General features: G+C 35.0%; 62 protein-coding genes (1 of these 62 running past the window's edge). 46 read left to right on the plus strand and 16 right to left on the minus strand.

The window, feature by feature from the left end; translation table 11 throughout:
• Positions 1-167: 167 nt before the first annotated feature.
• The 3 genes from E2R67_RS09715 to E2R67_RS09725 form a co-directional block, all read right to left on the minus strand.
• On the minus strand, positions 168-1,127 hold the full coding sequence (locus tag E2R67_RS09715; protein ID WP_134290759.1) for a sensor domain-containing diguanylate cyclase: 960 nt from the start codon (positions 1,125-1,127) through the stop codon (positions 168-170).
• Positions 1,127-2,140 (minus strand): response regulator, encoded by a 1,014-nt coding sequence (locus E2R67_RS09720; RefSeq protein ID WP_134290760.1) that lies wholly within the window; start codon positions 2,138-2,140, stop codon positions 1,127-1,129. Before E2R67_RS09720 ends, E2R67_RS09715 begins: the two co-directional genes overlap by 1 nt.
• Before the next feature lie 233 nt (positions 2,141-2,373).
• Entirely contained in the window at positions 2,374-3,315 is a 942-nt protein-coding gene (locus E2R67_RS09725; RefSeq protein WP_134290761.1) for a tRNA-dihydrouridine synthase, read from the minus strand.
• A 314-nt stretch (positions 3,316-3,629) separates the two neighbouring features.
• On the opposite strand from E2R67_RS09725, the gene apt reads away from it, so the two are divergent.
• The 6 genes from apt (at position 3,630) to E2R67_RS09755 (ending at position 11,240) form a co-directional block, all read left to right on the plus strand.
• Positions 3,630-4,175, plus strand: coding sequence for an adenine phosphoribosyltransferase (apt, locus tag E2R67_RS09730; RefSeq protein ID WP_134290762.1), 546 nt, complete (start codon positions 3,630-3,632; stop codon positions 4,173-4,175).
• Positions 4,176-6,542 carry a DNA polymerase III subunit gamma/tau gene (gene dnaX / locus E2R67_RS09735; protein WP_134290763.1) on the plus strand — a complete coding sequence of 789 codons (2,367 nt, stop codon included), beginning with the start codon at positions 4,176-4,178 and terminating at the stop codon, positions 6,540-6,542. It abuts the gene before it with no gap.
• A 38-nt stretch (positions 6,543-6,580) separates the two neighbouring features.
• Positions 6,581-6,910: a YbaB/EbfC family nucleoid-associated protein gene (locus tag E2R67_RS09740; RefSeq protein WP_134290764.1), complete on the plus strand. Its 330-nt coding sequence runs from the start codon at positions 6,581-6,583 to the stop codon at positions 6,908-6,910.
• Positions 6,911-7,158: 248 nt separating this feature from the next.
• Positions 7,159-8,853, plus strand: a complete 1,695-nt coding sequence (locus E2R67_RS09745) for a sensor histidine kinase (RefSeq protein WP_134290765.1) — start codon at positions 7,159-7,161, stop codon at positions 8,851-8,853.
• The gene (gene btsR, locus E2R67_RS09750; RefSeq protein ID WP_134290766.1) at positions 8,853-9,569 is read left to right on the plus strand and encodes a two-component system response regulator BtsR; all 717 of its coding nucleotides are present in this window, start codon (positions 8,853-8,855) and stop codon (positions 9,567-9,569) included. Before E2R67_RS09745 ends, btsR begins: the two co-directional genes overlap by 1 nt.
• Positions 9,570-9,716: 147 nt before the next feature.
• Positions 9,717-11,240 (plus strand): carbon starvation CstA family protein, encoded by a 1,524-nt coding sequence (locus tag E2R67_RS09755; RefSeq protein ID WP_134290767.1) that lies wholly within the window; start codon positions 9,717-9,719, stop codon positions 11,238-11,240.
• A 108-nt stretch (positions 11,241-11,348) separates the two neighbouring features.
• On the opposite strand, the gene E2R67_RS09760 is transcribed toward E2R67_RS09755, so the two are convergent.
• The gene (locus tag E2R67_RS09760; RefSeq protein WP_134290768.1) at positions 11,349-11,717 is read right to left on the minus strand and encodes a DUF3622 domain-containing protein; all 369 of its coding nucleotides are present in this window, start codon (positions 11,715-11,717) and stop codon (positions 11,349-11,351) included.
• 75 nt (positions 11,718-11,792) lie between these two features.
• A complete protein-coding gene (locus tag E2R67_RS09765; RefSeq protein ID WP_134290769.1) occupies positions 11,793-12,149 on the minus strand; it encodes a VF530 family protein in 357 nt (118 codons plus the stop codon).
• Positions 12,150-12,338: 189 nt separating this feature from the next.
• Between E2R67_RS09765 and E2R67_RS09770 the strand changes: the two genes are divergently transcribed.
• Positions 12,339-12,671: a YajD family HNH nuclease gene (locus E2R67_RS09770; protein ID WP_134290770.1), complete on the plus strand. Its 333-nt coding sequence runs from the start codon at positions 12,339-12,341 to the stop codon at positions 12,669-12,671.
• Between the two features lie 86 nt (positions 12,672-12,757).
• On the opposite strand, the gene E2R67_RS09775 is transcribed toward E2R67_RS09770, so the two are convergent.
• Positions 12,758-14,062 (minus strand): ABC transporter substrate-binding protein, encoded by a 1,305-nt coding sequence (locus tag E2R67_RS09775; RefSeq protein ID WP_134290771.1) that lies wholly within the window; start codon positions 14,060-14,062, stop codon positions 12,758-12,760.
• Between the two features lie 244 nt (positions 14,063-14,306).
• On the opposite strand from E2R67_RS09775, the gene E2R67_RS09780 reads away from it, so the two are divergent.
• The 16 genes from E2R67_RS09780 (at position 14,307) to E2R67_RS09855 (ending at position 23,656) form a co-directional block, all read left to right on the plus strand.
• Complete coding sequence (locus E2R67_RS09780) at positions 14,307-16,337, plus strand: methyl-accepting chemotaxis protein (protein WP_134290772.1); 2,031 nt, start codon at positions 14,307-14,309, stop codon at positions 16,335-16,337.
• Positions 16,338-16,719: 382 nt separating this feature from the next.
• Entirely contained in the window at positions 16,720-17,049 is a 330-nt protein-coding gene (locus tag E2R67_RS09785) for a hypothetical protein (RefSeq protein ID WP_134290773.1), read from the plus strand.
• Positions 17,050-17,134: 85 nt separating this feature from the next.
• Positions 17,135-17,590, plus strand: coding sequence for a hypothetical protein (locus tag E2R67_RS09790; RefSeq protein ID WP_134290774.1), 456 nt, complete (start codon positions 17,135-17,137; stop codon positions 17,588-17,590).
• Between the two features lie 36 nt (positions 17,591-17,626).
• Complete coding sequence (locus tag E2R67_RS09795) at positions 17,627-17,929, plus strand: hypothetical protein (protein ID WP_134290775.1); 303 nt, start codon at positions 17,627-17,629, stop codon at positions 17,927-17,929.
• Between the two features lie 50 nt (positions 17,930-17,979).
• Positions 17,980-18,327 carry a hypothetical protein gene (locus E2R67_RS09800; RefSeq protein ID WP_134290776.1) on the plus strand — a complete coding sequence of 116 codons (348 nt, stop codon included), beginning with the start codon at positions 17,980-17,982 and terminating at the stop codon, positions 18,325-18,327.
• Between the two features lie 29 nt (positions 18,328-18,356).
• Positions 18,357-19,097 (plus strand): carbon-nitrogen hydrolase family protein, encoded by a 741-nt coding sequence (locus E2R67_RS09805; RefSeq protein WP_134290777.1) that lies wholly within the window; start codon positions 18,357-18,359, stop codon positions 19,095-19,097.
• A gap of 29 nt (positions 19,098-19,126) precedes the next feature.
• Positions 19,127-19,696, plus strand: a complete 570-nt coding sequence (locus tag E2R67_RS09810) for a hypothetical protein (protein ID WP_134290778.1) — start codon at positions 19,127-19,129, stop codon at positions 19,694-19,696.
• 12 nt (positions 19,697-19,708) lie between these two features.
• Positions 19,709-20,002 (plus strand): hypothetical protein, encoded by a 294-nt coding sequence (locus E2R67_RS09815; protein ID WP_134290779.1) that lies wholly within the window; start codon positions 19,709-19,711, stop codon positions 20,000-20,002.
• Positions 20,003-20,006: 4 nt separating this feature from the next.
• The gene (locus E2R67_RS09820; protein WP_134290780.1) at positions 20,007-20,645 is read left to right on the plus strand and encodes a hypothetical protein; all 639 of its coding nucleotides are present in this window, start codon (positions 20,007-20,009) and stop codon (positions 20,643-20,645) included.
• 283 nt (positions 20,646-20,928) lie between these two features.
• Entirely contained in the window at positions 20,929-21,369 is a 441-nt protein-coding gene (locus tag E2R67_RS09825; protein WP_134290781.1) for a hypothetical protein, read from the plus strand.
• A 74-nt stretch (positions 21,370-21,443) separates the two neighbouring features.
• Entirely contained in the window at positions 21,444-21,935 is a 492-nt protein-coding gene (locus E2R67_RS09830) for a DNA topology modulation protein (RefSeq protein ID WP_134290782.1), read from the plus strand.
• An 83-nt stretch (positions 21,936-22,018) separates the two neighbouring features.
• Entirely contained in the window at positions 22,019-22,291 is a 273-nt protein-coding gene (locus E2R67_RS09835) for a hypothetical protein (protein WP_134290783.1), read from the plus strand.
• A 14-nt stretch (positions 22,292-22,305) separates the two neighbouring features.
• Positions 22,306-22,578 carry a DUF6966 domain-containing protein gene (locus E2R67_RS09840; protein WP_134290784.1) on the plus strand — a complete coding sequence of 91 codons (273 nt, stop codon included), beginning with the start codon at positions 22,306-22,308 and terminating at the stop codon, positions 22,576-22,578.
• A gap of 52 nt (positions 22,579-22,630) precedes the next feature.
• Positions 22,631-22,885, plus strand: coding sequence for a DUF6966 domain-containing protein (locus E2R67_RS09845; RefSeq protein WP_134290785.1), 255 nt, complete (start codon positions 22,631-22,633; stop codon positions 22,883-22,885).
• Positions 22,886-22,905: 20 nt separating this feature from the next.
• Positions 22,906-23,304: a hypothetical protein gene (locus E2R67_RS09850; protein ID WP_134290786.1), complete on the plus strand. Its 399-nt coding sequence runs from the start codon at positions 22,906-22,908 to the stop codon at positions 23,302-23,304.
• 31 nt (positions 23,305-23,335) lie between these two features.
• Positions 23,336-23,656 (plus strand): hypothetical protein, encoded by a 321-nt coding sequence (locus tag E2R67_RS09855; protein ID WP_134290787.1) that lies wholly within the window; start codon positions 23,336-23,338, stop codon positions 23,654-23,656.
• 83 nt (positions 23,657-23,739) lie between these two features.
• Here the strand turns inward: E2R67_RS09855 and E2R67_RS09860 are convergent, their stop codons facing one another.
• Entirely contained in the window at positions 23,740-24,954 is a 1,215-nt protein-coding gene (locus E2R67_RS09860; protein WP_134290788.1) for an MFS transporter, read from the minus strand.
• 122 nt (positions 24,955-25,076) lie between these two features.
• Here E2R67_RS09860 and soxR point away from each other — a divergent pair, with 122 nt between their 5' ends.
• The 5 genes from soxR to E2R67_RS09885 all read left to right on the plus strand — a co-directional run bounded on the left by soxR (position 25,077) and on the right by E2R67_RS09885 (position 27,883).
• Positions 25,077-25,514 (plus strand): redox-sensitive transcriptional activator SoxR, encoded by a 438-nt coding sequence (gene soxR, locus E2R67_RS09865; protein WP_134290789.1) that lies wholly within the window; start codon positions 25,077-25,079, stop codon positions 25,512-25,514.
• 186 nt (positions 25,515-25,700) lie between these two features.
• Complete coding sequence (locus E2R67_RS09870) at positions 25,701-26,366, plus strand: hypothetical protein (RefSeq protein WP_134290790.1); 666 nt, start codon at positions 25,701-25,703, stop codon at positions 26,364-26,366.
• 256 nt (positions 26,367-26,622) lie between these two features.
• Positions 26,623-27,015 carry a hypothetical protein gene (locus E2R67_RS09875; RefSeq protein ID WP_134290791.1) on the plus strand — a complete coding sequence of 131 codons (393 nt, stop codon included), beginning with the start codon at positions 26,623-26,625 and terminating at the stop codon, positions 27,013-27,015.
• 243 nt (positions 27,016-27,258) lie between these two features.
• A complete protein-coding gene (locus E2R67_RS09880) occupies positions 27,259-27,675 on the plus strand; it encodes a hypothetical protein (RefSeq protein ID WP_134290792.1) in 417 nt (138 codons plus the stop codon).
• Positions 27,668-27,883: a hypothetical protein gene (locus E2R67_RS09885; RefSeq protein WP_134290793.1), complete on the plus strand. Its 216-nt coding sequence runs from the start codon at positions 27,668-27,670 to the stop codon at positions 27,881-27,883. The genes E2R67_RS09880 and E2R67_RS09885 overlap by 8 nt, the downstream gene beginning before the upstream one ends.
• 8 nt (positions 27,884-27,891) lie before the next feature.
• Here E2R67_RS09885 and E2R67_RS09890 read toward each other — a convergent pair whose 3' ends face one another.
• A complete protein-coding gene (locus tag E2R67_RS09890) occupies positions 27,892-28,272 on the minus strand; it encodes a VOC family protein (RefSeq protein ID WP_134290794.1) in 381 nt (126 codons plus the stop codon).
• A gap of 122 nt (positions 28,273-28,394) precedes the next feature.
• On the opposite strand from E2R67_RS09890, the gene E2R67_RS09895 reads away from it, so the two are divergent.
• From E2R67_RS09895 to E2R67_RS09930, 8 genes are all read left to right on the plus strand, one after another.
• A complete protein-coding gene (locus E2R67_RS09895; protein ID WP_134290795.1) occupies positions 28,395-28,949 on the plus strand; it encodes an imm11 family protein in 555 nt (184 codons plus the stop codon).
• A 191-nt stretch (positions 28,950-29,140) separates the two neighbouring features.
• Entirely contained in the window at positions 29,141-29,542 is a 402-nt protein-coding gene (locus tag E2R67_RS09900) for a hypothetical protein (RefSeq protein ID WP_134290796.1), read from the plus strand.
• Between the two features lie 43 nt (positions 29,543-29,585).
• Positions 29,586-29,897, plus strand: coding sequence for a hypothetical protein (locus E2R67_RS09905; protein ID WP_134290797.1), 312 nt, complete (start codon positions 29,586-29,588; stop codon positions 29,895-29,897).
• Positions 29,898-29,993: 96 nt separating this feature from the next.
• On the plus strand, positions 29,994-30,338 hold the full coding sequence (locus tag E2R67_RS09910; RefSeq protein ID WP_134290798.1) for a hypothetical protein: 345 nt from the start codon (positions 29,994-29,996) through the stop codon (positions 30,336-30,338).
• Between the two features lie 31 nt (positions 30,339-30,369).
• Entirely contained in the window at positions 30,370-31,038 is a 669-nt protein-coding gene (locus E2R67_RS09915; RefSeq protein ID WP_134290799.1) for a hypothetical protein, read from the plus strand.
• Between the two features lie 179 nt (positions 31,039-31,217).
• The gene (locus E2R67_RS09920; RefSeq protein WP_134290800.1) at positions 31,218-32,087 is read left to right on the plus strand and encodes an MYG1 family protein; all 870 of its coding nucleotides are present in this window, start codon (positions 31,218-31,220) and stop codon (positions 32,085-32,087) included.
• 137 nt (positions 32,088-32,224) lie between these two features.
• Entirely contained in the window at positions 32,225-32,872 is a 648-nt protein-coding gene (locus E2R67_RS09925) for an NAD(P)H-binding protein (protein ID WP_134290801.1), read from the plus strand.
• A gap of 222 nt (positions 32,873-33,094) precedes the next feature.
• Positions 33,095-34,726 carry a methyl-accepting chemotaxis protein gene (locus E2R67_RS09930; protein ID WP_134290802.1) on the plus strand — a complete coding sequence of 544 codons (1,632 nt, stop codon included), beginning with the start codon at positions 33,095-33,097 and terminating at the stop codon, positions 34,724-34,726.
• A gap of 229 nt (positions 34,727-34,955) precedes the next feature.
• Here the strand turns inward: E2R67_RS09930 and E2R67_RS09935 are convergent, their stop codons facing one another.
• The 4 genes from E2R67_RS09935 to E2R67_RS09950 form a co-directional block, all read right to left on the minus strand.
• Positions 34,956-35,741: a phytanoyl-CoA dioxygenase family protein gene (locus tag E2R67_RS09935; RefSeq protein WP_134290803.1), complete on the minus strand. Its 786-nt coding sequence runs from the start codon at positions 35,739-35,741 to the stop codon at positions 34,956-34,958.
• Between the two features lie 126 nt (positions 35,742-35,867).
• Positions 35,868-36,551: a haloacid dehalogenase type II gene (locus tag E2R67_RS09940; protein ID WP_134290804.1), complete on the minus strand. Its 684-nt coding sequence runs from the start codon at positions 36,549-36,551 to the stop codon at positions 35,868-35,870.
• Between the two features lie 24 nt (positions 36,552-36,575).
• Positions 36,576-37,754 carry an MFS transporter gene (locus E2R67_RS09945; protein ID WP_166739361.1) on the minus strand — a complete coding sequence of 393 codons (1,179 nt, stop codon included), beginning with the start codon at positions 37,752-37,754 and terminating at the stop codon, positions 36,576-36,578.
• A 109-nt stretch (positions 37,755-37,863) separates the two neighbouring features.
• Positions 37,864-38,451 carry a TetR/AcrR family transcriptional regulator gene (locus E2R67_RS09950; protein ID WP_134290806.1) on the minus strand — a complete coding sequence of 196 codons (588 nt, stop codon included), beginning with the start codon at positions 38,449-38,451 and terminating at the stop codon, positions 37,864-37,866.
• Positions 38,452-38,645: 194 nt separating this feature from the next.
• On the opposite strand from E2R67_RS09950, the gene E2R67_RS09955 reads away from it, so the two are divergent.
• Positions 38,646-39,554 carry a LysR family transcriptional regulator gene (locus E2R67_RS09955; RefSeq protein ID WP_134290807.1) on the plus strand — a complete coding sequence of 303 codons (909 nt, stop codon included), beginning with the start codon at positions 38,646-38,648 and terminating at the stop codon, positions 39,552-39,554.
• Between the two features lies 1 nt (position 39,555).
• Positions 39,556-40,362, plus strand: a complete 807-nt coding sequence (locus tag E2R67_RS09960; RefSeq protein ID WP_134290808.1) for a M50 family metallopeptidase — start codon at positions 39,556-39,558, stop codon at positions 40,360-40,362.
• Between the two features lie 56 nt (positions 40,363-40,418).
• Here E2R67_RS09960 and E2R67_RS09965 read toward each other — a convergent pair whose 3' ends face one another.
• Entirely contained in the window at positions 40,419-41,963 is a 1,545-nt protein-coding gene (locus tag E2R67_RS09965) for a methyl-accepting chemotaxis protein (protein WP_134290809.1), read from the minus strand.
• Between the two features lie 454 nt (positions 41,964-42,417).
• Positions 42,418-43,782: an MATE family efflux transporter gene (locus tag E2R67_RS09970; RefSeq protein WP_134290810.1), complete on the minus strand. Its 1,365-nt coding sequence runs from the start codon at positions 43,780-43,782 to the stop codon at positions 42,418-42,420.
• A gap of 175 nt (positions 43,783-43,957) precedes the next feature.
• Here E2R67_RS09970 and E2R67_RS09975 point away from each other — a divergent pair, with 175 nt between their 5' ends.
• From E2R67_RS09975 to E2R67_RS09985, 3 genes are all read left to right on the plus strand, one after another.
• Positions 43,958-46,642, plus strand: a complete 2,685-nt coding sequence (locus tag E2R67_RS09975) for a bifunctional acetate--CoA ligase family protein/GNAT family N-acetyltransferase (protein WP_134290811.1) — start codon at positions 43,958-43,960, stop codon at positions 46,640-46,642.
• 169 nt (positions 46,643-46,811) lie between these two features.
• Positions 46,812-49,454: an aminopeptidase N gene (gene pepN, locus E2R67_RS09980; RefSeq protein ID WP_134290812.1), complete on the plus strand. Its 2,643-nt coding sequence runs from the start codon at positions 46,812-46,814 to the stop codon at positions 49,452-49,454.
• A 312-nt stretch (positions 49,455-49,766) separates the two neighbouring features.
• Complete coding sequence (locus E2R67_RS09985; RefSeq protein WP_134290813.1) at positions 49,767-50,252, plus strand: response regulator; 486 nt, start codon at positions 49,767-49,769, stop codon at positions 50,250-50,252.
• 67 nt (positions 50,253-50,319) lie between these two features.
• On the opposite strand, the gene E2R67_RS09990 is transcribed toward E2R67_RS09985, so the two are convergent.
• Positions 50,320-50,922, minus strand: a complete 603-nt coding sequence (locus E2R67_RS09990; protein WP_166739362.1) for an outer membrane beta-barrel protein — start codon at positions 50,920-50,922, stop codon at positions 50,320-50,322.
• Positions 50,923-50,959: 37 nt separating this feature from the next.
• Positions 50,960-51,475 carry a DUF2062 domain-containing protein gene (locus E2R67_RS09995; protein WP_134290815.1) on the minus strand — a complete coding sequence of 172 codons (516 nt, stop codon included), beginning with the start codon at positions 51,473-51,475 and terminating at the stop codon, positions 50,960-50,962.
• Positions 51,476-51,507: 32 nt separating this feature from the next.
• Between E2R67_RS09995 and E2R67_RS10000 the strand changes: the two genes are divergently transcribed.
• The 5 genes in view from E2R67_RS10000 to kdsB are tightly spaced (at most 21 nt apart) and all read left to right on the plus strand, a layout consistent with a single transcriptional unit that may run on beyond the window.
• Positions 51,508-53,994: a DNA internalization-related competence protein ComEC/Rec2 gene (locus E2R67_RS10000; RefSeq protein ID WP_166739363.1), complete on the plus strand. Its 2,487-nt coding sequence runs from the start codon at positions 51,508-51,510 to the stop codon at positions 53,992-53,994.
• A 21-nt stretch (positions 53,995-54,015) separates the two neighbouring features.
• A complete protein-coding gene (gene msbA, locus E2R67_RS10005) occupies positions 54,016-55,767 on the plus strand; it encodes a lipid A ABC transporter ATP-binding protein/permease MsbA (protein ID WP_134290817.1) in 1,752 nt (583 codons plus the stop codon).
• Positions 55,767-56,738 carry a tetraacyldisaccharide 4'-kinase gene (gene lpxK / locus E2R67_RS10010; protein ID WP_134290818.1) on the plus strand — a complete coding sequence of 324 codons (972 nt, stop codon included), beginning with the start codon at positions 55,767-55,769 and terminating at the stop codon, positions 56,736-56,738. Before msbA ends, lpxK begins: the two co-directional genes overlap by 1 nt.
• Entirely contained in the window at positions 56,732-56,911 is a 180-nt protein-coding gene (locus E2R67_RS10015) for a Trm112 family protein (protein WP_134290819.1), read from the plus strand. The genes lpxK and E2R67_RS10015 overlap by 7 nt, the downstream gene beginning before the upstream one ends.
• Positions 56,912-56,913: 2 nt before the next feature.
• Positions 56,914-57,671 carry the 5' portion of a 3-deoxy-manno-octulosonate cytidylyltransferase gene (kdsB, locus tag E2R67_RS10020; protein ID WP_134290820.1) on the plus strand. Its footprint extends 31 nt past the window's final position, so the window shows 758 of its 789 coding nt (coding positions 1-758); its start codon is at positions 56,914-56,916; its stop codon lies off the right edge, out of view.

Below are 57,671 nucleotides of genomic sequence, written 5' to 3' on the forward strand. Positions count from 1 at the left end.
TTGATGTGCGAGCGAGTGCTTCTGAAAGTTCCATAAAAAAATCCCATGACCTTTTGAGTCATAGGATTTTGATCTTCTTACGTTAAAAATCAACTAATTTTTCTTAACTGATCGGCATTACGCTTTAGGCGCTGTTTTTTTATTTAAAATATATGTTGAACTTAGCACTATTCGTGCTCAAAAATACCTACTTGATTACGACCATTTTCCTTAGCCCTTGTTAATCCTAAATCTGTAATGTTAATCCAAGCTTGGTAATCAGCCATGCTTTCTTTCATTTGCGCAATGCCAAAACTTGCTGTGACTTTTATTGTTTCTTCTTGGCAGTTAAAAACGATCACTTCAATTTTCTTTCTTATTGCTTCTGCAATCGTTTGCGCATTGTTTAATTCAGTCTTAGTGAGCAATACTGCAAATCGATCTCCATCGATACGTCCTATAAACGCTGACTGTGGTGTTTCTTTCTTAATTAAATCAGCAACACCTTTAATTACATCATCTCCGAATTGGTGACCATAAGTATCATTAATTTTTTTAAAGTTATCTATATCGATCATTATGATAGTGGTTGGAGTCGATGACTGTTTCGCTCGCTCGAATTCAAGCGCACAATTTTCTCTCCAAAATATTTGATTATTGAGTTGAGTTAAATGATCAGTATGGCTTAATTTCTCTAGCTTTTTGTTCGCTTCTTGAAATGCGAGTCGATTCAATGCCACTTCGGTAACATCATAAACAATCATGCATATTTGCGTAACATTACCGAGCATGTCTGTAAGGGGTAAAAAAGTGACGTTTTGATACATAAAATCTGCATCACTTGTAATAGGGCGGTAACTTTTAAATTTAAATAAATAAGGTCTTTGCTGCCATGTAGTAAAGGCTTTATTTTTTAGTAAGCAAACACTATCCACTTTATGCTGTAACCAATCTTTTGGGATGCTTGTGAAAATATCGGTGATTTTTTTATCCACCATATGTTTCGTTAATAAACCTGAATGGTTTTCCATGAAACCATTCCAGACTTTAACGTTAAAATCAGGATCGATGATCACAATGCCAACGTCTATGTTATGCACCATGTCAATCATCCAATGAATATCTTTTAACTCTATATTTGCACTCATTATTCTAAAAGGTATCCTATTTTATGCTTAATGACTTTAATGGAGTCTTCAGTAAATAAAAGTAGCAAGTCACATTTAATATCATGTGCTTCAATTCGGTAATTTACTTCAATAGTTAACATTCTGCTGCGTACTTTTTGACAGTTTTTTACCATGTTTTCTATTTTTCCATGCTGCCCTAATACTATGGGTTGGCCTTGGCTAAAGTGAATATCTAATTGTTTTGCTAATCCATTTAAAAATGCACCAATTAAAATATTAGAAATATCATTCATCATTTCGATTTCTAGATCGTCGCCAACCATGTTTTCATATTTTAATAATTTGTTCATATCCTGAAAGCCAGAATCATGGAAGATCATAATTGCTTCACCGCTGATACCTGAGCTTATAAACCCTTGGCTAACAACCGAAACAACATCATCTTTTGATATTTCAATTAAGGCTTCGCTTAATTTACTGCATTCAACTGTACTGACATTAGGTATGGGTAACAGAATAAAGGTATCTAATAAGCGACCTAATAAATCACCAGCTCGTCCCATGGCTATATTTGAGGTTTCTTGCAATACGTCTCGAATGCCTGCTTCTTGTATGTCGGCATCTTGTTGTGCTTCTGGGTTAGAAAGGGAGTTATGGCTGCCTGCTTTGTAGATACCATATTGTTCAAGTATGGTCGTTAGTTTTTCATTGTTGATTGGTTTTTCTATGAAGTCGAGCGCACCTAATTCACGTACTCGCGCATGTGCTTCAGGTTGTATATCTCCTGATATAACGATCACGATGGCAGGAAGGTCTGATTTTTGTATTTCTTCTAATACTTGATACCCATCCATAACGGGCATATTGAGATCTAAGAAAACAATATCGCCTTTCCTATGCTGAATGCACTCTAAACCAATTTTACCATTCTCAGCAAAGCTGATTTCTATATCCCAGTCTTTTGGTAATGATCGCGCAATTTGTTTTCGGGCTAACCCGGAATCATCGCAGATTAAAACAGGTAATGGCATAATTTTCCTATGTAAAATAAAAGGCGTTTTTTTTCTAACTTTTGTATCTAATGAGGATAGGCTAATAAAATGAAATTTGGCTAATTTTAGTTGTATTAAAATAAAAAAATGTGATTTAAAAAGCATCTGTCACTTTTAAATCATTAATTGCATTTTATTAGACTGTTTAATTAAACTTTCTGAAATGTAATGGTGTTACATACAGGCTATCAAACTATTTAGATCAATTAGTTTTAATTACTTTGCGCTTGCTGCAATGCTGAGAACATCTCATCTGGATCTCGAATCGCTCTGACTGATTGTAAAAATAATTCAGCTTGAGGATGTTGAATTTTCATAAACATTAGCCATTGCTTGATTCTACTTGGCATAAATTTTTCTTTATCATCAATAACACGCAGAGATTCGAAGTATTGTTCCATTAATTTTAGATTTTGTAACCATGTATAAGGAGCTTCAATGCCTTTAATTGCGTTTGCTAAGTTGGGAACAGCAAGCGAACCACGCCCGATCATAAGTTGATCACAACCACTGATTTCAATACATTGTTGTGCATCTTCGAAGCTAAATATGTCGCCATTTGCGATAACTGGGATAGCAATAGATTGTTTTATTTTTTTAATCCAATGCCAATGTGCAGGTGGTTTGTAACCTTCTTCTTTGGTGCGAGCATGTACGGCTAATTCTGAAGCACCTGCTTCCGCGATAGCTTGCGCATTTTCTATGGCTAAACTTTTGTCTTCGTAACCTAAGCGAATTTTGGCACTCACAACATGTTCGCTAGGGACGTTATCTCGTACTGCTTTAACAATTTGATATAAGGCTTCTGGATCTTTTAATAGGACTGCTCCACCTCGACTTTTATTCACTGTTTTTGCTGGGCAGCCAAAATTTAGATCAATACCACTGGATCCTAATTTAATGGCTCTTAATGCATTTATAGCAAGACATTCTGGATTTTGCCCTAGCAGTTGAACCCGAACAGGCGTACCAAATTCAGTTTGACTTGTGTTGTGTAATTCTGGACACAATCTATAGAAAACACGAGAAGGAAGCGGTAAATCAACAACGCGAACAAACTCTGTGACACAACGATCGATTCCACCAATTTGGGTTAAAAGTTGGCGCATGTGAAAATCCATCACACCTTCCATTGGAGCAAGCGTTATATGCATGGTTTGTCTCGGTTTATTTAGGAGCGCGGATTATACCGTTTATGATTATAGATGCAAAAATACACAGAAATTAAAGCTTGAAAATAGGTTCTTTTTTTATTTGAACAGTGCAGCGTTTTATTGAATATAAATAATTTCTATTTATTCAATATCAAAATAGGCTTTGAAATTAATTTATAAGCTTTATTTTTATACAAAATAGCATTGTTTTTTTATGTATTAGAAAAATAATAACGACTTTATGATATGACAACTTGCACTAAGGCAAGCAACTATTTACTCTAAACATATAACTTAATGACAGGATACAAAATATGAGCATTGAACAATTAACATTAATTAAAAACAGTATTAAAACTATCGAAGATTATCCCTTACCTGGCATTATGTTTAGAGATGTAACCAGCTTGATTGAAAATGGTGCAGCCTTTGCTGCTACTATCGAGCTATTTAAAGTACGTTACCAAGGTCAAAAAATCGATAAGATAGTTGGTACGGAAGCGCGTGGTTTTATTTTTGGTGCACCGCTTGCCGTTGCGTTAGGTGCAGGATTTGTTCCTGTTCGTAAACCGAGCAAATTACCTCGAGACACGATTCAAGAAAGTTATGATTTAGAATATGGGAGTGATGTATTGCAAATTCATAAAGATGCAATACAACCTGGTGACAAAGTTGTTTTAATGGATGACTTACTCGCAACAGGCGGGACTGCTGAAGCTTCAGTTAAACTTATTCAACGCTTAGGCGGTGAAGTTCTTGAAGCTGCTTTTGTTATTGAATTAAATGACTTACATGGCGCAGATAAGTTAACGGCTATGTCTGTACCTATTTATTCTCTTATTGAATTTGCAGGTAAATAAGTGAGCTATCAGGTTCTAGCAAGAAAGTGGCGCCCACAAACTTTTCAGGAAGTGATTGGTCAGCCACATGTATTAACCGCGTTAGAAAACGGATTAGCTCAAAACCGTGTGCATCATGCTTATCTGTTTAGCGGTACGCGTGGGGTTGGTAAAACAACCATCGCACGTCTTTTAGCTAAAAGTTTAAATTGTGAAACAGGTGTGACTGCTACACCCTGTGGACAATGCGCTAATTGCCAAGCGATTGATCAAGGACGTTTTGTTGATCTCTTAGAAATTGATGCCGCTTCAAGAACAAAAGTTGATGATACGCGTGAATTATTAGATAACGTGCAATATAAACCTGCTCAAGGTCGTTATAAGGTTTATTTAATTGATGAAGTACATATGCTCTCTAAGCATAGTTTTAATGCTTTATTAAAAACCCTTGAAGAACCGCCTGAGTATGTAAAATTTTTACTTGCCACTACCGATCCTCAAAAGTTGCCAATTACGGTTTTATCTCGCTGTTTACAATTCCATTTAAAAGCGATATTACCTGAACAAATAGAACAACAACTTGCAACGATACTAACGCAAGAACACGCTACCTTTGAGCAACCTGCGCTGACTGTTATCGCTAAAGCCGCAGACGGTAGTATGCGTGACGGTTTGAGTTTGACAGATCAGGCGTTAGCTTTTGGTGCAGGGCATATTGAATATAATGCAGTATTAAAGATGTTGGGAACGATTGACCAATCTCACCTGTATTATTTAATGCACTTTATTGCTTCAGGGAATAGCCAAAAAGTATTTGAAAAAATACAAGAATTTGTTCATCTCGGCGCTGATTTTTCTGCATTACATCAAGAGCTTGCTAGTTTATGCCATCAAATTGCATTGGCTCAATTACAGCTTAATGCAAACGTGACCAAGAAAACAGCCGTACAACTATTGGCTGAACGTTTAACGCCAGAAGAAGTGCAATTGTTTTATCAAATCGCACTAGAAGGATATAAAGACTATAGCTATGCACCTAATGGAAAAGTTGCATTAGAAATGACTGTGATGCGTTTGTTGGCTTTTAAACCTGCAAATTATGTTGATATTGATGAAGCGATGTTAACCGAAGCAAATCAGGTCGAAAGCATAGAGCCTGAAAGTGAACCTGTAAGCCAAGTTAATTCAATTCAACAAGCTCCGGTAATCAGCCCATCTGTTAATGAGGCTCCAATACAAGAGCCTGTTTTAACCAATGATGCTAGGCAACCTGTCGAAGTACCTCAACCAAATATTATTGAACAAACTCATGTTAACCATAATCAAAGCGACGATGTAAACGCTAATGAAGTGGCACAAGAGACAACAAAACCTGAAGTAACGCAAACAAATACTACTTCTTTAGAGTCTAGTAACTCTCGGAATATGCTACGCAGCCATCGTTTAAAGCGAGAAGCATTAAAAAAGACTGAAGCGACAACTGAGCAGCTATCTACTGGTACTGAACAGTTTGTCGCGCCTACAAAAACAGCAGAAGCTGTGACTGATACAAAAGTGACCTCAACAGAAGAAAGTCACAAGCATACGGCTCCTGTTACCATAACAGCTGAACCAGCTAATACGTCATTAAATAACAATCAAGAACTTCCACCTCTGACGAGCTATCAAGATCAGCAAAATAGCACTTACCATGCATTTAACGAACATAATGATGATCCTCGTTTTATAGATAATCAGTTGCCTGAGAATGTTCAAGTTAGTCAAAGTGAGCCAGTCGTTAATAATGAAGTCGTTTCTACTCAAATAACGCCTGAAGATGCCGATTATTTACCTTATGCAAATAAGACGGTGGAAGAGGTCGTTGACCTTCCTAAAGAGAATGCTGATATTTCTGCTCTTCATCAATCTGCTGACGAACAAACCGATGTGCTTTTAGTTGAGAATAACAATTTACAAAGCGCGGACATTGATATCGCCAACTATGTTGAAGATAAAATGACAGATCCTTGGTTTTTGGATATTCAAGCAATGCAACTTGTTGGGTTTGAAAAATTATTGGCTAAAAGTGCGGTTATGCAAAAACAAGGTACAAGTATTGTATTAACATTGCATGAACCGCAGCAACATTTAATTAATAACCAGAGTTTATGTGACGAATTAAAAGTTAAATTGCTTCAATACTATAATCAAAAAGATGGACAGCAATACACTGTTGATATTCAAACAGGTAAGGTGGAAGGTAGCCATACTCCAATGGAGTTAGAGCAGATTGTTTATCAACAATATTTAGACGGTGCTAAATCATCGATTAAAAATGATCCAATTGTACAAACTTTTGTGCGAGATTATGCTGCAAAAGTCTATGAAAATAGTGTCGTGCCGTTATAATCAGCATAGTCAAACTGTAACTTATAAAGAGAGAAATTATGTTTAGTAAAGGTGGAATGGGCGACTTAATGAAAAAAGCCCAAGAAATGCAAGAAAATATGAAAAAAGCACAGGCAGAAATCGCAAACACAGAAGTGGTTGGTGAATCTGGTGCTGGCTTAGTTAAAATCACTTTATTAGGTAATCATAATGTACGTAAAGTGGAAATTGATCCAAGTTTAATGGAAGACGAAAAAGAAATGCTAGAAGATTTAATTGCTGCGGCAATGAATGATGCAGTTCGCCGTGTTGAAGAAGTTAACAAAGGTAAAATGAGCGGTATTACTGGCGGTATGGATTTACCACCGGGTTTCAAAATGCCTTTCTAGGCTTTACATTAATAGGTACTTATTAATTACACTGAGAAGCGGCGTTTGAATTTTAAATTCAATGCCGCTTTTTTATATCATCATTATAGGTTTAGCTATGTTTTTACTTATTCCACAAATTTAACTTAATTGGTATTAACATTTTTAATTATATTTATTGATTTAATTGTAATTAAGTATTCCTACATCACTTATTTATTCTGCATTAAACGCTAAGCTCTGATTTTTTACTTTAATTAGGAGTTGTTGTGGAGTTAGTTTTATTATTATTACAACAGCTTAGTGTGTATTTAGTTATTGCTTATTTATTGAGTAAAACCCCCATTTTTATTCCTTTGACATCAATTTCTGGACGTAACTCCCATCGTTTTGTTTATTATATTTTATTCAGTTCTTTTTGTATTTTAGGTACCTATTTCGGTTTGTCGATCGAGAATGCAATTGCTAATACTCGAGCGATTGGAGCGGTTATGGGAGGATTGTTAGGTGGTCCTTTAGTCGGTTTTTTTGTGGGTTTAACTGGCGGTCTACATAGATATTTTATGGGAGGTTTTACTGATGTTGCTTGTACACTTTCGACAACGACAGAAGGGTTTATTGGTGGCTTATTACACTTATATTTTTTACGAAAAGGAAAAATAGGCCATATATTTAAACCTAGTGTTGCTTTATTAGTTACTTTGTTTTCAGAAGTCATTCAAATGCTGATTATCTTAATCGTAGCGAAACCTTTTGAGCAAGCTTGGGCGTTGGTTCAAGCGATTGCTCTTCCAATGGTAATTGCAAATGGGTTAGGTGCTGCATTATTTATGAGCATTATCCAGGATAAAAAAGCCATTTTTGAAAAAAACTATACTACTTTTTCTAATAAAGCCTTACGGATTGCACAAAGGACAGTCGGTGAATTCAGTCAAGGGTTTAATAGTGATAGTTGTAAAAAAGTAGCTGATATTATTTATCAAGAAACGGGCGTCGGTGCTGTTTCTATTACAGATAGAGATAAAATTCTCGCGTTTATTGGTGTGGGTGCTGACCATCATTTATGTGGAACCGTGATCTCTTCTGGTTACACATTAAAGGCAATAGAAAGCGGTGAAATCATTTATGTAGATGGTTATGAAACGGATTATCAGTGTTCGATTAATACTTCATGTCGATTAGGCTCAGTGTTAGTTATTCCGCTACTGGAAGCTGATGGTAGAGTGCTAGGTACTATCAAGCTTTATGAGCCTAAACAGAAGTTCTTTTCTACGCTTAATCGAAACTTAGGAGAAGGAATTGCTAAATTAATTTCTAACCAAATTTTAACTGGTCGCTATATACAACAGAAAAACTTATTGAATCAGGCCGAGATCCGTTTATTACATGCACAGGTTAATCCTCACTTTTTATTTAACACCTTAAATACGATCAGCGCTGTCACACGTAAAAACCCTCAAAAAGCGAGAGAGCTAATCCAACATTTATCGCAATTTTTTAGAAGTAATTTAAAGCAGAATATTGAGCAGGTAACAATAAAGGAAGAATTGGTACATGTTCAGTCTTACCTTGAAATTGAACTTGCGAGATTTGAGGAGCGTTTAAGTGTAGAAATTAATATTGATGATCGTTTATTACCTTTAGAAATTCCAACATTTACCTTACAACCCCTTATTGAAAATGCGATTAAACATGGTACTTCAACTTTGATGCGTAAAGGCGAACTTAAGGTTAATGGTTACATTTTAAAGAAAGATAATAATGCAGTTGTTGTATTAGAAGTGATCGACAACGCTGGGAATTATTGTACAAAAGGTAAAAAGGTAGGCTTGGGTTTGCAAATAGTTGATAAGCGCCTTAAAAATAAACATGGTCAACAATATGGTTTAGTCATTAGCTGTAAAACAGATGAATTTACTAAAGCTACTATTTCTTTTCCTTTACTTAATGGTCAGGAGTTTTAATGTTAAAAGCAATTATTATTGATGATGAATTATATGCTCGTGAAGAGCTCAATGAACTATTAGTGGAGAGCAATGCTGTTGAGGTTATCGCTCAATGCTCTAATGCAATTGAAGGTTTAAAAGTGATTAATAGTTTAAAACCCGATGTTGTATTTTTGGATATTCAGATGCCGCAAATTACAGGTCTAGACTTAATCAGTATGCTTGACCCAGAGAGTATGCCTAAGATTGTTTTTGTGACAGCATATGATGAATATGCTGTGACTGCATTTGAAGATAATGCTTTTGATTATTTGCTAAAGCCTGTTGAAAGCGATCGTTTACATAAAACATTAAAGCGTCTCAAGAATAATAATATTAGCCCATCTAATTATTCAGCAGTGGTTACTCATCATTTAGAGTTAATTCCTTGCTCTGGTTTCAATCGAATTATTTTATTGGAGCCTAATAAAATAGAAATAGCGATGTCTGATCAAACTGGCGTTCATTTATTAACGGGAGATGAGACATTAACTGCAAGTTTATCGCTTAAAATTTTAGAGGAAAAAACAGAGTTAATACGTTGTCATCGGCAATATCTAGTCAATCCAATTTGTCTTCGTGAAATAAAATTATTAGATAACGGATCTGCTGAAATAATTACTCGTTCAGGCCTCAAAACGCCTGTTAGTCGACGTTATTTAAAAAAAATTAAAGATCGTTTTGGACTTATATAAAGCGTTATTTTTATTCAGCTCAAACCACTTAAAAGTTATATTAACCGTTTAAATCTCTATTTAACCGCTCTCTTTATTAACAACTGTTATTTAAAATCCAAACTTTATACTGTAATAACCAATCAGCTCACTTAAAAGGACTTAATTATGCTTTGGTTTTTATTTTGTTTAGGATTATTACTTGGTGGATACTTTCTTTACGGGCGTTTTGTAGAGAAAGTATTTGGTATCAAAAGTCAGCGTCAAACACCTGCTTATGCGAAGCATGATGGTGTTGATTATGTTGCAATGTCTACACCTAAAGTTTATTTAGTACAGTTACTTAATATAGCTGGTGTTGGTCCTATATTTGGACCTATTATGGGGGCTTTATATGGGCCTGCAGCAATGCTTTGGATTGTTGCTGGTTGCATATTTGCTGGTGGCGTACATGATTATTTTTCTGGGATGTTATCTGTCCGTAATGGCGGGGCCTCAGTACCTGCTATAACTGGTAAATATTTAGGTAATAATGCAAAACATTTTATGAATATTTTTGCATTGGTATTATTGCTTTTAGTTGGCGTTGTTTTTGTTTCCGCCCCTGCAGGTATGCTTACGAATCTTATTAATGAACAAACCGATATGTCTGTTTCTTTATTAACAATGGTTGTTATTATCTTTACTTATTATGTTGTTGCTACAATAGTTCCTGTTGATAAAATTATTGGTCGATTCTATCCCTTCTTTGGTGCCTTATTAATATTTATGTCTATTGGTTTAATTACAGCAGTGTCACTTTCTAGTGATCATAGTTTGTTAGGTGATTATGAAATGAGCCAAATGTTTATTAATATGAATCCTAATGATTTGCCATTATGGCCTGCTTTATTTATTACCATTGCTTGTGGTGCCATTTCTGGTTTTCATGCAACGCAATCACCTCTGATGGCACGTTGTATTGAGAATGAAGGTGATGGGCGTTTTGTATTTTATGGTGCAATGATTGGCGAAGGTATTATTGCTCTTATTTGGTGTGCACTTGCCTTATCATTCTTTGGTTCTGTTGAAGCCTTATCTGATGTTGTTGCTACTGGTGGTCCTGGTGCTGTTGTTTATGGTGCTTCTTTTGGACTATTAGGTGTGTTTGGTGGGATCCTTGCTTTCTTAGGTGTTGTTATATTACCTATTACTTCAGGTGATACCGCTTTTCGCTCAAGCCGTTTGATCTTATCTGAATATTTTAATATGGAGCAGAAATCAATCCGTAATCGTTTATTAATGGCATTACCTTTATTTATATTAGGGGCTATTTTGACTCAGGTTGATTTTGGTATTATTTGGCGTTATTTTGGTTTTGCAAATCAAACAACAGCGGTAATGATGTTGTGGACTGCAACAGCTTATCTTGTTCGCCATAATAAATTCCATTGGGTTGCAACGGTTCCTGCGATGTTTATGACAGCCGTGGTGATTACTTTTATTTTGAATAATTCTACATTAGGCTTTGGGTTAGCAATACAAACAGCTACGGTTATTGGTATTTTAGCAATGGTTGCGATTACAGTTTATGTTGTTATGAAATCTAAACATACACAATTTATTAACGAAAAGGGTGAGCGTTTAGATGATGATGGTATAGCGATTGATTGTAACGGAGTTGCAATACGCAAAGGATCTTCAGCGAGTTAAATTATTCCGCTTTGTCCTATCCTGAAATATCTTGTCAGTTTTAATAAAAAGCCAATCTATTTACATAGATTGGCTTTTTTACTATTTAGATTTTAACTTCAAAGAAGATTAATCTTCGTCTTCATCGTAATCATATTCGTAATCATCATCTTCACTTGCTTCTAAGGCTAATGCGCGAGACTCTTCTCTTTTTGCTAAGAAAGCAGCATGTGAAGCTTCTTTTTCTGCTTGTGCTTTTGCTGCCGCTTCATTACGTACAGTACGACGTTCTGATTTACGAGCATTGGCTTGCTTTTGTTTTTCTAAAAATCCTGCTAATTCAGCTGTTGCCCATTCAATGGCTAAGGCTTCTGTTGCAAAACCGTCTTGTTGTTTAGAGACACTGCTTCTGCGAGCACTAACACGACGGGTGATTTCTGCACTCCAGGTATTAGCGTCCTGTTTGATTTTGTAATCGAACTTTTTTTGTTGGGTCATGAGCTATTCCTAGTTTAGACATTGATTATTTTAGGCGCGCGATAATAACACAGATTGTATGGATTCATCATCGATTTATTTACTGTTAATTTTAGCCCACTCAAAGCCTTCATTACTTTTAATGACAGAGGGCTTTTTAGCTTGTTTTTTTACAGTTGTTTGAGCTTGCGTATTTTGTGCTGCAAGAATACTGCGGATCAATTTTGTGGTTTCAGGATGCTTACTGCAAAAAGTTTTTAAATATAAAATCTCAACACGGCTTCTCGCCCAAGGTGTTTGGCGTAAAAATTTTAAGCAGGATTTTTGCGTTGGGTTATTCAAAAAGCATTTAATCCCTAACTTTTCTCCCATTGCATTCCATGTGTGTTTTGTTTGTAACTCAGTGAGTATTTGAGCTAATTTTATACCGTATAAAGGGTCGTTAGTTTGCATATATCTTCGTCTTTTTTAAATCGTGTTATGTATTGTCTATAATTTATTCGGCTAGCTTACAGTATGTACAAATTAATGCTTAATTAAATCTGTTATTCACATAATAATAAGTATTAATTTTTATAGAAATAGTTCACTTATGGTGAATGAAAACATATGATGAGTGAATATTGATAGAGAGAGGTAATAATGGCTTACATTCCAAGTAATTATAAAAGTTTAGAAAGTGATTATCGCGATAAAGCGCTAAAACTGTTCCCTTGGGTTTGTGGAAAATGCGCTCGTGAATTTGCCTATTCAAATTTAAAAGAGTTAACCGTTCACCATATGGATCATGACCACAGTAATAATCCAGCTGATGGCAGTAATTGGGAATTATTATGCATTTATTGTCATGATCACGAACATGATAAATATACACAAGCGGATTTATATGGAAGTCATGTTGAAGCGGGTGATGAGAATGTCGCCACAGCAACTTATAATCCGTTTGCTGATCTGCTATCTAAAATGAATAAATAACATCGCAATTATCTAACTGTTAAAAATAAAAAAGGGCACTTAAATAGTGCCCTAACAAATGGTTAATTTACCTTGTCTCTGGCTTTTTAATAACCCGCTCGTTTCATTTCTCGCGTTGCAATTTTTTGTGCGCTATCTAGTGCTTGTTCAACACTGATTTTTCCTTCAAGCGCTTCAGCTATTTTTTGTCCCGTTGTACCACCAATAGAAACAAACTCTGGAATTGCCGCAAATTGAATACCAGTATAAGGCGAAGGTAATAAGGTATTATTATTAGGATCCGCATTATAAACAGCGGTTAACTCGGCTTCTGCAAAATCACCCACTGCTTCTACATAGGCTGCTGTTTTATAAGTTGATAAGCGAGTTCCCGTTGGTACGCTTGCCCATCCATTTTTACTTGCCACTAATTTGATATAGTCTTTTGATGTTGCCCAGTTAATGAATGTTTGTGCAGCATCTACATTAGCCGCTTCTTTAGGGATTGCCAATGACCATGACCAAAGCCAGCTAGCGCCTTTGGTAGTGACTTGATAGGGTGCTTCAGTATAAGCCCAACGATCTGAAAACTTACTGTTAGATGAATCTGTTAAAAAAGAAGCTGCAACAGAAGCGTCAATCCACATCCCACACTTACCTGCGCGAGACATTGCTAATATTTCAGTGAAACTATTGTTTTGTGAATCTGGTGGACCATATTTGGTCAGCAGGTCAACGTAAAAGGTCACCGCTTTATTCCAAGCACTACTATCAATATCTGGTGTCCAATCCATATCAAACCAACGGCCACCAAAACTATTTACAATAGTTGATACCAAGGCCATGTTGTCACCCCAGCCAGCTTTACCACGAATGCAGATACCGTAAACATCATTATCAGGATCATGCATTGCTTTTGCCGCTGTTTGTATATCATTCCAAGTTGGTCTTTGCTCAAAAGATAAGCCTGCTTTTTGTAACAAATCTTTACGGTACATTAGCATTGAACTTTCACCGTAGAAAGGAGCTGCATACAGTTTCCCTTCATAGGATAAACCATTCTTAATTGATGGAAGTAAATCGTTTACATCATAACTAGCGCTAGTTTGTAAAGGGATTAGCCAATCACGTTTTGCCCAAATTGGGGTTTCGTATAAACCGATAGTTACAACATCATAGCGTCCACCTTCAGAGGCGATATCTGCAATTGCTCGCATACGTAAACTACCTTCATTGTATACATGCCATTTTAATTTGATATCTGGGTGTTCACGTTCAAATTCAGGGGTCAGTTTTTGCATCTCTATCATATGAGAATTATTAACGGTTGCGATATTAAGATCTGTAGATAAAGCACTTGTGCTTACTAAAGCCGATAACAAAGTCATTGAATATTTAGAAAGTTTTATCATTAGTTTTCGCCCTGATCATTTAATTTTTATGTAAAAGTTCATATAAATATAGCAAGCTTAAAATTTATGGTTGGATTTTATTTTTATAAGTGTAGATCTGTATCACATTGCTGGTTAAATTATTGTTTTGTAAACTTTGAAGCATGTCATATTAATTACTGTTTTTAATTGAAAAGTATTCTATCTTTAAAGATATTACTTCTATACACATTACAATTACTTAACTATCCGGTGATCAAAATTTATGAAAATATTTAGCATTAATTTGTCGACTAAAATAACCTTAAGTTTTGCTGTGATAGGGTTGTTATTTATAGGAATGGTGCTTTTTAGCTTTGCGAATGGGAAACAAGTTATATCAGGGTTAACCTTGATTAATAATGAGTCTTCACCCGTTATTCGCGCTTCATCAAAAACCAATGAATTGGTAAAGGCAACTGAACCGTTGGTCATGAAGTTGCTTCAAAGTGAAGCTTCTCAAGCTTACAAAACTGCAGCGGATAAATTAAATGCAAACAATGCATTAATTGCAACCACGCTTGATGAGTTTGCAAATATTAAGTTACACGGCGAGTTTTCAAGTACCGTTGAAAATACACTGACTCAGTTGAATACTGATATGGCAAGTGTCAAATCTACAGCTTCTGCGTTGATTAAAAATCAAGGCAGTATAGTTGAAGCCATTGAAGAAACACATAAAATTGTGACCACACTTAATGAGTTAAGAGAAAAAATATCTCCACTCCTTTCTAATACTTTAATTGAACTGGAAGATGAAGCTGTTATTTCTGTTGTTAATGAAATCAACGCTTCGGTTATCTCTGGTATGTTAGTGATTGAGCGTATTGCCAATACAAAGTCTTTAGACGAATTACAACAAAATAATCGATTATTTGTTAGCTGGCAGAATACGCATTCCAACTTATTACCTTCGCTAATTTTTGCTTCATCTGAAGCGGGTTTCCAAAGTTTTGTTCGTGAGTTATCTCAATTAACTTTATCGTTACTCGATGCCGTTGAAGGAGAAAAAGGATTACTCGCAATACAGGAAGCTGAGCTTAAGTTAATTGCAAAACAAAAAACTGACTTTGCTGCTTTACAGGCAAAAAGTGAGAGTGCAAGTAACCTCACTGGATTATTATTAGAAAATTCTTTCGCGCAAAATAACGCGCTTTCTAACAACATTACACGCAATACTGAAAACCAAAATAATATTGGGATTGTTGTTGGTGTTTCGATTTTATTTGCCATCGTGATTTTATCAATTGCAATGACACGCTTTATTCGTAATGCAATGAAACAAGTTATTAATGAATTGAATTGTTTATCAAAAGGGGTTTTGCGTAATATTCCAATTCCTAAATCGAACGATGAGTTTGGTCGCCTTAATGGTTACCTGATCGAAGTAGTCGATAATCTAAAACAAACGGTGCGTGATATTGAAGCATCTTCTAAACGTGTTGAGCAATCTGTTGATTCGGTGGTAAGCGGATCTCAAAGTACGCTTAAGATTGTACATCAACAAAAAAATGAATTGGACATGGTTGCTGTTGCATTAGTTGAAATGAGCTCTACTGCGAAAGATGTTGCACAACATACTGAACAAACGCATGTTGCCGTGATGGATGCTGTAGCGCTTGCGAAAGATGGGCGAGATAAAGTACAGCTTAACTATAAAGGTATTGAGCAGGTTTCAGCACAAACGGATAAAACATTAACTGCTATAACTAATCTAAATGACGGTGTTAAAAGTATTGAAAGCATTATTGATACTATTACTCAAATTGCTGAGCAAACAAACTTACTAGCTCTTAATGCTGCTATTGAAGCTGCACGAGCGGGAGAACAAGGTAGGGGATTTGCTGTTGTTGCTGATGAAGTACGTACTTTGGCGACAAGAACACAATCTGCAACGCTAGAAATTCAAGATAAAATCTCTTCAATGGTCGTTGATTCTCAATCCGCAGTAGAAGTCACCACTCAAAGTGAAGCGTTAGTGGGCGATAGTTTAGAACAAGCTAAACTAGCGGATGACATTATTGCTAGTTTTGAAAGTAAAATGGCTGAAGTTCAAGACTTAAGTTACTTGATTTCAACAGCAGCAGAAGAGCAAGCAGCAACGGTTACAGAGCTTGACCAAAATATTAATAGAATTGCGTCTCTAGCCGACGAAACTAACCACAAAGCCGAATCTGCAAAAGACGAAGCAATGGGACAAATTGAAATCGCTAAAAATTTAGAGAGCAATGTGTCTAAATTCGTTTTTGAAAGATAGTCTTTAAAATACAGTTTATTCTTTTATTCAACAGCACCTTTCAAAAGGTGCTTTTTAGTTTTAATCCGCAAACAAATAATACCAATTTTGTTAAATATATTATCTAAATTTTACGAAGAAAAAATAGTTTAATTCGAGGCGTAAATTGGCGTAAATGGGTTTCCTTTACGAAATTTATAACGAAGAAGTGGGCTGTTTTAGCCAGTAAAACAGATAAGCTATTTATCGTAATTGGTATAACATTGTACTTTAATAAAATGTACCGTTAAGGTAATGTTCTCTTCATATAAATTTTTTTAACTTTCACGCCGAGATGTTTATCCTAAATTTTCTGCTCATTTCTTTTATCTTTATTGGGTGTTATTTTGTACTTTCTTTTATTGTGTACAGAACACCTAATTTTAAAAAAATAAAATGCTTTGAAGGGGAAGTTGTCTTTAAAGCTATTGAACTTCATTTTGATTTAAGAGACTTTTTTGAAAAAAACTTACTAGGAAATCACTCGGTAATGCTCGCTTCAGAGGATATTCGTTTTTATATTAGTAAAAAAGATTGGCTTAAGCTTTGGGAAATTAAGCCACAACAATTAATTAAAATGGATTGTGGCTTAAACGTTAAAATTAGCACTCGACCATTGTTCTTTGGAGGTTATGGTGTATCGGTTATTGATGAAATTAAAAAAATAGAAACAAAAATTAAAATAATTAAATAAGATGCTTAACAATGATAATCTTTAAGTACTCTGTGAACCGCATAACAAGTTAATTTCCTTATAATTAAAAATAGGCACCACGCACATGAAGTTGATTTTTATCAGTCTGCTGTTTTTATTTACGAACCATTCCTTTGCTTTAGGACGTGTTGTTTCCTACGAAGAGGTTAATACATCTTTGTTTGCTTCAATAGAAAACATTGAAACCTGTGGTGATTGGCGAGTTAATGGAAAATTGGGTAATTTTAGATTATTGACACTGTATTACTCAGGACAAAATTTGTTATTCGTTGATATCGTCGCTTTAAACGATTCTGAGACTCAAATGATACCTATTAAAGGTTTTACTTTTAAAGAAGTTAATAACGACCATGCCGATATTACAATCGATAATTTAGTATGTCATTCCCTAGCAATAAATAAAATACAGATTAATGCCACTGCAACAAATGGGCATAATAACCAAGTTTTTAAATTTTCATTGATCATTGATGGTGAAAAAAACACCTATCAATACAAAGAAGATTTTAGCAATCAATAACTTTATCTTATATAACATCTTAGCCGGATATTAAGAATGAAATCATTTATTCGTAAAGCGTTAACCTATAACCTTTTTTTGATTTACATATTCGCTTTAGGTGGGGTTTTATATAAATTTACCTTATATCACGATTTACCAGTAGCCGCCGGTGAGGCCTATGGTATTGGTGATATTATCGATTTAATGTTTGCCTTAGTTGTTGTTGTATTGTGGTTAACATCAATTGTATTCTCGCTAACTCATTGTTTGTTTTCTTTTAAAAGCAACAAATGGCTTTCTTTGAAGATGTTTTTATTGTCCACTTCTGCTTTGCTAGGTTACCTTTATATTAATTAGAATAATTTAATCAGCCTTCAATTTAGACCGTTATTAAAAATGAGAAAGTGATGCAACTAGATAAAAAGAAAGGGCCGTTAGATAAAATTAAAAGAACGGTGGTTATTACAATGGCTGCCGTTGCTTTTATATCAACATTAATAAAACTATTTACTTCCATTATAACCTTACCTGATGATGCTTCTATTTTGCTTGTATTAAGATTTCCCCCATCATTTGACAATTTTATTGTGACAAGTGATTTATCTGGAATGATCGTTTTGATATTAGATGAGAATGAATTGTTGGGGCGCTCATTTTATGAATTGACCACTGATTATATTTGGTGGATTTCTTTAAGTATCGTAGCCTTAAATAGCCTCTTTCAAAGAATTAAAATAAAGAGTAAATCAGTTTAAACTGCAGGAAGTATTGTTAAGGAAAGTAAATGAATTCATTAAAAATAGCAGTAGCACAAATTCATTCAATTAAAGGCAATGTTGAAGAAAATACAAAAACGCATGTAAAGGCAATAGGAAAAGCCAGTTTAGAAGGCGTTCATTATATTGTTTTTCCTGAATTATCCTTGACTGGTTACGAGCCTGAACTTGCTCAACAATTAGCTTTTTCTAAACAGGATATTCGCCTAACACCATTTATTGAATCTGCAATTAAAAATAATATAAGTATTGCGCTGGGTGTTCCAATCAAAAGTCTTGGACTCCCTAAAATTGGCATTATGATTATTTCTAATAAAGGGCAAATTGATAGTTACGAAAAAATGTATTTACATGAAGGTGAAGCGTTGTTTTTTGGTAAAGGCTCGACTCCTTGTCTATTGAATATTGCTAACACTAAAATTGCGAATGCCATTTGTGCAGATACCAACAACCCTAAACATATACAAGCTTGCGTTCAATTAGACGCGGATATTTATATTGCCGGTGTATTAATAAGTGAAGCGGGCTATAAAGCGGATACTGCGGCTTTGGCTGAATATGCAAAACAATATAATATGCTGGTATTAATGGCGAACCATAATCAAATAACAGGCGGGTGGAAACCAATAGGGAAAAGTGCAATTTGGTCCGAACAAGGCTTATTAGCTTGTGCTAACGAAACAGATAATGCATTGGTTATTGCTGAAAAGCTTTCCGCTGGTTGGCAGGCAAAAATCGTGACCTTGTAAACTAAAACGAGGTGTGGAGTAAATAAATCATGACATTCTTTAAACGACTTATTAGTTGGTTTGCTAAATCACCCGATAGACGTCATTACGGTTATATGGTGGAGTCAAAACCTAATCCTGAAACGGGTGAATTAGAAGCGGTTCATTATTCACCTTATTATGAGTTTGAGTCGTATAGTGAAGACGGATCTATGCTTATTCGCTTAGTGATCACGCTCGGTTTAGAAAGAGTAGTCAATACTAAGTTAAGCTCAGAAAGCAGCGTTGCCGGATTTCTTGAAAGCCGTGATGAATTTTATAAAGATGGTCTTGTGGATTGGGTTTCTGAAATTTATTTTATTAATCAATCTGAATCAGATATACAAGTTAAAGCGACGCATATTAAAGTAGGGCAGGAGGCTTTAGCACTTGAAGATGAGCTAACCATCGCGCCTTTTACATCTAGCATTACACACCCTTTACGTTCAATTAATAGTGTTTATGGCAGTGAATCTGATATTGAAATTACGTTTATATATAAAAATAAAGAATACAAAGTTGCTGGCGTTGCAAAAAGAATGACTGTTGACGCCATTAATTTAAAGTATGCGGGCCAATAAGGTAAGTAAAATATGAACAATACCATGACTAAAGAGCAGGAAGCTTTGTATAAACATATTGATGAGATTCTTTTTTATAAATGGGATCCTATCGGTATTTCATCAGGCAACTGGCCGAGAAATGAATACGAATCTTATTTACCAAAGGTTTATTCGCTTGTTGTCACTAACAGTGAACCATCAATAATTGTTGATTATTTAACCCAGTCAAGAGCTCGCATGGGGTTAAGTGAATCATTAACAAAGGATACGGAAATTACTGAACTATTACTTTTAATTAGAAAAAATTATTTTGAAAAGGTTTGAAGGCATGAAAAAAGTATTTGTTACGTTTTTAATTTGCTTTATCAATACATGCTTTGCTGAAAACACATCCGCAATATATGGCTATGTCAAAGGTGAATATTTCCATCCAATGCTCTCCATTAAAGACAATAAAATACTGATAACATCGGGAATAAATATAAATACACCTGCCCAAATAAAGCCAATATTTGAAGACAATGCGATTGTTATTAATTTAAGTGTGCCTGAAAATTATAATGAAGCATTAGGCGTTGAAGGCGGCGGAACTCGGTCTAAATTAATACAACCCCTTAATCTAGATGGTCAACAGCCAGCGCCATTTTTGTTTTTTCAAAGCATTAATTATCCCTCTATAACACGTTATAACAATGAAAGTATTAATATGAGTTTTTATCATTATTTCTCAAAAGATGATTGGGGGCAGCATTTTGTTAATAAAGCGTTGCTTGTTAAACCAAGTAAAGAAATAGGCAATGAAACGGATGTTAATATCCACGGTTTAACTGATCTCGATAGCGATGGTAAAAAAGAAATCTGGGTTTCTTACAAACTAAGATATGGAGAAATAGGCGTTATGCTATACGAACAAAGCAATGGCGATACATGGGATTTACTGATTAACCATTGTTATTGGTGTGATTAGTGAAAGGTTAGGGTTGATGTTAAATGTGAATGAACTTGTAGAGAAAGGTTTATTTGAAGAAAAGTTATTAACAGATAACGAGCAACTGATTTTTGCTAGTGGATTTTTAGAAAGCATCGTGGATATGCAAGGATAGGAGCATTTTTTACATACAACTTTAAGTACGATGCTTAGTGAATTATCGGAACAAAGATGATTTAAAGTCCGGTCAGATTTTCTTATATCTTTCTATTTTTATTATTTCTAGAAACATATAATAAATGAAATTTAATAGGCGCATAAAATGAAAAATATATTTTACTTTTCAACGACCTTGTCTCTGCTGTTATTTATCCTGTTTACTGGTTCTGGTGAATATGCTTTTTATATAAATAACAGGCTTGAGCGAAGTGTTGATGTTGTTGGTTTTCCATTTATATGGCTGATGGATGGCGTTAATTCTTTGGAAGTAGATATTGCAATTATTCCTTTGCTCCTCAATCTTCTTATTTATTTTATGAGCTGCAGTTTAGTGCTTTTTCCTTTTTCTACTTTTTTAAAGAAAATAAGTGAAAGATCTAAAGCGATTAAAATTGCATTTTTCATTGTTTCATTTATTGCTATTCTCTCTTGGTTTTTGTTGATGTCTGTGAATGAAATATATTTCGTTTCTTCATTTCCAACAGAAGGTTACGAAATGATTCTTAACAATTATCATCTTTCTTTTTATGCTTTAATTAATTAATAAATTTACGAGCAGCTTTTCATGTGGCTGAATCAATGTGTAGTCTTTAGCTATTGTAAATGGAGTTATTATTGATGAATAAAATAGCAATTATTGGTTCTGGTGGTTCAGGTAAATCGACGCTTTCTATGTTATTAGGCAAACAATTGAACTTGCCTGTTTATCATCTCGATAGTTTATATTGGCGACCTGGTTGGCAAAGAATGGAAACGACTCAATGGGTAACGTTGCAGAAAGAACTGTGTAACAAAGCGCATTGGATTATAGATGGTAATTACCAAAGTACTCTTGATATTAGAATTCAAGCTTGCGATACCATCATCTTCTTAGATGTTAACCGTTTTAAGTGTATTTATAGAGCGATTAAAAGAACATTCACAAGTAAAAATCGGCCTGATATGGGGAAAGGTTGTAATGAAAGAATTGATTTCGCCTTTATTAAATTTCTATGGCGTTACCCCAACAAAAGCCGGCCTATTCTTATTGATAAGCTCAATACAGTAGCAAAAGATAAAAGAATAATTATTGTAAGATCAGCTAAACAAGCACTTCAATTATGTAAATAATCGAGAATGAAGTCCTTACCGAGAAAAGGTTCGCAATGTATTTAATTAACGTAAAACGAGATAGTGTAAGCATGGGGGATGATATGAATTCACCTCATGAATATACTTTTAAACTTGATGAGCATGCCTGCTTAAATAATGTATTTACTTATTTAGCAAAGAAACGCTATCTTCCAAAAGTTCAAGGTAATGGGCATAGTTGGGATGCTACTTTTGATAATGAAAATGTTGTTCATTTTATAGCAAACCAACAAACACCAGAACAATCAGAATTACTTACTCTGCCTATTAGTAGGTTTGCTGGTGAAGGCATTGTAGCTGTTTTCTTTAGTTATTATAGCGGCAATAAACAGTAAAAAGAGCGTGTATTATGAATCTAAACGATGAAATCGCAGCACTTAACTCTCTGTTAGTGAGGTATGGCGAACACAAGAAAAAGCTATCAAGTGTCAACAGTCCCTATGATGCTAAGCGTGCATTAAAACAGTTTGCTGGTATGGGCAGCCTCAGTGATTTATATATTTGTAAAATGAATGGGCATAATATCGATCAAGGCGAAGAAGCTTCTGTGAATACGACGATTCATAACCATTTAAATAATATTCGACTAGCATGCGCAGATTTAACAACTAACAATACCTAACTGTATTTGCTATAAAGTGAATGCGGTAACTCAAATTCAAGTAAGGAATATTATGTTTGACGACATGTTATCAGAAATGATCGAACTACTTAAAAAATCAGGAAATGAACATTGGACTAATTGGTTTCAAATTGCCTATGACTTTAACCAATCAGGCAAAGCGTCTGAGTCTTATCGCAAAGTGTTAGGTGCTTATGGTGGAATGGGAAGTTTCAATGATGTTTTTTGGAATTTACCTGAAACTGAATTTGCTAGATTAGAGTATTTAAAAGGTGAAATTTGGAATTATGCTAAAGCCAATGTTTAATAAAATAAAAGGTAATTTTTATGCAAGCTGAACGACATATTTTATCTAGTCATGAACAACTTATCGCTTTATTTTTAGAAGTTAAAAAGGCTTATGAGCACTTTGATGGCGATTATGCTAAAAGTCGTTATGGTGCTTATAACATGTTGAAAGATATGCCTGAATATGAGTTAGCGTATTCACCTTATATCGAGATTGCTAAGGAATGTGAAAGGAGCTCTATTAGTTTAAAGCAAAGCCCTGAAACTGGTCGTTTGTACGCATGGAATGCCAATGTCGCCGGGCATGGGCCGAAACTTGAGTTAAGAGCAGTGACACTAGAACATGTTGAAGATAAAGCGTTGATGAAACTGTATCATGAAAACTGGGCTTATGAATTAGGTTGTCATATCGACCTTGATGCGGCTTATGAAATATAACGTTTTTAAGTGATTCACAAAGGAAAATAAAATGGAGCTTGAACAATACTTCCATCAAGGAAGGATTACATTAGAAATCGTTCCACATGAAATGAAAATGTCTCATTGGGTTTATGCGCCAACATTAACCGACACTTTATCTGATCATTGTTACTTTAATTTAACCAATAAAGTTTGGGATTTGATTTCAGCTAAAGAAGATGAAAGTTCTATTACTTTGTTATTAAGAAAGTATTCCAAAGACTTACAAGAATATGAGATTCAAATTTTTATAGATAAAAATGAAGCCTTAATTAATGGTAAAGCAATTTCTGTATTTGAAATAGACACCTTTTTAAATCATTCGGCGTAAACAAGTCGCCTTAAACATTTTAATAACAGTCGTGATAGTTAGCTAGTCGTTAACTATCACTTTTTATCTTATTGATGCTTTAGCTAGCTTTCCTGAGGTAATGGTTTTTCATGAATAAAAGCTTGATGAGTTGAGCTGCCTTTTAGCTTGTGCATCACCAAGGCCGCGATCAATAGGGTGATTCCTACAATAGCAAAACCCCATTCAATCACCTGAAAATAACTTAAAAAGGCAATAATCACATAGCTTAAACTTTGCGCCAGTGTGGAAAATAATTTTAACCCACCGTCAACTCTTCCACGTTGTTCAATCGCAATCACATTGTGCATTTTATTAATTCTGGCAATTCGGTTATAGGAATTAAAAAAGCCTAAAAGAAGAGTGAGTAAAATGATCACAACCGGAGCAAGGTAAGAGCCCATCAATAACAAAGCAACTCCCATAGCCAACATTGATACTATCATTGCATTTTCATGGTTATAACGCTGTAAAAGACGCGCAATCACTAATCCTGTTAATAATGCGCCGAGTCCATAGCTCATCTTCCATGTTGCAAACCAAGTACCGCTAATACCTTCTGCAGCAAAGTAAATAGGTACCAGTTTGACTAAAAAGGTAAGCACAGGATAAGACAAACACGACAGTGCTAAAAATAAATAAAAGCGGCTTTGTTTTGCAAAAATGCTTTTACTTTCTACAAGCTGCTTAAAAAAGCTTTCTTTTTTAGAAGACCTAAGCTGATGAATATAAGGCGTTGCGATATAACAAATTGCAGATAAAAATGACGCGATGACGGCAAGTAATGAAAATTCCAACATAGACCAATGTTCAAGTAAAATAATGCCTAGTGCGCCTGCGCCTAATGTGGTGCCTTGCATAACCATTTCTTGATAGCTTGATATTTGTGCATATTCCTTTTGGCGATAATTTTCCTGCGTAAAGGCATTATTACAACTCCACGCTAAATCATTAGTTAACCAAAATATTAACTGAGCAAAGGCTAATACCCAAGCCGATTCAAGGTGATTGTAATAAGCGATAAATACAACCAAAGCGGCGCTAACTTGTAACACTTGCATGATAATTAAAATATTTTTACGTGAATGGCGATCAATGAGTGTTGCAAAAAACGGAGTGACAACAAAAGATAGGGAAGTACAAACTAACGCTGTGATTGCTACAAAAGTCCCCATATTAGGTTCGGCTAACATCACCCAAGGTAATGCCATCATAAACATGCCTGATGATATGCCATCAAAAAATCGTGCTGATAAATAAGGAACTGTTCTTTTTTTCATCTTCTTTTCCATGCTTTTTATTTTTATTGCTGCTAGTCTAATACCTCAAGTTAGGTTGAGGTGAAGTTTTATTTTTTGAAAGTTATAAAATATTTTAAATACTGATTAATGGAATAAAAAACATGGAAATGAGCGTCGGTCAAATTGCCAAAAGAGCTGGGGTTAACGTGTCTACTTTACACTTTTATGAGGAAAAAGGGCTCATTGAAAGTTGGCGTAATTCGGGAAATCAACGTCGCTATGATCGCAGTGTGTTAAGGCGTATTGCCGTCATTAAAACAGCACAGCAATTAGGCATGTCATTACAAGAAGTGGCTCTAGCGATTCAACACTTTCCTAAAAACCATGCGCCGACGGATCAAGAGTGGGGCGTGATGGCTGATATTTGGAAGACACAATTAGACGAACGCATTCGTCGATTACAAGTATTACGCGATAACTTGAATGAATGCATTGGTTGCGGGTGTTTATCCAATAGTAAATGTCGGTTAAGAAATCCTGAAGATATTTTAGCAAAAGAAGGTAATGGTTCGATTGTGTTAAAAGAGGCTTATCAATAAAACGTTTAATTTTTTTGATGTTTTAATTGCTTATCTTGATGCAAATCTTGAGTGTTAAAGTATACTGCTAAACGGTGTTTTTTATACGTAAAAATGAGTATGTATACTTTATATTATGATTGTAATATTGAATGGAAATATTTTACAATAAATAGTTTTTGTTAATTTTTTATCAAGGAGGTGTGAGTGAATATGAAATTATTGCTATGGGGTGTTATTCTCATTATTGCTCTAGCTCCATTTTTAGATTCGTTAGATACTCCCTATATTGGTTCTTTTATTCTTTCTCCTTATTTGACGTATATATCAGTAGCTGTTACACCAATCATTGCATTATATGCATATTCGGGAGTTAAAAAGTCGCTTGAATTGCAAGATTCAGAGTTGAAAATCATATCAAATGAAAACAAAAAGCAAGAAATAATTCGTTGTCTAGAAAAATATGAAGTTCTAATAAAAGAGTCGTTATTAAATTATAAACAAACGTTTATTACAGAACAAATAAATGAAGATCAAGAATGTAATGAGTATGATTTTTATCAGGTAATGACAATGTTGTTATTTGAAACTGTTTATGAACAAACAGTTAAGCCCAAAAATTATTACGTTGAAAAAAGCAGTATCCCAAAAACATTTAAAGAGAATATGATGTTCGAAGCTATCGTTATTACATCGTTGCATGTTTCTAGAGTTGCGGAATATATTCATGAATATAAAAAAATATCAGACGATAATTTAGCTGTTGGATTTTATTATAACAAGTACAGAGTTTTAGCTAAGCGTTTGAAAATATTGGGATATATTAACCAAGGAACGTATTGTTTTTGGGAAGAAAAACTTAATAATTTTTAATTTACTATAAGAGGATATCATTAATGGAGCCAAGCTCATTATATATAGGTATAACTCGTATTCTCGGGAAAGCAGGTTATGAATTATTTAAAGAAAAAAACGTAATGAGTTAATTAAGCGCTTAAGTGATGCTCAAATAGATATTAACTCTTTAGAAATTCAGAATGATGACTTTTTTAGTTGCTTTATAGCTACATCTGAAGCTATGAGTAAGTGTACAAATAAGATTAAATTGTCTGCTTTGATAGAAATGTTTGTGAAGGGAGTAGAATCAAAAAAATTATTTGAAGATACTGATAGATATCAGGAAGTTTTATCTATAGTTTCAGATTTATCACATCGTGAAATAAAGGTTCTTTATTACATGTATGAATTTGATATTAAAGAAAATAAGAAAGATGAAAAGTCAGAAGAAAAAGCAACAAGGCAACTACTTTATATAGCAAATAAATTTGATACTAAAATTGAATCTGTTAAAGCTTGGATTGTACGTTTAAAAAGAACAGGCTTGTTGCTTAGCGAAAGTGAATTAAGAACTAATGAAAACTCTATTTCTTTTTCTATGGGATTTGAATTACACCATTTATCACCGATGGCTAAAGATTTAAAGAATTGGATTTTATTTGCAATCGAATCTGACGACATGTAATTAATTAAGGAGCTTATCATCCGGTATAAAGTAGCTAAATAAAATACTATTTTTATACTGTATCAATTATTAAATTTTAAATGTTTTTCTCTGGTTTCCAAATCCAATTCTTTTACTTTAAAAACAACACCTAATTCACAAGTTGTGTTATTACCGCAATCTAGTAAAAATAAAGAGATAAGGCATAATGGCTTATTATTTTTGTTTTTATAAAGTCATTAATTCTCATTAAACAAGGTCAATATGCAACGACATTCCATCGCTTTACCCGCTTCTGCGACACTTTATTTGGGAGAGAATCAGGACTTTTCATTATATCTTTCAGAAAAAGAAATGTTTGCAGTGCAATCGCTTTTAGAGGGCAATTTAGTTGTGCTTGTTGATGATACTTCGGTTAATTTTTTCCTTGGAAATAAAGAATTAGGATTTTCATTTGCGGCCATTAAACAGGCTAAATTAAGCGTTATCAAAGCACAGGGGAAAGTTTGGATTGTCTTAATGGCGACCTTGTTAAAAACAAACAAACCTTTTTATATATTGAAAATAGATGCAAGTTCAAAGTCTGCCATTAATTGGTTTATTGAGCACAAGCAAAGGTTAGAAAGCTATATTGGAACTCCCATTTCGATTGAGGACATTAAGGGCATGATCGATGAATAAAGAAGACTTTCGTTTGGGAATGAGTTTTTATTGTGGTGGTAAAAAATGGCAATGTACGGATATAGGCTCTCGTGTGATCACCGCGATTTGTTTGTCTGATTATAAAGATGACGAGTCATGGTTTAATGGCCCGCCTTATGCTGTTAGTGAAATTGTGTTTGATGAAGATGATCAACAAGTCTGTACACTTGTTAACGAAGATGGTTAGTTCTTTCCTTAAGCTTGAATATTGACTGAAACATTCAACTTATTGCCATCTAGATCGCGCGCATAAGCGCCGTAATAATCAGGATGATAATGACGAGGTCCCGGTGCGCCTTCATCAGTTCCGCCATTTAATAACACAGCAGCATGAAATGCTTTTACTGCTTCACTATCTGGCGCATAAAACATGACTTGTGTGCCATTACCTGAGGTCGCTTTTTGTTGATCAAAGGGTAGTAGAATAAAAAAAGTTATTTTTCCATCCTTACCTGCATAACCTCTTTCTTGAGGATCTGAGAATACACAAGTCATCCCAATTGTGGCTAAAACAGCATCATAAAAATCACCTGAAGCTTTTAAATCATTGGTTCCAATACAAACACCTGAAAGCATAGTACAACCTTGTTTTTATTTGAATAAATATGAAAACGAATGTTACAGTATGTTTTTTAATATGTAACTGTGAATTAATAAATTCAATTTTAATGGTGATAGATATTATGCACTGGGTGTTAATGAGCGAACGCTCTGATGAATATGAACTAAGTATTGATGGATTGCCGCCAGATATTGAACGATTAGATTTGTACTTTGATAGCGGTAATCGCATTACTGACAATGTTGATACTATCGATGTGCCTTACGAACTGTATCCTGAAGAATATTTTGTCGATAATATTATTGCGCCAACGCGATTAGGGCTTTTAATTAACAAAAAAGTTAAGGCTATTTTTGATTCTTTGGATATCAAAAATATTCAGTATTTAAATGTACGGTTATTGGAAAAAAATACTCAATCAATTAACCAAAACTATTACATTGCCAATGTTGTAGGGAAATACGCTTGTGTAGATAAAGAAGCGTCAAAATTAGAGTTATTTGATGATGGAGATATTCAATTCATCAATAAATTAGTATTGAACATTAACAATGGAAAGGATTACGGGCATATTTTTCGTTTGTCTGAATTTCCATCAATTTTGATTATTAGCGATTTATTAAAAACAGCACTGGCTCAAAATAACGTAGCAGGCTTTAAGATTTACAAACCGGAATTATTCTCTCTTTGAGAATAAGAAAGGCCGCCTATTCCAATTTAAAATTGGCATGGAGTTAAAGTGAGTCGATTAGTTATCAAAGGTTTTCGTTATATGGATGTTTGCTTTCAAATTATTAAAAGATGCTCTAGAGCAAGAGCATTTATTGAATGCGATTACCGTTATCGCTATAACTTAAATTTTACATAGGAATTTTTTATATTATGAAAATGGAATATTATTTGATCACCGCATTAATCGTTTCAATTTTTATTCAACTGATTCATTTTATTCGTTCCCTGCCGTTATTAAAGCTTCCAAAAATTAATGTAAAATTAATTAGTACAGGTAAAAACGGTTCCAAAGAACATATGCTTGTAGAGTTTAATTTTGAAGGAAAGTATTTTAAGGAATCATGCGATATAACAGGGATGGGAATCAGCCATTCAACCAACCCCACTTATGTGTGGTTTAGTCCAAGTATAAAAGGAGCGTGTTTTGCTTTTAAGCCAACCATGAAATATATTCTTAAAAATAATGTTAAAATTGCTAAATATATTTTGGGGACTTTTGTTTGGATTTATTTCGTTCTTATCTATTTTGTTCCTGGTTGGCTTTATCAATAGCTATTCTTTAAAATAGCGTTGTAATTTAAGTTAAAGGGACGATATGGCACATCAATATCGAGAATTATTAGCCTACGTGGCTGACCAAGACGGAAATATATCTGTTGAACTTATTACGTTAACACGTAACGGACTTTCCTATTATTTTCAAGATAAGCGATGGCGCAGACCTTATTCGATGTTTTTTAACGATGTTTGTACAAATGATTCAGGCGACTCGTTAAAAATCGCACCATTGACGCGTCATTCAACGCCAAGTTGGGTTAGCTTGGAGCAAGTGGTTATTTCAGATTCTGCTAAGGATCGTTATGAAAAGTGGAATAAAGGTAATCGAGGCTCTAGTTCAATAACCTAAAAGAATAAAATAATGGTAATGAGTTTCCATAGAAACTTATATTTAATCTATTCAATGACTAATTATTTATTATCTGCAGAGATAATGGGAGCAAAAATGGGTAAGTTTGATCGCGCTATATATAAGATTGAGGAAATAGTTAATGATGTACCTCTATCATTTTTTTTTCTTGGTATTCCGACTATTGGAACAGCTCAGGCTATTAATAATGGCGCAGGTTGGGACGCTTTTTATTTTTTTGTTGCTGGCTGTTTAATTATGATTATCCATGCTTTTTTTATTTATAAATTAGTGAGCGTAGAGCTTGAAGAACCTCATCGTTACTCATGGCTCATTAGGCTTATTTTTGTTGGTATTTATTTCTTTGCTATTCCAATTTTATTTATTTATTTTAGTTATTCAATCTCGCTAGAATCCTATGGTGGAATTGCCCCTCTTTAGTTAAATTGGGTTTTATATAAAAGGCTTTATGATGAATACATATACGTACGTTTTTATATTCTTGCTTTCTATCCCTAACTATCTTTTAGCTGAAGGGAGTGGAAACTCACGGTCCATATTTGCTGACTCTGATCTTGAACATGTTTTTACAGAAGAAATGAACATTGAGCCTCCTTTAATTCATTTTGAAAGCGGTCACCATCTGCTTAAGTTAAGTGAAAAAATGGAAGCGGCACTTGCTGCTTATAATCCAATATTTAAAGCTTGGAAAACTGAAGATTATACGCAAAGTATTGTTGATAGTTTAAAACATGACGGCGAAAATTCAGCGCCTTTTGCGTTTATTAAAAATATTAATCAAGACGATAAACCCGATGTGATCATCGATGGTTTTAATGGAAAAGAGCCTGAAACAATTGCGATTATATCGAATAATGATGACTACCAAGTAAAACATGTGGCTTCTTTGCATACTTATTCCGATCCTAAAACCGTCACTAGTATGAATGATGGTGTTGCAGAGCATGGTTTAAATTATTTATTGTGGCCAAATAAAGATGAAAAGACACAGGCGGTTAATATTTTTACTGTTGGCTTTCCTCAAGAAACCGATTCAGAAGGGGAGTTATTATCTGATGGTGGATTAATTGACTTCCACTTTGAAAACGGTGAGTTTGTTCCCTATTACCCTGAATTTTGATGTAGTTGGACTCATTGTTTATTAAAAATAAAGCCTGAGTCCATAGAAAACAACAATCCGCTACTTTTGTGTGCCAGCTTCGTATAGAATTGACAGTTCTGATCTTTTAAAAGTACAGAGTTTATATCTCGTACGCGATCTCTTTTTTAACGAAATATTATAAGACTGAAGCAATCCAAATGACTGATAAAATAATAGTAACGCACAATGGTAATTTTCATGCAGATGATGTTTTTAGCATCGCTACGCTGAAAGCGGTTTTTCCTCATTTTAAATTAATTCGTACTCGTGATTTAGAAGTCATTAATAAAGCTGATCTTGTGATTGATGTTGGTGGTATTTATGACCCAGAAGCAGGGCGTTTTGACCATCATCAACGTGGTGGCGCGGGGGCTCGTGAAAATGGTATTCCTTATTCGTCATTCGGTTTAATTTGGCAAAAATACGGCCTAGAATTGTGTGAAGGTAATCAAGAGTTAGTTGCTTCTATTGATGCGGGTTTAGTGTCAACAATTGATGCCATTGATTGCGGTCACGTTGAAGGGGTTGCTACTGGTATCAGTCTTAGTCAAACCATTTCAATGTTTAACCCTACTTGGCAAGAAGAAGGCGATTTTGATGCGTGTTTTGATCAAGCGGTTGAATTTGCTTCACGCGTTTTAGCACGCTTTATTGCTTCTGCAAGTGGTGGTTTGAATGCTAAGGCAATAGTGGCTAAAGCCATTGAAGATGCCGCTGACCCTCGAGTGATTGTATTAGAGAAATACATTCCATGGAAACGTACTGTGCATGCTCTATCAACCGAAGCCTTATATATGGTTTATCCATCACAAACAGGGCAATGGAGAATTCAAACTGTGCCTGTTGAGCCAGGATCATTTGAAGACAGAAAATCATTACCTAAAGCATGGGCTGGGCTATCAGATAAAGCCTTGCAAGATGTCACTGGAATCGACGACGCAATGTTTTGTCATAATGGATTATTTATTGCGGGATCTGAGTCATTTGAAAGCACAATGAAAATGGCAGAAATGGCGCTTAAAGCTTAATATTTGTTAATTGATACACCTTTAGCTCGAAAGTTAAAGGTGTCGTCGTTAACGTCTTTTAACGCTTAGTTTCATTATCAGTACCGTTTTTACCAATCGTATTAAATAACTGATTGGTATTATTCAAGGAGCAGAGAATGAGTAAAGTTGCGATAGTTATTGGAGCGACAGGGTTAATCGGTTCAGCTTTAGTGGAAAAATTAATTGATGCAACACACGTATCAAAAATAATCACACTGACACGAAAGCCTATCAGCTATGCTTCACCAAAAGTCTTCAATGAAGTGGTAGATTTTGAAAATCTAGCGCTTTATGCTGAATTGTTAAAAGGAGATTTGTTGTTCTCTTGTTTAGGAACCACGCTTAAACAAGCTGGAAGTATTGAAGCACAGCGTAAAGTCGACCTTGATTATCAATTTAATGCTGCAGAGATTGCTGCCAATAATGGTGTAAAACATTACCTTTTAGTTTCCTCTGCTGGAGCTAATCAAACAAGTAATAAAGCTTATTTGAAAATGAAAGGTGAGTTAGAGCACGTCATTAAATCCTTACCATTTCATCGTATTAGCATATTCCAACCTTCTCTATTAATAGGCCATAGAGAGCATTTTCGTTGGGGAGAGAAAATAGGATCTTGGTTATTACCTGTCTTATGTTTTCTACCTTGGTTGAAACGATATCGTCCCATTTCCGGTGAACAAGTTGCAGCTAAAATGATACAAGTCAGTACTCAAGCGGGTAACCCACTTGAATTCTTCTGCCTTGATGAAATTTTTTTAAATTAGCGAGTTCCTTGTAGACGGTTAGTAAAGCCATTGATACTTTAGTTGATGGTTGTTTTATTTCGTTTGATTTATTTCAGACGTTTAGCATTGTCACAATTCATTTTATTTATATCTTTTTATTGATATAAATCGACATAATTGATAGCGTCATCAAAGATTTACCGCTACGCTTAGTAATGCCTTTTTATTTTCTGTTTAGTATATTGTTGAGATTAAAATATTATGACGATTAATTTACGCTTGATTATTGGTTTTGCCGTAATACTTTTTATGATGGTTGTATTGACTGTTATTAGTATTCATCGTGTTAACTTTATTGACTCTACCATCTCTGAAATAACTGACGTTAATTCAGTGAAACAACGTTATGCGATTAATTTTCGAGGTAGTGTGCATGATCGTGCCATTGCTGTGCGAGATGTTGTTTTTTCTAGAGCAAATAACGAGTTGAACAAAGAGATTGAGTTGATAAATAAGCTTGATGCCTTTTATCAAGAATCTGCATCTTCAATGAATGGTATGTTGTCTTCATCGGATTCCTTTACTGCTGAAGAAAAGTCTATTTATGCCAAAATTAATGAAATAGAAAAGAAAACACTTCCTCTTATTACACAAATTATTAACGCTCAAAAATCAGGCGATGTAGAAGCGGCGAATAAAATTTTGCTTGATCAAGCAAGACCGTTATTCGTCGACTGGCTAGCTACCATCAATCAATTTATTGATTATCAAGAAGTGGTTAATCAACAGGCGACAAAAGAAGTACGCCTTGTCGCAAGTTCCTTCCAAAATTGGATGGTGAGTCTCACTGCGATTGCTATTATTTTAGGTTTATTAACTGCATACCGAATTATTACTCAAATAAGAGATGCTGTTGGTGGCGATCCACAACAAGCGGCCAAAGTGGTTGCTCGTATTTCTAAAGGTGATTTGACTGGTGAAATAAATTCTTGTTGTCCGGATAGCATGATGGCTTCTGTAAGCGTTATGCAACAACAACTTAAAAGTACAGTGAATAGCATTATTCATTCTTCTGGTGAATTATCTGATCGTGCTATTTCGGTGACGGCTGGTTCATTACAAGCACTCACAGCAGCTGACAAGCAAGTGACTGAAACCACGCAAGCTAAAAATAGTTTACAGTCAATGAGTGACAGTGTTCATAGTATTTCTGAAACAGTAAAACAAACTGAAGATAACTCTAAAACCACTGTTGATTTATCGCAGCGTGGTAGAAGTGCTGTTCAAAATGTAGCGACAGAAATAGAAAAAATATCAGACACAGTAAAAGGCACTGTTTCTCAAGTGAATGTGCTACAAGAGCGTACTCGCGAAATTGGTGAAATCATTAATGTTATCCGTAGTATTTCTGATCAAACTAACTTGCTCGCACTAAATGCTGCCATTGAAGCGGCGCGTGCAGGTGAAACTGGTCGTGGTTTTGCTGTTGTTGCCGATGAAGTTCGTCAACTTGCTATACGCACTGGTGATGCAACGGGTGAAATTGAATCGATGATCAAACAGGTTCAACAGGATACACAGGCATCTGTTACAGCGATGGAAACGACGGTTCCTCAAGTTGAAAATGGTTTAACGTTAACGCGAGAAGCGAATGAGTTATTGAATGATATTCAACGTCAAGCGGATGATTCTTTAGCGAAAGTATTAGAAGTGGTGAGTGCGACTAATGAGCAGGTTGCTATTATTTCTGATGTGTCTGGTAGTATGGAAGATATTACAGTGATGTCGCAAGAAACAAGTGAAACGCTTAAGAACAATGTAACTCAAGCAGAGTTGCTTGAAAACCTATCTAAAACACTTAAGAAAGATACGGATTACTTTACTGTTAATTAAAGCTTTTAGTTTATTCTTGAATTCAAATAATAAGTTAGTTATCACTGAATGTTATAGGTGATAACTAATACCATTCCGCATAATATTATGGTCAGGGCTTGTTGAGGGAAAATGATAAAGAGCAAGGCGCATGATTGAGTAATAGCTTGCTATTGCGATTGAATGCAACGTAGCTATCTATTATTTTAACCAACAAGATAGAGCAGATACTTATGTGGATTGGTATAACTTAAATTGTTAATGCTAACGTGTTTAGAAATAGCCTTGGATTAGCAATTACTTCTAATTGACTCTTATCTGGCAAACAATCACTATCAACATAATCTGCGTAAATAGAACCACTTCCTGTTGAATCGAATATTAAGATATCAAAGGCTAATCTATCTAACCCATATAACCCTCTGTGGATCATATCGGCTGAAAAAACTAATAAATCACCTGCATTTAATTGAATTTCTTTCCCTGTTGAAAGGGCTTCACTGCTTACTCTATTATTTTCTTCTTGCCGTACTTCGTATTCTTCTTGATTGTCCCAACGTTTGTGCGAGCCTGGTACTAATTCCATTCCGGGTTCATCAAATAAAGGCACTCTAAAATGAACCACCTGTGTGTCTTGTATTATCTTTTTTTGGTCTTCAATACCATAGTCGTATTGGCAATCACGGTGCCAAAAATTAGTCTGCTCAGCATTATATGGATCAAAGAATAATTGAGTGTTCATAAAAGCAGGCTGGTTAGGAATAAGTGAATCGACTACCTGCATAATTTCATTTGAGCTAATAAAATTAAACAGCTTTATGCGATCTAATGAATTTAAATATTGGCTGCCAGTGATAAGCGAGGAATTAAAAGCTTCTTCTTGGTAGAACTGTTTATTGTCTGATTTCCAGTTTTCATGGAATGTTGAAATAACTTTTCGCAATGCATCCATTTGTTTTGGTTTAAAATAATTTCTGAGTACAAAGTAGCCTTGATCTTCGTAATCATTTTTCCATTGTTCATTATTTTTTTGCATTAATGCTTATTGCCTTTCTCATTTTCAAAAACAGCAGAATGATAACGACTCTGCTGTTATTTTACTAGTTACATTGATCATTAAGATGGTTGGCATATGTAAGCATTTATCAACACAGTGTTATTGTTATTCACTGTGTTTATCGCTGATAATAATTGCTTCTACTAGTTTATTCATATTATCGGCAATGATTTTAGGTTGTTTATATTGGGGATGATAAGGCGCTCCTGTGCGATTAATATAAGCTGCTAACATACCTGCAGAGATTGCTCCATGTGTATCCCAGTCATGAGTTGCTACTAAACGTAATGTTGCTATTGGCTGCTTTAATTGCTCTGCAACGAATTGATACACTTTAGGATCAGGTTTAAAGCTTCCTGTGCTTTCTACTGAAATGACCTGATCGAAATAATCCGATAAATCCGCATTTTTTATTTGCTGTGTAATTAAGTCTAATGAGGAGTTAGAAAAAGCGACGGTACGATATCCATTCTTTTTTAATTTTGTTAATGCTGATTTAATATCGTTATGTGGCGCTAGGTTCGCAAAGGTTGTTAATATTTCATTTCGAGCTTGGTCAGTTAATGTAATGCCTCGGCGTGTCGCTACATTCTCTAACATGTCTGACGCTAACGTTGCAAAGGTGCTTTTTACTCCTGTTAATGCAGCAACAGTAGATGAATGCAATAACATTGAAAACCAAATTGTGACAACGCTTTGATCATTAAATACTTTCTCAAATTTAGGTTTCAATAAATCTAAATTAAGCACCGTTTCATTAATATCAAAAAGTATTGTTTTTTGTTTCAAGATAATTCTCCTATGCCAGATAATTTATGGAAGCTTATTAGCTGTTTCTAATGTGTTTGGTTTGTCTAAACTAGACATGACTATGCTGGCTATAAAGCCGGTTATTAAAATGACGGCCGCCGAAATATATAACATGTTTTGCATGCCCCAATTATTTATGATTAATCCATTGAGCGTGGTGCCTAAAGCGGCGCCAACATATAAACTTAATGAAGCGACTGACATGATAGTGCCTTTCATATTCGGGATTTGTTCCTGTATTTTGGAAATAAAAACAGGTTGAAATAAGATAAAGCCTGACCCAAACATAAATAAATAGAAACAAAACAAAAGTGTATTAGAGGTGTTGGATAAACCTAATAAAGCGCTACTAAGAACAAAACCTGCGAAGGGCATATAATAATGTTGTAATTTATTTCTTAAGCTTGGAATGGTTTTTCCTGTGAACATAATGCCAACCCCAAAAGACGAAAGCATGGTTCCAACGGTGAATATGTCAACGCCAAAACGTTGTGTGATTAATTGTCCTGAATAGGTGAAAATACCAAAAACCGTAAAACCAACAAAAACAAATAGTGGTAACAAAGAAATAACGCCTTTATGTTTTAGCACCGTTTTATAAGAAGCGAACATGTTTAATTTATCACTAATAGGTTTATCTCTTTTGATTAGTTTTATCATTGCAATTGCTAAACACAATTCCATGATGCCATAGGATAAATAAACAAACTTCCAGGAACCAAAATAAGCTATCGCACCACCAATTAAAGTGGCTGTTGCTGTGCCTAAAAAACCAAAAGACATAACCTTGGTTAAAGCTTTAGGGCGCTCATCATCATTTACTGATTGACCAATGTAAGCAAAAATAACGGGTAATAATCCTGTTGCAAAAGCCCCGTTAACCGTCCTAAAAAATATTAATGAAGGTAGATCATAAGCGAGGGCGCCTAATATGCTAAAGATAGCGGTTCCCATCGTAGCAATATGAATGATTAAGACTTTGCCATAGCGATCAGATAAAGGGCCGAATAAAACCGTAAATACACCAAATGCGAGCATATAAGCTGTCACTGACGTTGCAGCTGCATTGACTGAAAAGTTTAAGTCTTGTGCAATATTTACAATTAAAGGGGCCGCTGCGAAATTATCGCCGTTGGCTAAAAACAGTAATAAACCAAATAGAAAAAGTATTGTGCTATTCATCGTTTTATTTGTTCTCATACTAATGATGATTATTTTTGGCATCATGAAGTTATTTAAATGACGGTGCTTTTTATAACTAAATGGTCGGTTAGAAATTGAGTAAATTTTTTTAAATAGATTCGAAAGTGACTTCTATGAAATCGTTTAATTCATTTAAAGTGTGTACTTTTGATGCGATAGAAACGGCCTGTTTCGCAATGATTAGGTAGTTTGCTTTCTTACTCGCTTGTTCTAAATTCATACCTTCAAAGATTAGCTTGTCAATAAACAGTTGTTTTTGATAATCAATAAAACTCTCAATTTCATTTAATATCAAAGCGTTAGTTTCGCCTTTGAGTTCGCCGCGAGTATTGGTCATTAAGCAACCTTTACTTTTAAAATGTTTAGGCTCTTGATTCACTAGCGGAGTATCTGAATAAATCGCTAAAGAGTCATAAAAGTATTCTTTAATGGCAGAAATACCGTTCGGGCTGTGAGCAAGCTTATTAACAACTGGAAGTAGTTTATTTTTGTAGCATTGTAGGCTTTGTAAAAAAACACCTTGTTTACTTCCAAAGCTAGCATAGATAGAAAATTTATTGATCCCCATGCTCTTCTCTAATGAACTCATCGATGTATTTTCGTAACCATTTTTCCAAAAAAGAGCGGTGGCTTTTTCAATAACATCATTGTCGTTATAATTTTTTGTGCGAGCCATTTCTTTTCCTAAACGATCGGTTAGTTAAGTGTTCATCTTAATTCTATGACCAATAATGTCAAGATTATTTCTATTCACGGAGAATGAATAGAAGGTAAATTGGAGGCGGTATTACTTTTTATTCAGCTTTCTTTATTGTCAAAAAGGCAATAATATTGCGGTCACTATTAGGATGCCACACTGGGGAATAATAAATGGATCAACTTAGAGCACTTAAGTATTTTGTTAAAGTCGTAGAAACGGGGAGTTTTACTAAAGCCGCAGTGTTGTTTTCAGTTCCGCCATCTTCTCTTTCTAGACGAATTGCTGATTTAGAAAAAAACTTAGGTGCTACTTTATTAAAACGCTCTACACGCGTTGTGACATTAACTGAAATAGGGCAACGATATTACCAACAAGTCAGTGAGATCATTCGTTCTTTAGAGCTCAGTGATGAATCCGTAAGAACCTATCAAACGACACCAATGGGTGTATTAAATATTAGTTCTACTGTTGGCTTTGGTGAACAAGTGTTATTACCTTTGTTGGATGACTTTTCTGTTTTATATCCACAAATTACGTTAAATGTTAATTTAAGCGATGAACTTTCGACCTTAGCAAGAGATGAAGTGGATCTTGCTATCAGAGGAGGGTATGCACCCGATGAAAGAGTGATTGCGATTAAACTTATTGACAATAATTTCGTCCCAGTTGCCGCACCTAGTTATATTAAAAATGCCGATGATTTATCTGATGCATTAACTTTAAAGCAACACTTAGGTTTGTACTTTAAAACACCAAGAGGGCCAACTCCTTGGTTATGTGAAATTAATGGGCAATGGCATGATGTCTCTGCGCCTCCTAAGTTAATTACCAACAATCGTCACTGGTTGTTACAAAAAGCAATCGCAGGTGAGGGTATTTTAATGATGCCACGTTGGGCGCTTGAGCCTTATTTATCCTCTGGTGAACTGCTTGAATTGACTATTAATCCTTCCGTAACTGTTACACGTAATGCTAATTTAGGAATGTTCTTGTTATACCAAAAACAACGCTATCAAGTGCCTAAAGTGAAAGCGGCGGTGGATTTCTTGGTTTCAAAAATTAAAAACAAAGATGAGTAACATGGATTTAGTACACCTTGGTGCCGAACAGCTTTTAGTTTTAGCGAGTCATTTAACCCTGTTCTTTGTCCTTATTTTTATTCTCTTTGTGTTGCAACGTTCTGTGTTTTTTCTATCCACTCGTTTATTTGATGGTCGAATCATTTATCTGAGTGCTTGGATTGGTACGCCTATTCATGAATTGTCACATGCTTTTTTTTGTTTCTTATTTGGACATAAAATTCAAAAAATCGTGTTATTTAATCCAGACCAAAGAGGAACTTTAGGTTATGTGACGCATTCCTATAATAATCGTAATTTATGGCAAATAATGGGCAACTTTTTCATTGGTATTGCGCCATTGTTTGGTGGTTTATTGGCTCTTTATTTACTCACTTATATTTTATTAGATAATGCAGCTTCTTTATTTCAATTATTAAATTCAGTTTTCTCTGTAAAAGCAACAGGCACTTTTTTTTCGCAATTATTCGTTATCACCACTAATTTCACAGATTTTATAAAACAAGCTTATTTTACCTCTCCTGTTAAGTTGTTGATTTGGTGCTATTGCTGTGCCGCAGTGAGTTTGCATTTATCGCCATCGAAAGAAGATTTAAAAGGAGCTTGGTTCGGCTTTTTTATATTTTTGTTGCTGTGTTTATCTGTGATGGTTATGAATCAACTGTTAGGTTGGGAGTGTTTTTTTAATTGGAAGTTGTTAATCAATTCAGCTTCAGTTTTATATGTGATAGGTATTGTTTTAGCGAGTTTATTACTGTTTATTTTATTTGTTTTAAAAGGTTTATTGTCGATTTTTATAAGGAGCTGATTGAGGGGTAAAGCATTGGTTAGTTAGATAACCAATGCTTTACCCTATAAATAAGATTACATAAATTGCGTTACCAGTGCTTGTTGCTCTTTTAATTTATCTAATAATTCATTAGATAAATTAACTGATTTTTGACCATGTTCTTCTGTCGTTTTTGACATATCTGAAATGGCGACGATATTACGATTTATTTCTTCTGATACTAATGATTGCTCTTCTATGGCGGTCGCTATTTGTGTATTTAAATTAACCAAATCGCTTACTTCTGATGTTATTCTAGCTAATGCTTTTCCAGTACTCCCTGAAAGCGCTACACAGTTTACTGATAACTCTGACCCTTTTTTCATAGCGGTATTTGCAAAATCAGATTCAGCTTGTAATTCACCGAGTAGTTTATTAATTTCTGTTGTGGATTGTTGCGTTCGCATTGCCAACGCTCGCACTTCATCGGCAACCACTGCGAAGCCTCTACCGTATTCACCTGCGCGTGCGGCTTCTATTGCTGCATTTAATGCTAATAAATTTGTTTGATCTGCAATACCGCTAATCTCACTTAGTACTTTCTCGATGGACTCGGAAGCATTAACAAGCCGTGTAATTGCATTTTCTACTTCTGTTAATTGTTTTGCTAAATCATTATTCGCGTTAATGTTCTCATGTACTATTTCTTGCCCTTGGTGACTAATTGTTAAACTCTGTTCCGATGCTTTTGCCGCATTATCAATCACTAACGCAAGATCTTGAATTGTTGCTGACATTTCATTCATTGCGGTTGCAACTTGATCTGTTTCATTATTTTGCTGCGATAATATTGTCGATACATTTCTTCCTGACTCTGCAGAGTCTGTGGCTGTTGCTGCAATATTCTCTGAGACATCACAAACTCTACCGACTATTGCTTTAAGTTCAGCTTCACGCATTTTTAATGCAAGTGTGATCGCACTAATTGCGTTGTTATTTCCTGAATATAGATAAGCCATTAAAGGGTTGTCGAAAACCTCTTTCGCTTCTTTTATAAGTCGTTTAAATTTCTTCCGCCAATTAAAAAATAACCAACACAATGTTGCTGAAATAGTAACCATTGGCATACTTATCATATGTGGCACGTTACTTAACGTAGAAATGTAAATGGTATAAATCAATGATGTGATAAAAAACAATTGAAACCAAAAGGTGAGGTCTACATTAAACTTCAATTTTAAGGGCAATTTACCTTGATTGATTTTTTTGTAGGTTTCTTCTGCTCTTTCCACAACATCTCGATCAGGTTTTGTGCGGACAGATTGATACTCAAAAATATGCCCATTAGCATCTTTTATAGGAGTAACAAAGGCATTTACCCAATAATAGTCGCCATTTTTACATCGATTCTTAACGGGACCCATCCACGAATGTCCTGCTTGCGCATATTGCCATAAATCACTAAATGCTGCTTTAGCCATGTCTGGATGGCGAACTATATTATGTGGTTCTCCTTGAAGTTCTGATAATGTATATCCTGCAATATTACAAAAATCCTGATTAGCATATTTTATATGGCTATTTAAGTCCGTTGTTGATAGCAGTATTTCATTCGCAGCAAACAATCTTTCTTGACTCATGAATTTATTACCTCGTTTTATTTTTATTTTTTTACGATTCGCAATATAAAGTCGTTATAAATATACAGTGCGTGAGAGGTGTAATAAGTTAGATGTTTTTTTATATCATGTTTTGATTCACATCATTAATAATTAAAAAGTAGTACGATTCATGTACAGGATCTTTGCTGGTTATTATTCAAATTGAAAAAATAATTTGCCTAAAAAATGAACTGGTTTTAGGTTGAAATAGGAGGACTAGTTATTTAGCATTCTATATTAGGAAAAGTATGTGTTTAATTGCTTACTTTATATTGCCCTGATCTTAAATAAATTCAGCTGTACAAGGACTGATAATAGGCCTAATTATTTCCCCTATGTTGTATCTTGAGCTGAGTCGTTGGTTCATAACTAAAAATGTGACAGGGTTTGCAATAACAATGAGTTAACTCAATTTTGATTTAATTCATTGTTATTAATTTAATTTCATACTTAATATAGCAAATTTAGTTTTTTGGATTTTATGCAATTTCTGTCCAAGAAGTACTGCCGCAGTACTTAATCCTACTGTTATACCAATCCAAAAACCAATGGCTCCTAGCGGTGCAGTTAATAGATCTGTCATGCCTAATACATAACCTAATGGTAAACCTACCACCCAATAAGAAATAAAGGTACGAGTGAAAATCGCTGTCATTTCTTTATAACCACGAAGGGCGCCAGCTGCAACTACTTGAATAGCGTCAACACATTGGTAAATAGCTGATAATAGGATTAATGTGATTGCCAAATCAATAACTTCTTGATTGTGCGAGTACAGCATTGCAATTTGCTCTTTAAATATGATGGTTGTGATTGCAGTAAAAAACGACAATCCCAGACCGATAGCTAATCCTGCATAACTTGCTTGCTTCGCTCCCATATTGTTTTTTTGGCCTAAATTAAAACCAACTCGAATACTAACAGCGTTTGCAATACTCATAGGTAGCATAAATATCATGCTAGAAAAGTTAATTGCAATTTGATGTGATGCCACCACATTTGCACCTAAAGGTGCCACTAAAATGGCAATTGCGGCGAAGATTGTCACTTCAAAAAAGATAGCAATAGCAACAGGTAACCCTAATTTGGTCATCATAAATAAATGTTTAAAATCAGGTCGAGTAAATTGTTTAAAAAGAGGGTAATGTTTAAGTTTCTTTGTATATAGCGCATAGAAAGCTAATGCGATTGCCATGATCCAATACACAATTGCAGTTGCTACACCACAACCTGCACCGCCTAATGCGGGTGCACCTAATTCTCCATACACAAACATCCAATTTAATGGAATGTTAACAAGCAGACCTATGAATCCAATCACCATAGCAGGTTTAGTCAGTGATAAACCTTCAATATAATTACGTAACGCTTGGAATAATAAAAACGCTGGTATGGCAAAGATCATGGCATATAAATAATGGGTGGTGATGGTTGCTAGTAAATCTTCAATTTCCATGAATACCATTAACATGCCTGCATTAAATAGAATAAATGCAATTGGAATGGATAATATTAATGCAAGGTATAAACCCTGTTGCCCTGTTTTAGGTATTTGCAATAGATCATTTGCACCATGAGCTTGTGCTGTTAAGGGCACAATGGCCATTAGCACGCCCACTCCGAATAAAATACAGGGTAGCCAGATGCTGGATGCGATAGCCACTGCTGCCATGTCCGTTGCACTCACACCACCTGCCATAACTGTATCGACAAAACCCATTGCCACTTGTGCAAATTGCGCAATAAAAAGAGGAATGCTTAGTTTTATGATTTTTTTAGACTCGATGATAAAAGGCACAAACTACTCCGAAGAAATTAAAAAGCTGAGTGTATGCTTAGCTTTGATGGGGTGCAAATGAATTCTTAATTAATATTCAATGACATGGCTCTTATTTTCCCTAAATAGTAGGGCAGAATCTCTGTGAGAGCGTAAACTTAAGTTTTCTTTATTATTCACATTCGTTGAGGTTGTTATGAGTTTGCAGTTACTTAAACACTTTTTTAATCCACAATCGATTACGGTTATTGGCGCCTCTATTAATGTAAAACGAGCGGGTTATTTAGTAATGAATAATCTGCTGGCTGCAGGGTTTAACGGACCAATTATGCCTGTTACACCTAAGTATACTTCAGTACACGGTGTACTTGCTTATCAACAAGTTAGTGATTTACCGATCACACCAGATCTCGCTGTTATTTGTACCAATGAATTTCGTATACCGGACATCTTAAATGCGTTAGCTGAAAAAGGTTGTCGAGCTGCAATTATTGTCACTACCGAAATAGATGCTAATGTTTCAAGTCGTATTTATGAAATCGCCGCAACCCATAAAATTCGTTTATTAGGTATGAGCAGTTTAGGCATTATAAATCCTCATAATTTAGTGAATGCAAGCTTGGCTCATTGTAATGCTTTACCTGGCAATATTGCTTTTGTTTCGCAATCTGCAGCGGTTTGTACAACGGTTTTAGATTGGGCTCAAAGTAAAGGCATTGGTTTTTCTGCTTTTGTTTCATTAGGTGATGCACAAGATATTTCTTTTCCTGAATTATTAGACTATCTGGCGAGAGATACCAAAACTCAAGCTATTTTGTTGTATATAGATAGCATTGATCAAGCTCGGGAGTTTTTATCCGCAGCCAGAGCAGTTTCACAACAAAAAACAGTATTGGTGATCAAAGCGGGTAGTTCTTTATTAGGCGCTAAAGCCGCCGCTTTACATAGTCGTGGCCGTTTTGGACACGATAGTGTTTACGACGCTGCTATTAAACGTGCTGGGATGTTAAGGGTTCATGATTTTCATGAATTATTTGCTGCCGTTGAAACGTTAGCTTATGCCAATTATTTACATGGTGAACGTTTAGCTATTATTACCAATGGTGGAGGGTTAGGGATTTTAGCGGTTGATAACCTTATTGAAGCAGGCGGGCGTTTAGCTGAAATAGATCAGCCCTTGATGGATAAGCTGAATGCTTGTTTACCCACCAATTGGTCGCACAATAATCCTATCGATATGATTGGCGATGCTGATCCTAAACGATACGCGACATCGTTGACGCATTTAATGGACAGTGGACAAGTTGACGCAATTTTAATTATGCATTCTCCTTCTGCGTTATCTGATAGCGAAGAGACGGCAAAGGCAATCATTGATGTGATCCAGCAACATGCAAAACGTAAACAGATTAATATCTTAACTAACTGGACGGGGGAGGATGCTGCGAAACCTGCGAGACAACTCTTCGCAAAAGCTAAAATACCGACTTTTAGAACCCCTAAAGGCGCAATCACTGCATTTATGCACTTAGTACAATATCGTCGCAATAAGAAATTATTAATGGAAACGCCGACTAATTTACCTGAGCATATTATTTATGAAGCTTCTGCCGCCGCGGAATACATCAAAAACAATGTAAATTCACAAAATCGTTCTGTTAAATTAAATACTTATCACACTAAGCCTTTGCTAGACGCTTATCATTTGAATACTATTAATACGCATATTGCTGAAAATATCGAAGAAGCAATCGAAAAAGCTAAAATAATAGGGTACCCGTTGGCGGTTAAAATAAATTCGCCAGATATCCAATATAAATCTCAAGTGCATGGCGTCATGCTTAACATTAATAATGCACGAGAATTAGATTCTGCTTTAATTTCGATTACCTCAAGAATTAAAGAAACGTTACCAGCGGCACGGCTCACCGGATTTACATTACAAAAAATGGTCGCATCAGGATTAGCGTTAGAGTTAAGAGTGATGATTAAACAAGATGCGATATTTGGCCCTGTGATCGCAATATCTCAAGACAGTGATGCTCGCGATTTACAAACTACATTAGAGAATGCTGTCGTAGCCTTACCGCCATTAAATATGGCGTTAGCAAGATATTTGGTGATACAGGGAATTAAAGATAAAAAGATCAAAGTAAAACAACATGCAAAAGACTTTGATATGCAAGCCGTGTGTTTAATGTTAACTCAGCTATCACAAATGTTATTAGATAATCCTGAAATCCACGATTTAGATTTAAATCCTGTCCTTGTGTCTGGAAGTCATGTCAGTATCGTGGATAGCCAAGTGCAACTCATGTTTAATGAGCAAGGTTTATCAAAACGATTTGCTATTAGCCCTTATCCGAAGCAGTTAGAAGAAAAAGTGATATTAAATAATGGTCAATCTATTTTAATTCGTCCTATCGTTGCGGAAGATGAAACAACTCAACAAGCCTTTGATAATGCCTCAACGCAAGAAGATCGTTATAAGCGGTATTTTTCTCAACGAGGTAAAATGAGTCATGAAGAAATGGCGAAGTTGACGCAAATTGATTATGAGCGGGAAATGGCTTTTATTGCGATTCGATTAGAAGAAGGAGAAGAGCAAGATACGCTCGCGGTTATTCGTGCTTCTATTGATCCAGATAATGTTGAGGCTGAGTTTGCTATGATTGTTCGCTCCGATGCTCAAGGGTTAGGTCTAGGTAAGTTGATGTTACAAAAGTTGGTGACTTACCAACAAGCCAAAGGCACGCAATATCTTTCTGGTATGACAATGTTAAGTAATATTGGTATGGCGACACTTGCTAAAAAACTCGGCTTTGAAGTAAAACGAGATATTGAAGATGGCGTTATTAATATGAAATTGGAACTTAATTAAATATTTATAGCCTGAGAGTAGTCGATGCAGACGCGCATACTTACAAAGTACTTATTTTGTGTTTTTGATATATTTTTTTTATATTGCTTTTAAATAAGACTTAATATTTTGTTGGCCTTCTTGTATATTGTCTGCTTTTAGTTCCCCTTGATTTAAGAGTGTGTAAATAATGAGCGATCTTGATAACCTAGAACAAGTTGTTGAAAAAAATCCGCAAGAAAAATACCTTAGTGATTACCGTCCATCGGATTATACCGTAGCTACCATCGATCTTGAGTTTGATTTGTACGATACTCAAACAAGCATTAAAGCCGTTTCTCAAATCCAACGTGTTGCTAATAAGCCTGTTCCTCTGTTTTTATTTGGTGAAGATTTAACGTTAGTTTCTATTCTCGTTAATAATCAGAATCACACTGATTATGAATTGGTCGAAGGCGGTTTAGTATTAAACGACTTACCAGATACCTTTACATTAGAAATTAATACAAAAGTGGATCCTGCTGAAAATAAGGCTTTCGAAGGCTTATACAAATCAGGTGATGCATTCTGTACGCAGTGTGAAGCAGAAGGCTTCCGTCGTATAACTTATTATTTAGATCGCCCAGATATACTTGCTAAATTCAGCACTAAAGTCATTGCTGATAAAGGGCTTTATCCTTTCTTATTATCTAACGGTAATCAAGTTGACCAAGGTGATCTAGAGAATGGAAGACACTTTGTTTCTTGGGTTGACCCTTTTCCAAAACCTGCTTATTTATTTGCATTAGTCGCAGGGGACTTTGATTGCTTAGAAGATAATTACATCACTAAAAGTGGTCGTGATGTGAAATTGGCGCTATATGTTGATAAAGGCAATTTAGATAAAACAAAACATGCCATGCTATCGCTTAAAAATTCAATGCAATGGGATGAGCAGCGTTTTAACTTAGAATATGATCTTGATATTTATATGATTGTAGCTGTTGATTTCTTTAATATGGGCGCAATGGAAAACAAAGGCTTAAACATTTTTAATTCAAAATTTGTATTAGCCAATTCACAAAGTGCAACGGACCAAGATTATTTAGGTATTGAAGCGGTTATTGGACACGAATATTTCCATAACTGGACAGGTAACCGTATTACTTGTCGTGATTGGTTCCAATTAAGTCTTAAAGAAGGCTTAACTGTTTTCCGTGACCAAGAGTTTAGTTCTGACTTAGGTAGCCGTAGTGTTAATCGTATTGCGAATGTAATGACAATGCGAGATCACCAATTTGCGGAAGATGCAGGGCCAATGTCTCATCCAATTCGCCCTGAAAGTGTGATGGAAATGAATAATTTCTATACCCTCACCGTGTATGAAAAAGGATCGGAAGTGATCCGTATGTTACATACCTTACTAGGTGAAGAAAAATTCCAACAAGGTATGCAGCTTTATGTTGAACGCCACGACGGTCAGGCTGTAACTTGTGATGACTTTGTTGCTGCAATGCAAGACGCAAGTGGTATTGACTTAACTTTATTTAAGCGTTGGTATTCTCAATCTGGTACGCCTCAAGTGTTTGTAACAGATCATTACGATCAAGCAAGCCAAACTTATCAGCTTACTTTTAAACAAAAAACAGCACCAACTGCGGATCAATCTAAAAAATTGCCATTGCATATTCCTATTGATATCGAGTTACTAGATAGCAATGGCAATGCTATTACTCTATCTGAAGGCAAAACAAACCGAGTATTAAGTTTGACTCAAAAAGAGCAAACATTTGTATTTGAAAATGTTTCTGCACAGCCTGTACCTTGTTTATTCCGTAGTTTCTCTGCGCCTGTTAAATACCAATATGCTTATTCTGATGAACAATTATTAGATATCATGAGCTTCGCAAGCGATGAATTTTCTCGCTGGGATGCAGGACAAACTCTATTTAGTAAATACTTAGTTAATAATGTAAAAGCGTTACAACTAGGTAAACCTCTATCATTGCCAAGTATTTTCATTGATGGGTTCAAATCTGTATTAGTAAGTGAAAACCTTGATCCTGCATTAGTCTCAGATATGTTTACTTTTACAAGTGAAACAGGTGCTCGTGAATTATTTGACGTGGTTGATATTGAAGCGATTCATGAAGCGCGTGAGTTTATGCTGCAAGAGATTGCGACTCAGTTGAATGAACTGTTTGTTGATACCTATCTGCGCCACCAACAACTCAAAGCTTATGAACCTAATATTGAAGATATTGCTAAGCGTAAACTTAAAAATCTAGCACTTGCATTTATTGCTCGTGTAGATAAAGAATTAGCGAATGACTATGTGCTTTCACAAATTGCATCATGCAATAATATGACCGATCATCTTGGTGCGTTAAGTGCTGCAAATAGCGGTCTGTTAGCTTGTAGAGAAGAAGTGATGCAAGCCTTTGATGATAAGTGGTTTGATAATGGCTTAGTGATGGATAAATGGTTTGCATTACAAGCTAGCATGCCTTCAGCTGACGTTTTAGAACATATTGAAGCACTGTTTGAACATCGTAGTTTCGATTTCAATAATCCAAATCGTTTGCGATCTTTGGTTGGTGTATTTGCTCAGAATAATGCTTATCACTTCCATAATATCAATGGAGCGGGTTATGCTTTTTTAACTGATCAAATTATTAAGTTAAATAGCCAAAATCCACAAGTTGCTTCTCGTTTGATTACACCATTGATTCAATTCAAGCGTTTAGACAAAAAACGTATTGAATTAATTAAATCACAACTAAATCGTTTATTAGCATTACCTGATTTGGCTGTCGATTTGTACGAGAAGGTCACAAAAGCGTTAGCGCAATAATTTACACTAAAGTGATCTAACTAACCTTTCTGATATTTTGGTTAGGTTAGTTAGACATTCTTTGATCCATTCTAGTTTTTTTTTGCTGTAAATGATGAAAATAGAGTAAGTGTAATGATATCGTTTATCATTACTTCGAATTGAACTATTTTTAATTATTATGGCCAAACTTCCTCATGAACCATTATTTTAATTAATTATGTCCTGTGATCCTTTTATAAAAGGATACGTTATATCAATCCAAACTGTTTAAATAATCTTGTTGGAAAGTACTTCCAATAAGTATTTTTATTTTTTAAATTAGGTAAGTTAATGAAACGAATAAATATAATTTGCGTTGATGATGAACGCAGCTTTTTAGACTCTTTGAGTCAAGAGTTAGCCTTTTTTGCTGATGTATTTAACATTGAAAAATGTGAATCAGCTTTAGAGTGTTTGGGCTTATTAGAAGATCTTAATGCGGAAGAAAAGTTAGTTGCATTAGTTATTGCCGATGACCTTATGCCAGGCAAAAATGGGGTGGAATTGTTAAATGAAATAGAAATGGACCATCGTTTTATCGGTACTAAAAAATTATTACTTACAAGTTCAGATGAACATGAAAATGCGAATACTATATGTAAGGTCAGTCAATCTCGTTTGGACTATTTTTTAGAAAAAATCTGTGCACCTGATGAGTTATTACAAACAGTAAAAGAGTTGATTACCGAATATGCTATTGAAAAAGGATTAGAGCTTGAAGGGTATACACCTAAGCTCGATGGGAAAGCATTATCACGTTTATCTCACACATTTTAATGAGTATATTATTTGTTTAAAACTCATTTTTATTGATGTTATAAGTTAATTTATTAAAAATTAACCCTTAAAATTTATATTCAAAACCCATTAGTATTTCTGTTTGTAAATAAAAACTATCATCTAAGTTAATCAAACAATTTCCTTCTTTACAAAAAAGGTGACTCTCGGTGTTAAAACGGGTTGCATAAACTCGTAAATCACTTTTTAAAGAAAATTGTTGGTTAATTTGGTAACGTAGGCCGCCGCTAAGGTGAGCTGATAAAGCAGTTTTAGGATCATATTCATTAGTATTTGGATTAAAATAGGTAATACCAGCGCCTATGCCTATGTTAGTAGAAAAGGGCGTTTCATTAGTAAATAAAACCTTCCCTCCAAGATGTAAATATTGCACATAAGTGTCGAACTCAGTACCCGTCATTGAAAGATGCTGTTTACTATTTGATAATAATAATTCACCTTCTGCTTTAGTATCGTATTTCCAACCAATAGATAAAGCTTGGGTTAATTCCGAGCTTAATTCAGCATTATTAGAACTACCTTGATTGTTTATGTCTTGGTTAATTCGCGATCCTAAAAATGCACTGACAGTAATATAATCTTCGTCTGCGTAAACAGAAGATGAAAAAGAACAAGCTGTGAGCAACACTGTTGAGAGTATACTTTGCATTATTTTCATTTTTAGGCATCCATTATTTTGTTAACCATCAACGCTTTGCATGTGGGCGTTTTTTCCATTTTTTGACTGAGGTATAGCGCCAAAATAATGTAAATCCCCAATAACCTACAAAAGCACAAATAGACCCCATGATGATACAGCCTAAAAATAATGCAGGTGCAATGGTTTCAAAAGCATTGAGGATCCACGTATAAGAGAGTTCAAATTTGAAGGTCATTAAAGGTTGTTGTAAAACAAAAGCGCCTAATCGATAACCCATATAAAAAAGAGGTGGCATGGTGAGTGGGTTAGATACCCAAACTAATGCAACCGATAAGGGTAAGTTCACACAGAAAAAGATAGCAAAAAATGAAGCGACAACCATTTGGAAAGGGATCGGCATCCAAGCACAAAATAAACCGACAGCAACTGCACCTGCTGCACTTCGCCTGTTTAAGCCCCATAAGCTAGGATTTTGAATTCTAGTTCCAAAATGTTTTAAATACGGGTGTGTTTTAAGCTTTTCTGGATTTGGGGAAAAGCGCTTAATCAAGTTTTTTGGCATATAATTAAACTTTATCTGTTTAAATGGAAAAAATGCGAATAACAATATGGTTGTCTATTGCTGTCTTTGTTAGTACTTTATTTTGGCCACATTTATTGACGTTTAGTGGTTTACTTTATTGTGCTCTGAGCTTTTGTATTTTTATTTATTGGCCGAAATGGCGGTATCTAGCCATTTTACCTTTAACTATTATTTACTTTAATAGTTTTACTTATACGACCTTATTAGGAATATCTAATGGGGTGTCAGAATCTAATCATACCTTGCCGATAAGTGTTTTAGAAACACCTTTTTTGGGAGTGATTAATAAACAACGGGTTAGTATTTTTTCTAATATAGTCAATGAGCAAGACAATAACATAACAATACAGATTAAATCATTAATCAATTCAAAAAATAATGGTTATTTTATTGCAAATATCATTTCTATCAACGAAATATCTTGTTTTTCCTGTCCATTAATTGAAATGCGTTGGTTTAAACCTAATTTAATGGTGCAAGCGGGTCAGATACATGAATTTAAAGTGCGTTTAAAACCACTTCAAGGTAAAGCAAATCCTGGTGGGTTTGACCGTCAAAAATGGCGTTATTCAGAACACGTCGCTTATATTGCAAATATCAAACAGCATATTAAAACAGTAGATACTGCTATTTCATTTCGTGCTTATTTATATCAAAAAACATTGCAAGTAACCGCTGATCTTAAGCATCAAGGTGCATTACTTGCACTTATTTTTGCAGATAAAAGTCTAATGACAGTAGAAGACAAAGAGGCCATCAAAACATTAGGTATTGCACATTTATTTGCAATATCAGGTTTACATATTGGGCTTATGTTTGCTTTTTCGTTTGCGGTTTTTAATGTTTTAATAAAATCTTTTGTTCCGATTCCTTTATTAGGTTGGTTAACTTGGCGATTAACCAATATTTGTGGCTTGTTGGTTTGCTTAGGCTACGGGTATGTTTCTGGTTTTTCATTGCCTACCCAACGTGCTTTATTAATGTTGTTTTTTAGCCTGTTGGTGTTATCTAGTAAACGTAAGGTGAGCTTATTTGACCTATTAGGGTTATGCCTTTGGTTTATTTTATTGATTGATCCATTAGCAATTTTAAGCAGTAGTCTTTGGCTCTCTTTTACAGCAATTACTTCAATACTTATTTTTATTTGGGCTGTGCACCGCCCATCTAATATTAATTTAGAATTGTTACCTTGGTGGAAAGTTGTTTGTTATCGATTTTTTACTTTTATTAAATGGCTGTGTTTATTACAACTGCTACTTACATTACTTATGCTGCCGATTCAGATGCAACAATTTTCTGCATTGAGCTCCTTTTCTCTTTTCATTAACTTATTTGCCATTCCTTATTTCTCTTGGCTGGTTATTCCTACTACTTTACTGGGCGCGCTATTACTTAATATTGTTGAGCCTTTGGGAAAGTATTTGTTGATGGGAGCCAATGAACTATTAAATGTATTTTTAGATAAAATGGATGTCTTATCCTCGGGATATATTCTGTTATCCGGATCAATAATGGCTTTTATACTTAGTATTTTGCTACTGATCGTATTACTTTCATTTATTAAATTAACCAATAATTATTTCGAGTTTAATAAAAAATATATGACTGCTTTTATTCTGTTTTTTATCACTTTTATTGGCATTCGTTTTGTTGAAAAACATCTAGAAAAGCAAAATATTTGGCAAGTTGAAGTTTTTGATATTGGTCAGGGGTTAGCTGTTTTAGTTAAAAGTGCAGGGGAAACTTTACTTTATGATACAGGGCCAAGTTACCCTCCTTATTATGCCGCTGCAACGGGGGAAATATTACCGTATTTACAAATGTTAGGAATATCTAAGTTAGATTACTTGTTTGTTAGCCATAGTGATAACGATCATGCTGGTGGAGCCTATACTATTCTTCATTCACTTTATGTAAATAAAGCTTTTTCAGGAGAAGCTTTTGTAATGAATAAAAAGCGTTCTGTAGATAAGATAAAAAATGAAAGACTATTTTATGAGCAATGTTTAGCAGGGCAGTTATTTCATTTAGGTAAATTAACCGTTGAAGTTTTGTCACCAAACAAGGTAGGGAATAACGATAATAATAATTCTTGTGTGGTCAAAATAAGTGATGGGGAACATGCCTTATTATTAACTGGAGATATCAATAAAGATGTTGAAGCTGACTTAATATATAATGCCATCAAAAATAAAGAGCTTGAAACATTAACTGCGGATATCTTGGTTGCTCCACACCATGGTAGTAAAACGTCTTCTAGCAATCTATTTATAAAACATGTTAATCCTGAATGGGTTGTTTTTTCTGCTGGATATCGCAATCGTTGGAATTTCCCTATTACCGAGGTTGTTCAACGTTACCAACAACAAGGAGTGAAACAAGTCACAACATCTAAGAGTGGATTTATTCGATTTAATGTGCAAAATCAGCATATTAATGTAAAAACTTATAGAGAAGATCTTGCTGCTTATTGGTATCATCGTCATTCTGTATTTTAAAAGTATTATTTGGTGCAATTCATGAACAAAAACGAAGATAATAGTTGGCCGGTTTTTAAACGTCTAATTGGCTATGTTAAAGACTTCAAGCTTGCGTTAGCCGCTGCAATTATAGGTATGGTTGGTTACGCCGCTGTAGATATGTTATTAATTTGGTCATTACAGCCTCTAATTGATGATGGGTTTACAGGTAAAGATCCAAGCATACTAAAAATGATGCCTTATTTTGTTGTGATAGTGATTGCTCTTAGGGGATTATCTGCTTTTTTAAGTTCATATTGCATGGCTTGGGTTGGTAATAATATTGTAATGAAATTACAACGACAATTATTTGCTCAGTTAATGGCACTACCAATTAGTTTTTTTGATAAAACGAATACTGGAGAGTTACTTTCAAAAATAACTTATGATGCGAATCAGGTATCTAATGCTGCAAGTAGTGCATTGATTAAAATATTTAGGGAAGGTTTTTCAGTTATTGGTTTAGTTGCTTTGATGTTTTATCAAAGTTGGCAGTTGTCTTTAGTGTTTTTCGTTGTTGGACCAATTGTTGGTTTCGCGATCAGTGTGGTGAGTAAGCGTTTTAGAAAAATAAGTAAAAATTTACAAAATGCAATGGGGTTAATAACAACCTCCTCAGAACAAATGCTAAAAGGGCATAAAGAAGTTTTGATGTTTGGTGGTCAAAAGCTTGAAAACGAGAAATTTAAAAAAGTAAGTAATACAGTTCGTACTCAAAATATGAAAATGGCAAGTGCTAATGCCATTAGTGTGCCTGTGATACAGACTATCGCTTCCTTTGCTCTCGCTTTCGTTTTGTATTTAGCAACTTTCCCGCAAATTATGGATACTTTATCTTCTGGTACTTTTGTGGTGATTATTAGTTCAATGATGGCGTTGATGAAACCGATTAAAAGCGTCACTCAAGTAAATAATGAAATTCAAAAAGGTATTTCGGCAAGTAGAAGTTTGTTTAACATGTTGGATATGACAGTTGCTAAAGATACAGGCACGCATACTGTTGACCGAGTTAAGGGAGATATTAGTATTGAAAATATCATTTTTACTTACCCTACAGCAGATCAACCAGCATTAAACAAAGTTAGTTTTGAAGTTAAAGCTGGGCAATCTGTTGCATTGGTTGGACGCTCTGGGAGTGGTAAATCAACCATTGCCAATTTGTTAACTCGTTTTTATGATATTGATTCCGGTGAAATTAAGCTAGATGGTAAAAATATCGAAGAATATAGCTTAAGTTGTTTACGCCACCAGGTCGCCATTGTTTCTCAAGATGTCCATCTTTTTAATGATACGATTGCTAACAATATTGCCTATGCTAGCGAAGGGAAGTTTACCGAACAAGATATTATTGATGCAGCAACAACGGCTCATGCAATGGAATTTATTGAAGGATTTCCTGATGGTTTAAATACTATTATTGGTGAAAATGGAGCCATGTTATCGGGTGGGCAGCGTCAACGCTTAGCTATTGCTCGTGCATTATTACGTGATGCTCCCATTCTTATATTAGATGAAGCGACTTCTGCGCTTGATACTGAATCTGAACGTCATATTCAAGCCGCTTTAGATGAGCTGCAAAAAAATAGAACTTCAATTGTTATTGCACATCGCCTATCTACCATTGAGCATGCGGATCAGATTTTGGTTATTGATCAGGGCAAAGTAGTTGAAAGAGGAACGCATTCAGAGTTGTTAGCCCAAGAAGCGATCTATCACAGTCTAAATCAAATGCAAGCTTCGGGAGAGTCGTAATGCCTTTTTGGTATCAACCGACGCTTTGGTGGACTTGGTTTTTATTTCCTCTTTCTTTATTAATGCGCGGTATTAATGCGGTACGTTATTTTTGTTACCGTAATAAATGGCTGAAAAGTTACCAAAGTACTTTACCGGTAGTTGTCGTAGGGAATATTTCTGTCGGCGGAAACGGTAAAACGCCTTTTGTGATTAGCTTATGTGAAATCTTAATCGAAGAGGGTTATAAACCTGGGGTTATTAGTCGTGGTTATGGCGGTAAGTCATTACATTATCCGTTGCTTGTTGAAAGTTCAACGACAGGTAAAGAAGCGGGTGATGAGCCTGTATTGATCCATAAACGTTTAAATATTCCTGTGGTTGTTGATCCTGTTCGTGCTAATGCTGCTGCTTACCTTGCAGATCATTGCGATGTTGATGTTATTATTACCGATGATGGCTTGCAACATTATGCGTTGCAAAGAGATATTGAAATCGTTGTTGTTGATGGAAAACGTCGCTATGGTAATCAACATATCATGCCAATGGGGCCGCTTAGAGAGCCTCTAAGCCGTTTGAAAACGGTGGATTATATTATCAATAATGGTGAAGTTCATCATGATGAATTCACCATGCTATTAACGCCATCTGATTGTAAACGTGTTGATGGTGAATTGGCCGTATTAAGCGACACTAATGTGAATGCTTGTGCTGCGATTGGCTATCCAAGGCGTTTTTTTGATACTTTGAAAACACAAAATTTCACATTGAATAAACAAGTATCCTTTGCTGATCATCATGCTTACACTGAAAACGATTTTAAACAATTTGAATCAACTCGCCCGCTTATTATGACAGAAAAAGATGCGGTAAAATGTACTGCATTTGCACAACAAAATTGGTGGTATTTGCCCATTGATGGCAACTTACCAAGATCGTTTATTCAACCTTTTTTAGAACAATTAAAACAGATTAAGGAATCAAAATGTTAGATCTTAAATTATTAGATATTATTGCTTGTCCAGTGTGTAAAGGTAAATTGGCATACGATAAAAAGAATAATGAATTAATCTGTAAATTTGACCATTTAGCTTATCCAATCAGAGAAGGGATTCCTGCTTTGCTTTATGTTGAAGCACGCAAGGTCAGTGTGAACGAGGAATAAATATGTCATTTATTGTTGTTATTCCTGCACGTTATCAATCGACTCGATTACCGGCAAAACCTCTAGCTGATATTCTTGGTAAAACTATGATTGAACGCGTTGCCGCGCAAGCCTTGCAAAGTGGTGCCAAACAAGTCATTGTGGCGACAGACGATCAACGTATTGTTGATGCATTGCAGTCGGTACAAAATATACAAGTGTGCTTAACCTCTAAAGACCATGAGTCTGGTACAGATAGATTGGCTGAAGTTTGTAAGCTTTATCAATTTTCTGATGATGAAATCATCGTTAATGTGCAAGGTGATGAGCCACTTATTCCACCTAGTGTGATTAAACAAGTGGCTAATAATTTATTCGCTAATGAACAAGCCAGTGTTGCAACTTTGAGTGCTCCCATTAATGACCAAGATGATGCATTTAATATTAACGCAGTAAAAGTCGTGAGCGATAAAAATAATTTAGCTCTTTATTTTAGCCGAGCAACAACACCTTGGGATAGAGATAACTTTACGCCTGCAAACCAACAAGCGAAAAACATTGATTTAACACATTTGCAACGTCATATCGGTATTTATGCTTATCGAGTTGCATTTTTGAAGCAGTATGCTGAGTTATCGGTTTCACCATTAGAAGTTATCGAAAAATTAGAACAATTACGCGTACTTTGGCATGGCTTTAAAATTCATGTCGATGTTGCCGTTGAAGTGCCTCCAGCAGGTGTTGATACTGCAGAAGACCTTCAACGTGTTATTAATGTATT

This window comes from Psychromonas algicola, assembly GCF_004378355.1.
GTDB lineage: Bacteria > Pseudomonadota > Gammaproteobacteria > Enterobacterales > Psychromonadaceae > Psychromonas.

Excerpts from the sequence above, each read along its gene's own strand:
- E2R67_RS09795 (WP_134290775.1), top strand. The coding sequence starts at position 17,627 with ATGAAATCATTTATTCGTAAAGCGTTAACCTATAACCTTTTTTTGATT.
- E2R67_RS09765 (WP_134290769.1), bottom strand. The coding sequence starts at position 12,149 with ATGCAAACTAACGACCCTTTATACGGTATAAAATTAGCTCAAATACTC.
- btsR (WP_134290766.1), top strand. The coding sequence starts at position 8,853 with ATGTTAAAAGCAATTATTATTGATGATGAATTATATGCTCGTGAAGAG.
- E2R67_RS09805 (WP_134290777.1), top strand. The coding sequence starts at position 18,357 with ATGAATTCATTAAAAATAGCAGTAGCACAAATTCATTCAATTAAAGGC.
- E2R67_RS09850 (WP_134290786.1), top strand. The coding sequence starts at position 22,906 with ATGCAAGCTGAACGACATATTTTATCTAGTCATGAACAACTTATCGCT.
- E2R67_RS09910 (WP_134290798.1), top strand. The coding sequence starts at position 29,994 with ATGGGTAAGTTTGATCGCGCTATATATAAGATTGAGGAAATAGTTAAT.
- E2R67_RS09990 (WP_166739362.1), bottom strand. The coding sequence starts at position 50,922 with ATGCAAAGTATACTCTCAACAGTGTTGCTCACAGCTTGTTCTTTTTCA.
- E2R67_RS09715 (WP_134290759.1), bottom strand. The coding sequence starts at position 1,127 with ATGAGTGCAAATATAGAGTTAAAAGATATTCATTGGATGATTGACATG.
- E2R67_RS09860 (WP_134290788.1), bottom strand. The coding sequence starts at position 24,954 with ATGAAAAAAAGAACAGTTCCTTATTTATCAGCACGATTTTTTGATGGC.
- E2R67_RS09950 (WP_134290806.1), bottom strand. The coding sequence starts at position 38,451 with ATGGCTCGCACAAAAAATTATAACGACAATGATGTTATTGAAAAAGCC.
- apt (WP_134290762.1), top strand. The coding sequence starts at position 3,630 with ATGAGCATTGAACAATTAACATTAATTAAAAACAGTATTAAAACTATC.
- pepN (WP_134290812.1), top strand. The coding sequence starts at position 46,812 with ATGAGCGATCTTGATAACCTAGAACAAGTTGTTGAAAAAAATCCGCAA.
- E2R67_RS09760 (WP_134290768.1), bottom strand. The coding sequence starts at position 11,717 with ATGACCCAACAAAAAAAGTTCGATTACAAAATCAAACAGGACGCTAAT.
- E2R67_RS09840 (WP_134290784.1), top strand. The coding sequence starts at position 22,306 with ATGAATCTAAACGATGAAATCGCAGCACTTAACTCTCTGTTAGTGAGG.
- E2R67_RS09960 (WP_134290808.1), top strand. The coding sequence starts at position 39,556 with ATGGATTTAGTACACCTTGGTGCCGAACAGCTTTTAGTTTTAGCGAGT.
- E2R67_RS09810 (WP_134290778.1), top strand. The coding sequence starts at position 19,127 with ATGACATTCTTTAAACGACTTATTAGTTGGTTTGCTAAATCACCCGAT.
- soxR (WP_134290789.1), top strand. The coding sequence starts at position 25,077 with ATGGAAATGAGCGTCGGTCAAATTGCCAAAAGAGCTGGGGTTAACGTG.
- E2R67_RS09900 (WP_134290796.1), top strand. The coding sequence starts at position 29,141 with ATGAAAATGGAATATTATTTGATCACCGCATTAATCGTTTCAATTTTT.
- E2R67_RS09890 (WP_134290794.1), bottom strand. The coding sequence starts at position 28,272 with ATGCTTTCAGGTGTTTGTATTGGAACCAATGATTTAAAAGCTTCAGGT.
- E2R67_RS09845 (WP_134290785.1), top strand. The coding sequence starts at position 22,631 with ATGTTTGACGACATGTTATCAGAAATGATCGAACTACTTAAAAAATCA.
- E2R67_RS09800 (WP_134290776.1), top strand. The coding sequence starts at position 17,980 with ATGCAACTAGATAAAAAGAAAGGGCCGTTAGATAAAATTAAAAGAACG.
- E2R67_RS09720 (WP_134290760.1), bottom strand. The coding sequence starts at position 2,140 with ATGCCATTACCTGTTTTAATCTGCGATGATTCCGGGTTAGCCCGAAAA.
- E2R67_RS09975 (WP_134290811.1), top strand. The coding sequence starts at position 43,958 with ATGAGTTTGCAGTTACTTAAACACTTTTTTAATCCACAATCGATTACG.
- E2R67_RS09755 (WP_134290767.1), top strand. The coding sequence starts at position 9,717 with ATGCTTTGGTTTTTATTTTGTTTAGGATTATTACTTGGTGGATACTTT.
- E2R67_RS09855 (WP_134290787.1), top strand. The coding sequence starts at position 23,336 with ATGGAGCTTGAACAATACTTCCATCAAGGAAGGATTACATTAGAAATC.
- E2R67_RS09740 (WP_134290764.1), top strand. The coding sequence starts at position 6,581 with ATGTTTAGTAAAGGTGGAATGGGCGACTTAATGAAAAAAGCCCAAGAA.
- E2R67_RS09885 (WP_134290793.1), top strand. The coding sequence starts at position 27,668 with ATGAATAAAGAAGACTTTCGTTTGGGAATGAGTTTTTATTGTGGTGGT.
- E2R67_RS09725 (WP_134290761.1), bottom strand. The coding sequence starts at position 3,315 with ATGCATATAACGCTTGCTCCAATGGAAGGTGTGATGGATTTTCACATG.
- E2R67_RS09830 (WP_134290782.1), top strand. The coding sequence starts at position 21,444 with ATGAATAAAATAGCAATTATTGGTTCTGGTGGTTCAGGTAAATCGACG.
- E2R67_RS09920 (WP_134290800.1), top strand. The coding sequence starts at position 31,218 with ATGACTGATAAAATAATAGTAACGCACAATGGTAATTTTCATGCAGAT.
- E2R67_RS10000 (WP_166739363.1), top strand. The coding sequence starts at position 51,508 with ATGCGAATAACAATATGGTTGTCTATTGCTGTCTTTGTTAGTACTTTA.
- E2R67_RS09880 (WP_134290792.1), top strand. The coding sequence starts at position 27,259 with ATGCAACGACATTCCATCGCTTTACCCGCTTCTGCGACACTTTATTTG.
- E2R67_RS09815 (WP_134290779.1), top strand. The coding sequence starts at position 19,709 with ATGAACAATACCATGACTAAAGAGCAGGAAGCTTTGTATAAACATATT.
- E2R67_RS09965 (WP_134290809.1), bottom strand. The coding sequence starts at position 41,963 with ATGAGTCAAGAAAGATTGTTTGCTGCGAATGAAATACTGCTATCAACA.
- lpxK (WP_134290818.1), top strand. The coding sequence starts at position 55,767 with ATGCCTTTTTGGTATCAACCGACGCTTTGGTGGACTTGGTTTTTATTT.
- E2R67_RS09790 (WP_134290774.1), top strand. The coding sequence starts at position 17,135 with ATGAAGTTGATTTTTATCAGTCTGCTGTTTTTATTTACGAACCATTCC.
- E2R67_RS09825 (WP_134290781.1), top strand. The coding sequence starts at position 20,929 with ATGAAAAATATATTTTACTTTTCAACGACCTTGTCTCTGCTGTTATTT.
- E2R67_RS09905 (WP_134290797.1), top strand. The coding sequence starts at position 29,586 with ATGGCACATCAATATCGAGAATTATTAGCCTACGTGGCTGACCAAGAC.
- E2R67_RS09820 (WP_134290780.1), top strand. The coding sequence starts at position 20,007 with ATGAAAAAAGTATTTGTTACGTTTTTAATTTGCTTTATCAATACATGC.
- E2R67_RS09835 (WP_134290783.1), top strand. The coding sequence starts at position 22,019 with ATGAATTCACCTCATGAATATACTTTTAAACTTGATGAGCATGCCTGC.
- E2R67_RS09775 (WP_134290771.1), bottom strand. The coding sequence starts at position 14,062 with ATGATAAAACTTTCTAAATATTCAATGACTTTGTTATCGGCTTTAGTA.
- E2R67_RS09895 (WP_134290795.1), top strand. The coding sequence starts at position 28,395 with ATGAGCGAACGCTCTGATGAATATGAACTAAGTATTGATGGATTGCCG.
- msbA (WP_134290817.1), top strand. The coding sequence starts at position 54,016 with ATGAACAAAAACGAAGATAATAGTTGGCCGGTTTTTAAACGTCTAATT.
- E2R67_RS09955 (WP_134290807.1), top strand. The coding sequence starts at position 38,646 with ATGGATCAACTTAGAGCACTTAAGTATTTTGTTAAAGTCGTAGAAACG.
- E2R67_RS09935 (WP_134290803.1), bottom strand. The coding sequence starts at position 35,741 with ATGCAAAAAAATAATGAACAATGGAAAAATGATTACGAAGATCAAGGC.
- E2R67_RS09925 (WP_134290801.1), top strand. The coding sequence starts at position 32,225 with ATGAGTAAAGTTGCGATAGTTATTGGAGCGACAGGGTTAATCGGTTCA.
- E2R67_RS09930 (WP_134290802.1), top strand. The coding sequence starts at position 33,095 with ATGACGATTAATTTACGCTTGATTATTGGTTTTGCCGTAATACTTTTT.
- E2R67_RS09985 (WP_134290813.1), top strand. The coding sequence starts at position 49,767 with ATGAAACGAATAAATATAATTTGCGTTGATGATGAACGCAGCTTTTTA.
- E2R67_RS09770 (WP_134290770.1), top strand. The coding sequence starts at position 12,339 with ATGGCTTACATTCCAAGTAATTATAAAAGTTTAGAAAGTGATTATCGC.
- E2R67_RS09915 (WP_134290799.1), top strand. The coding sequence starts at position 30,370 with ATGAATACATATACGTACGTTTTTATATTCTTGCTTTCTATCCCTAAC.
- E2R67_RS09995 (WP_134290815.1), bottom strand. The coding sequence starts at position 51,475 with ATGCCAAAAAACTTGATTAAGCGCTTTTCCCCAAATCCAGAAAAGCTT.
- E2R67_RS09780 (WP_134290772.1), top strand. The coding sequence starts at position 14,307 with ATGAAAATATTTAGCATTAATTTGTCGACTAAAATAACCTTAAGTTTT.
- E2R67_RS10015 (WP_134290819.1), top strand. The coding sequence starts at position 56,732 with ATGTTAGATCTTAAATTATTAGATATTATTGCTTGTCCAGTGTGTAAA.
- E2R67_RS09945 (WP_166739361.1), bottom strand. The coding sequence starts at position 37,754 with ATGAATAGCACAATACTTTTTCTATTTGGTTTATTACTGTTTTTAGCC.